Here is a 41,558-nt window from a genome sequence, read left to right as displayed (position 1 = left end):
GGCCTCGCCGCTGCCCGTGCTGCTCGACCGCGCCGGGGCCGTGCTGCGCGAGGCGCAGGTCTCCGCGACCGACCGCGCCCTGCGCCTGCAGGCGGTGCGGGACATCGGCGCGGCGCTGGACGAGGCCGGCCAGGAGGCGGCCGCCCGTGGCCACCGCCTGGAGGCCTGGCGGTCGGAATGGCGCGCCGTGCTGGCGGCGCTGCACCGCCCGCAGGAGGAAGGGCCGCCGGAAACCGCCGCCGCGCTGGATCTGCTGGGCCAGCTCGCGCCGCTGGTGCGGCAGGCCGGGACGCTGGCGGCGCGCCAGGAGGCGCTGCGGGCGGAGCTTGCGGCCTTCACCGCCGATGTCCGCGCCCTGTGCGCGGAGCTGGGCGAGGCCGAGCCGGCCGATGCCGTGGCGGCGGCCCGGCACCTCGCCGCCCGGCTGGAGGAGGAGCAGGCCCGGCTCTCCCGCCAGGAGGCGCTGCGCCAGCACGCGGAGCTGGCCGCCCGCGCCGCCGCCGCGCTGGCGCGGGAGGCGGCGGCGCGCCGGGAGGAGCTGCACGCCGCCCTGGCCGAGGCCGGTGCCACGGATCTCGAGACCGCCTTGCAGCGGCTGGAGGCCTCGGCCGAGCGGGCGCGCCAGCAGGCGGCGCGGGAGGCGGCGCGGGTGGAGGCGATGGCCGGCCATGATGGGCTGGACCTGGCGGCCCTGCAGGCGGAACAGGCCGCCCACCCGCCCGAGATGCTGGAGGCCGCCTTGCGGGCGGCCGAGGAGGCCGCCGCCGCCGCCGGCCGCGCCGCCGAGGAGGCCGCGGAGGCGCGCGCCCATGCCGGGGCGGAGCTCGAGCGGCTCGGCGCCGATGGCGCGGCGCGGGAGGCGGCGGCGGACGAGCAGGCGGCGCTGGCCCGGCTCGGCCATGTGCTGGAGGAGGCGGTGCTGCTGCAGGCCGCCCGCTCCCTGCTCGGCGCGGCGATGGAGCGGGTGCAGGAGGCGGGCGACGATGCCCGGCTGCGCCGCATCGGCGATGTCTTCGCCGAACTGACGGAAGGCGCCTATCCGGCCCTGGCCGCGCGGGAGGACGAGAAGGGCATCGCCCACCTGCTGGTGCGCCGCGCCACGCCGGAGGGCGAGGAGACGGGGGTGGAGGCGCTGTCCGAGGGCACGCGGGACCAGCTCTTCCTGGCGCTGCGGCTGGTGGCGATCGAGGACCATGTGGCGGCCGCCACGCCGCTGCCCTTCCTCGGCGACGACATCCTGCAGAGCTTCGACGATGGCCGCGCAGCCGCGGCCTTCCACGCGCTGCGCCGCTTCAGCGGCACCACCCAGGTGATCCTGCTGACCCACCACCGGCATCTCGTCGAGCTGGCCGGGCGCGCCTTGCCGGCGGGCGCGCTCCATGTGCAGGCCCTGCCGGGCTGAAGCCGCCGGCCGCAGCGCCCCGGCTCAGCCGGCGCCGGCGATGCGCTGGAGGTGTGGCATCCCGACCTCGCGGGTCGAGAGGCAGCCCAGCAGCGCCAGGTTGCGGTCCACCTCCTGCGCCAGGATGTCGATGCCGTGCCGCACCCCCGCCTCGCCGCCCACCGCGGCGGCGTAGAGGAAGGGCCGGCCGACGAAGACGAAATCCGCCCCCAGCGCCAGCGCCTTCAGCACGTCCGAGCCACGGCGGATGCCGCCATCCATCATCACCGCCATGCCGCCCGCGGCGGCGCGGATCTCCGGCAGGGCGCGCAGGGCGGAGATGGCGCCGTCGAGCTGCCGCCCGCCATGGTTGGAGACGATGACGCCGTCGATCCCCTCCTCCGCCGCGCGGCGCGCATCCTCGGCGCGCAGGATGCCCTTCACCACCAGCCGGCCCTTCCACTGCCGCCGGATGCCGGCCACATGGGTCCAGTTCAGGTGGTCGCGCGCGCCGAAATCCCGCTCCACATGCCGCGCGATGATGGGGGCGCCGCGCTCGGCGTAGTTGTTCTCGAAATGCGGCATGCCGTGGCGGTGCAGGGTGCGCCACAGCGTGTCCCACAGCCAGAGCGGGCGGGTGGCGCCGTCCCAGGCCAGGCGCAGCGAGGGCTTCAGCGGGGTGGAGAAGCCGGTGCGGATGTTGTTCTCGCGGTTGCCCATGGTGGTGGTGTCCACCGTCAGCACCAGCGTGCCGAAGCCGGCCGCCGCCACGCGCGCGACGAGCCGGGCGATGCGCGCCTCGTCGCCCGGCAGGTAGGCCTGGAACCAGCTGCCCGGCGCCGCGTGCGCCACCTCCTCCATCGGGATGAGGGAGGAGCCGCTCATCACCATCGGGATGCCGGCGGCGGCCGCCGCGCGCGCCAGCACCAGGTCGCCGCGATAGGCCATGATGGCGCTGATCCCCATCGGCGCGATGCCGAAGGGCGCGCTGTATGCCTGGCCGAAGAGCGAGGTGGCGATGCTGCGCCGCGAGACGTCGATCAGGTAGCGCGGGCGGAAGGCCCATTCGGCGAAGGCGTCGCGGTTGTCGCGGTAGGCGGCGTTGGTCTCCGCCGCGCCGGCGATGTAGCCGAAGAGCGGCCGCGGCAGCTTGCGGCGCGCCGCCGGCTCGAAATCGTCCAGCGCCAGGATCGGCCGCAGCCGCCGCGGCGTTGTGCTGCCGACGGCGCGGTACATCGCCTTGGGCGGCGGCGGCACCGCGACGGTGGGCGGGCCGTTGGCGCCCTCGTTCACAGCGCGGGCTCCTTCCCGGGCAGAAAGGAGCGCGGCGGCTGGCCGGGGCGGCGGGCGGGGATGCGCAAAGCCAGGACGTTCCTTGCAGGCCGCCGGCGCTCCGGGGCGCGGCGGGCTTGGTCTCGTTGCCGGCGATCCTGATGAGCTTCGGGAAAGCCTGTCAATATGCCCGGCCGGACACGCGCGCCGGCGCGGCACCCGCGATAACCTGCGGCTATGGCCGGCACCCGAATGGGAAATGGCCGCACCGCCCGATCCGGCGCAGACTCGGCCCGGGATACGCACGGAGGCGGATTTGGCGTGGCGCGTTGGCGTTGATATCGGCGGCACCTTCGCCGACTTCGTGGCCCTGGACACCGGCAGCGGCCGGCTCACCACCCTGAAGGTGCTGACCACGCCGCAGCAGCCCGGGCAGGATGTCGCCGCCGGGCTGCGCCGCCTGGCCGGGGAGGGGCTGGAGCCGGCGGGCGTCGAGCGCTTCGTGCATGGCACCACCGTGGGGGTGAACACCATCATCCAGCGGCGCGGCGCGCGGCTGGCGCTGTTCACCACCGCCGGCTTCACCGACATGCTGGAGCTGGCGCGGCTGCGCATGCCGGACACCTACAGCCTGTTCTGCGAGCGGCCCGAGCCGCTGGTGCCGCGCGAGCATGTCTTCCCCATCGCCGAGCGGATGGATGCCGAGGGCCGCACGGTGACGCCGCCGGACCGGGCCTCGGTGGCCGCGGCGCTGGCCGGCGCGCGGGCGGCGGGCTGCGAGGGCATCGTCGTCTCGCTGCTGCACGCCTGGCGCAACGCCGCGCATGAGGAGGCGGTGGCCGCGATGCTGGCGGAGCTGGCGCCGGAGCTGTTCGTCTTCCGCGGCAGCGAGGTGTGGCCGGCGATCCGCGAATACGAGCGCACCACGACCACGGTGCTGAACGCCTATGTCCACCCCCGCATCGACGCCTATCTGGAGCGGGTGGAGGCGCAGCTCGCCGCCGCCGGCATCGCGGCGCCGCTGCTGCTGACCACCTCCGCCGGCGGCACCATGACCGCCCGGCGCGGGCGGCGGGACTGCGTCGGCATGCTGCTCTCCGGCACGGCGTCCGGCGTGGTCGGCGCGGGGGTCGTGGCGCGGGCGGCGGGGCTGCCGGCGGTGCTGACCCTCGATGTCGGCGGCACCAGCGCCGATGTCGCACTGCTCAGCGACGGCGCGCCGGCCTTCGGCACCGGCCACGCGGTGGGCGAGTTCCCGCTGGCCATCCCCACCGTGGCGGTGGTCTCGAGCGGCCAGGGCGGCGGCTCCATCGCCTGGCTGGACGCGCAGGGCGTGCTCCAGGTGGGGCCCGAGAGTGCCGGCTCCACCCCCGGCCCGGCCTGCTTCGGCCGGGGCGGCGAGCGCTGCACCGTCACCGACGCGGCGCTGCTCTGCGGCATCCTCGGCCAGGGGGCGCTGGGCTTCGGCGCCATCGCGCCCCGGGCGGAGCTGGCGGAGGTGGCCATCGCCCCCATCGCCGCCCGGCTCGGCACCGATGCCGCGACGGCGGCGGGGGGCGTGCTGCAGGTGGCCATCAGCGGCATGCTGGTGGAGATCGACAAGCTGCTGGCGCGCGCCGGCATGCATGCCAGCGAGCTGACGCTGATGCCCTTCGGCGGCGCCGGCCCGATGCTGGGCGCGCTGCTGGCCGAGGCCGCGGGCATCCGCCGCGTGCTGGTGCCGCCGGCGCCGGGCACGCTCTGCGCGCTCGGCGCGCTCGCCGCCGATCTGCGGCGGGACACCATGCGCACCGTGCTGCTGCCGCTGGAGGACGCCACCTGGCCGCGCCTCGGCGCCGTGTTCACCGCCCTGTCGGCCGAGGCCGGCACGGCGCTGGCGGAGATGAGCGGCACGGGGGAGGCGGAGGTGACGCTGGCGGCCGACCTGCGCTACCGCGGCCAGTCCTACGAGCTGACCGTGCCGGTGCCCGTGCGCTTCCGCGATGGCGGCTCGGCCGGCGAGATGGCGGCGCTGTTCCACGCCGCCCATGCCGAGAGCTTCGGCCATGCCGATGCGGCGGCGCCGGTGGAGGTGGTCAGCCTGCGCGCCGCCGCCCGTGCCGCCGCGCCGCCCCTGCCCATGCCGCGCCACCCCGCCCGGCCCCGCGCGGCGGCGCCCGAGGCGCCGATCACGCTGCGCCTCGGCGGGTCCTGGCAGCAGGCCGGGCTGTACCGGCGCGAGGCGCTCTCGCCCGGGGCGCATTTCACCGGGCCGGCCGTCGTCACCCAGGCGGATTGCACCGTGCTGGTGCCCGCCGGCTGGAACGCCGCGACCGACGCGCTCGGCAATTTGGTGATGGAGCAGCCCTGATGCGCACCGACCCCGTGACCCTGCAGGTGCTGCGCAACCACTGCCGCGCCGCCGCCGAGAGCATGGCGACCACCCTCTACCGCACCGCCCATTCCACCTTCGTCAAGGAGACGGAGGACTTCACCATCCAGCTGCTCGACGCGCAGGGCAAGACCTGCGCCGTGCCGCTGGACCTCGGCGCCACCTGGTACCCCGGCGTCGACTACGAGGCGGCGATCGGCCTCGTGCCGGGCGGCTACCAGCCCGGCGACATCGCCATGACCAGCGATCCCTATTCCGGCTTCCTCTCCACCCATTCGCCGGACACCAACATGTGGAAGCCGGTGTTCCACGAGGGCGAGATCATCGCCTTCGCCGGCGGGCACATCCACAATGTCGATGTCGGCGGCGCGGTGCCGGCCAGCCTCTCCCGCACGCTGACGGAGGTGCACCAGGAGGGGCTGCGCGTGCCGCCCAGCAAGCTCTACCGGCAGGGCGTGCTGGACGAGACGCTGCTGCGCACCATGCTGGCCAATGTGCGGGTGCCCGAGCAGAACTGGGGCGACCTGAAGGCGCTGGTGGCGGCGGTGAACACCGGCGAGCGGCGCATCCTCGACCTCGCCCGCCGCTTCGGCGTGGCGCGGCTGCGGGACGGGCTGGCCGACCTGCTGGACTATGGCGAGGCGCAGGCGCGCGCCGTGCTCGCCGGCCTGCCCGACGGCACCTACCACTTCGCCGACTATTGCGACGAGGATGGCGTCGGCGGCGACCCGCTGCGGCTGAAGCTGGCGCTGCGCATCCAGGGCGACAGCGCCGAGCTGGACTTCACCGGCACCGACCCGCAGACCCTCTCCTCGATGAACGTGCCGACGGGCGGCCACCCGCGCCATTCGCTGATCCTGGTCGGCGTCTACTACGTGCTCTCGGCGCTCAGCCCGAAGATTCTGCTAAACTTCGGCGCCACGCGGCCCTTCACCTGCATCCTGCCCGAGGGCAGCGTGGTGAACCCGGCGCACCCGGCGGCGGTCGGCATGCGCAGCCTCACCTGCGCGCGGCTGCGCAGCCTGGTGTTCGGCGCCTTCGCGCAAGCCGCGCCGGAGCGGCTGCCGGCGGCGCCGGCCGGCTCCTCCTCCATCATCAACCTCGCCGCCGAGCATCCGCGCACGGGGCGGCGCGTCATCGCCGCCGTCGCCCCCATCGTCGGCGGCGGCGGCGGCATGCCGCACCGCGACGGCACGGACGGCTCCGGCGCCGATGCCGCCTACCTCAAGAACAGCCCCGTGGAGATCACGGAATCCGAGGCGCCGGTGCGCATCCTGCGCTACGGGCTGATGCCGGACACGGGCGGCGCCGGCGCGCATCGCGGCGGCCTCGCCACGGTGCTGGAATTCACCACCGACGCGCCGGATGCCACCGTCACCGCCCGCAACCGCGACCGCTCGATCTTCCGCCCCTGGGGCATCCTGGGCGGCCGGCCGGGCGCGGCCAGCACCTTCACCCTGAACCCGGGCCGGCCGGAGGAGCAGGACCTGGGCAACACCGACCTGCTGCACCTTTCGCCAGGCGATGTGGTGCGCATCGTCTCGCCCGGCGGCGGCGGGCGGGGCGACCCGGCGCGGCGCGATCCGCTGGCCCTGCTGCGCGACCTGCGCGCCGGCCGCCTGACCCCGGCCGCCGCGGAGCGGGACTACGGCGTCCTCATCCGCGACGGGGCGGTGGACATGACGGCGACGGCGGCGCGGCGTGCCAGGCTGCCGCCGCGCGCGGGCTTCGATGGCGGCGCCGAGCGGGCCGCGCACGAGGCGCGCTGGGACGCCGATGCCTATGCCGCGCTGGGCGAGGCGATGGCGCGGGTGCCGGCCAGCTGGCGCGGCCGCCTCAAGCGGCGCCTCTTCGCCGCGGTGGGCGCCGCGCCGGAGCAGGCGCCGCGCGCCGTCATCGCGGCGGTGCTGCGCGAGGACCGCGCCTTCCGGCGGGCGGCGGCCGGGAGCTGACAGCGCCGCCGATGGGAGAAGCCGGCGGCGGGCGCTATGCTCGCCGCCATGAACGCCCGCGACATCGAGATCTTCCGCGCCGTCATGCAGGGCCGCACGCTGCGCGCGGCGGCGGAGATGCTGCATGTCTCGCAGCCCGCCCTCTCCAAGGCGCTGCGGCATTGCGAGGACCGGCTGGGCTTCCGCCTGTTCCAACGCACCGCCGGCCGGCTGGTGCCCACCGCCGAGGCGCACGCCATGCTGCCGGAGGCCGAGCGGCTGTACCAGGAGCTGCAGGGCTTCAAGGGCTTCGCGCGTGATCTCGGCAGCCACCGGGGCGGCCTGCTGCGGCTGGGCGCCAGCTCATCGCTGGCCGTGTCGCTGGTGCCGGCGGCGATGGCGGCGCTACGGCGGGAGCGCGAGGCGGCGCGGCTGACCCTGAACCTGCTGCCGGTGCGCGAGCTGGCCGAGGCGCTGCTGGCCCGCCGCCTCGATGTCGGGCTGGCGCTCACGCCCATGGCGCTGCCGGGGCTGGAGAGCGAGACGCTGGGCAGCGTGCCCTGCGTGGTGGTGCTGCCGGCGGCGCACCCGCTGGCCGCCGAGCCGGTGCTGCGCCCCTCGCTGCTGGCCGGCGCGCCGGAGGTGGGCTTCGCCGGCTGGCAGGATTTCGGCCAGAGCCTGGATCTCGCCTTCCGGCAGGAGGGGGTGGAGCGCCGCCTCGCGGTCGAGGTCGGCACCACCGTCAGCGCCGTGGCGCTGGTGCGGGAAGGGATGGGCTACGCCATCGTTGATGGCTTCGCCTGCCGCAGCCTGCCGCCGGGCCTCGTCTCGCGGCCCTTCCGCCCCGAGGTGCGGCGCGGGGTGGTGATGGCACGCAGCCCGGCGCTGGGCAGCTCCGCCCTGCTGGACCGGCTGCGGGACATCCTGGCCGAGCTGTGCGCGGCGCCCGCCCTTCAGTCGGCGCGCGCACCGCTCGCCTTCACCAGCGGCACCCAGTAGTCGATCTCCTCCTTCAGGAAGGCGCCGAACTTTTCCGGCGTGTAGCCGCGCATCGGCGGCAGCCCCATCTCCTGGTCCAGCCGCCGCGCCACGGCGGGGTCGGCGAGGGCTGTCTCCATGCCGGCGGCCATGCGGCCAATGATGGGCTTCGGCGTGCCGGCGGGGGCGAAGACGCCGAACCAGGAATAGGCCCTGTAGCCGGGCAGCCCCGCCTCGGCGCTGGTCGGCACCTGCGGCAGCACGGAGGAGCGCTGGTCGGTGGCCATCACCAGCGCCTTCAGCGCGCCGGACTCCACATGCGGCTTCATCAGCCCGGGTACGTCGGCGGTGAAGTCCACCACCCCGGCCAGCAGGTCGTTGAACACCGGGCCGCTGCCGCGATAGGGCACGTGCACCGCCTGGGTGCCGGTCTTCTGCAGGAAGGCGACCACCGAGATGTGGCCCGAGGCGCCGTTGCCCGCGCTGCCGTAGCTGTACTTGCCCGGGTTGGCCTTCAGCAGCGCGATGAATTCCTGCAGCGTCGAGACGCCCAGCTCCCGGCGCACGCAGATGCCGATGGGCGCCAGCACGGAGGGCGCGACCGGCGCCAAATCCTTCACCGGGTCGTAGGGCAGCTTGCCGTAGAGGCCCAGCGCCAGCCCCACGGTTGAGAGCGAGGCCATGATGAAGGTGTAGCCGTCGGGCGCCGACTTGGCGACGTAGTCGGTGCCGGTGGTGCCGCCGGCGCCGGGCCGGTTCTCGATCACCACCGGCTGCCCCAGCACCTCGGAGAGCTTCTGCGTCACCAGCCGGGCGCTGACATCGGTGGCCCCGCCGGCGGCGAAGGGCACCACCATGCGCACGGGCCGGTCCGGCCAGGCCGGGGCCTGCGCCAGCGCGGCAGGCGCCAGGGCGGGCGTCGCCAGCAGAACCGGCATGGCGGCGAGCAGCCGGCGGCGGGGAAGCAGATGGTCGCGGGCCATTCAGGATTCTCCGGGGCGAGGGTTTCGCAGGATGGCGGCAGGCACCGCCAGGCTGGCTTCCACCATGGCGGCCTCCTGCCGCATGCGCGCCAGGAACTGCCGGCGCGCCGCGGCATCCAGCCGGCTGGCGATGAAGTTGGTGGCGATGGCGGCGGTGACGGCACGGCCGGGCGGACGGATGGCGAGGCCGATCACCGCCAGCCCGGCGATCAGCGAATCATCGCTCATCAGGTATCCCTCGGAGCGCACCTGCTCCACGCGGCGGCGCACCTGTTCCGCGCTGCTGCCGAACTGCCGGTAGCGCGCCGCGTTCGCGGCCAGCACGGCCTCGATCTCCGCCGGCGTCTGGCTGGCGAGGATGGTGGCGCTGCCGGCGCCGATGCCGAGGGGCATCAGCCCGCCCACGCCCTGCGTCAGGCTCTCGATGACATAGGCGCCGTCCTGCCGGTCGGTGACCACGGCGTTCAGCCCGCTGCGGACGATCAGGAAGGTGGTCTCGCCGCTCTCGCCGGAAAGCCGCGCCAGGGCGGGGCGGCAGAGGCGGCGCAGCCCGGTGCCGTCGGCCGCCTGCCCGGCCAGCGCCACCAGCGCGGCGCCCAGCCGGTGACGCCTGCCGCCCTCCACCCGCTCCACCCAGCCATGGTGCTCCAGCGCCGCCAGCAGGCGGTGCGCGGTGGAGACGCTGAGGCCCAGCGCGGCGGCCAGGCGGGAGAGCTGCTGGCCACCCGCACCCGCCTCGCCGAGCAGCCCGAGCAGGCTCACCATTCGGTCGAGGACCTGGATGCCGGAAGTCCCGTCCAGAGGGTCGGGCACGGGTGCGTCGGGCGGGGAAGGCGCCATGGCGGCAGCATAGACAGCGTCCCGCGAGAGCAACAATTCCATAAGGCGGGAAATTCCGGAAAAACTTCCTGCATTCTGGAAATGCACGTCGCGGCGACCGACTTTTGGGGCTTGCCATGTTATGTTATTTCATTGCATCAGGCTGGCATGCCATCCGCACCGCTCTCCCGCCGGCCGCTTCTCCTGGCCGCCGCCGGCCTGCCCTTCCTGCCGCGGCCCGCCGCCGCGCAGCCCGCCGCGGACCTGTTCCGCGTCGTCACCTCGCAGGAGATCAACGGGCTCGACCCCGCCCGCTCCGGCTATGTGTTCACCCGCATGCAGGTGCTGGAGACGCTGGTGGGCGCCGACGATGGTGGCCTGCCGGTGCCGCAGCTCGCCCGCGCCTGGACGCTGTCGGAGGACCGCCTGACCTGGCGCTTCGCGCTGCGCGAGGGCGCCCGCTTCCACGACGGCACGCCGGTCATGGCCGTGGCCGTGGCCGCCGCCCTGGAGCGCGCGCGCGGCCAGTCCGGGCTGCTCGGCACCCTGCCGGTCGAGCGCATCGCGGCCGATGACGGCGTGGTGCTGGTCCGCACCAGCCGCCCCTTCGCGCCGCTGCTGGCCTTCCTGGCGCATTACAGCGCCGGCATCCTGGCGCCCGCGGCCTTCGAGGGCCAGGCGGTGCGGGAGATGATCGGCAGCGGCCCCTACAAGGTCAGCCGCCTGCTGCCGCCGCAGCGCCTGGAGGCGGCGCGGTGGGAGCGGTGGGACGGGCCGGCCCCCGCCATCGGCCGCGTCTCCTACCTGGCCGCCGGGCGTGGCGAGACCCGCGCCGCCATGGCCGAGGGCGGGCAGGCCGAGCTGGTCGCGCAGCTGGCGCCCGAGACGGTGGAGCGGCTGCGCCGCAACCCGCGCGTGGCGGTCGATGTGCGGGCCATCCCGCGCACGCGGCTGATCAAGCTGAACTGCGCCTCGCCGCTGTTCCGCGACGTGCGGGCGCGCCACGCGCTCAGCCTGGCGCTGGACCGGCAGGGCATGGCGGCGGCGCTGCTGCGCTCGCCCGCCTCGACGGCCACGCAGCTCTTCCCGCCCGCCATGGCGGAATGGCACGTGCCGGCGCTGCCGCCGCTGCGGCGGGACCTGCCGGAGGCCCGGCGCCTGCTGGCCGAACTGGGCTGGCAGCCGGGGCCGGAGGGCATCCTGCACCGGGAGGGCCGGCCCTTCGCCTTCACCCTGCGCACCTTCTCCGACCGGCCGGAACTGCCCGGCCTGGCCACCGCCATGCAGGCGCAGCTGCGCGAGGTGGGCATCGACATGGCGGTGGCCGTCGTCAACAGCGGCGAGATCCCGGCCGGGCACCGCGACGGCACGCTGGAAGCCGCGCTGATGGCGCGCAACTTCTCCCTGGTGCCGGACCCGCTGGGCACCATGCTGCAGGATTACGGGCCGGAGGGTGGCGACTGGGGCGCCATGGGCTGGTCCAGCCCCGCCCTGAACGGCGTGCTGGAGCGGCTCGGCGCGGTGGCCGACCCGGCGGAGCGCGCGGCGCTGCGCGGGCGCGCCTCGGCCATCCTGCACGAGGAGCTGCCGGTCATTCCCGTCAGCTGGTTCGACCTGGCCACGGCGGTGTCGCGCCGCGTCGCCGGCCTCGCGGTGGACCCGCTGGAACTCTCCTTCCGCATCGCGGGTGCCCGATGGGCGGGCTGATCCGGGTGCTGGGCGGCCGCGCCGTCCAGGCGGTGCTGGTGGCGCTCCTGGTCGGCACCGCCTGCTTCCTGATGGTGCGTCTGCTGCCCGGCGACATGGCCTACCGCATCGCCGCCAGCCGCTACGGCTACGACCTGGTGGACGGCGCCGCCGCCGAGGCCGTGCGGCAGGAGCTGGGCCTGGACCGGCCCTGGCCCGTGCAGCTCGGCGCCTGGTTCGGCGGCCTGCTGCGGCTCGATCTCGGCGTCTCCCTCGCCTCGGGCGAGGAGGTGGCGGAGGCGCTCGGCATCCAGCTCGGCCACACGCTGCTGCTCTCGGCCACGGCGCTGCTGTTCTCCCTGCTCATCGGGCCGCCGCTCGGCGCGCTGGCCGGGCTGCGCAGCGGCGGCTGGTGGGATGGCGCGCTGCTGGTGCTCTCCGCCGCGCTGCGCGCCCTGCCGGCCTTCCTGGTGGGCATCGGCCTGATGCTGTGGCTGGCGGTGGAGTGGGAATGGCTGCCCGTCGCCGGCGTCGGCGGCTGGCGGGAGGTGATCCTGCCGGCGCTGACGCTGGCGCTGGGCCTCGCCGCCGCCTCCTCCCGCGTGGCGCGGGACGCGGTGGCCGGGGTGGTCGCCGCCCCCTTCTTCGGCTTCGCGCGGATGAAGGGGCTGGACGATGCCACGGCCTTCCGGCGCCACGGGGTGCGCAACGCCGCCATCCCGGTGGTCGCCTATCTCGGCCTGCAGCTCGTCATCCTGATCGAGGGCGTGGTGGTGGTGGAATCCCTCTTCGCCTGGCCGGGCATCGGGCATGCGCTGGTGCACGCCGTGCTGGGCCGCGACATCCCGATGGTGCAGGGCACGGCGCTGTTGATGGGGCTGCTCTTCGTCGCCCTCAACGCCCTGACCGACCTCGCCTGCTGGCTTCTGGATCCGAGGCGCCGCGCCGCATGACCCTCTCCTCCAGGCGCCTGCTGGGCGGCGCCATGCTGGCGGCCGTGGCCGGCTTCGCCCTGCTCGGGCCGCTGCACGGGGCCGACCCGCTGCGCCAGAACCTCTCCGCCACGCTGCTCCCCCCGGGCGCTGGCCATCCGCTCGGCACCGACCATCTGGGGCGCGACATGCTGGCGCGGCTGGCCGCCGGGGCGCGGCTGTCCTTCGGCTACGCGCTGCTGGCGGCGCTGGCCGCCGCCGTGCCGGGCACGCTGCTCGGCCTGCTGGCGGCGCTGCGCGGCGGCTGGCCGGAGCGCCTGCTGCTCGGCCTGGCCGATGCGGTGCAGGCGCTGCCGGCGCTGCTGCTCGTCGTGCTGGTCACCGCCTTCGCGCCGGGCGAGTTCCTGCCGCTCTACATCGGCGTCGCCCTGGCGCTTTGGGTGGAGTTCTTCCGCATCAGCCGCAACACCGCCGCGGGCGTGCTGGCGCGGCCGCAGGTGGAGGCGGCGCGGCTGCTCGGCCTCGGCGCCGGCCATATCCTGCGCCGCCATCTCTGGCCCGAGGTGGCGCCGCTGATCGCCACGCTGTTCGCCTTCGCCGCCGGCACGGCCGTCACCACCGTGGCGGCGCTGGCCTTCGTGGGCGTGGGCGCCCGCCCGCCGGTGCCCGAATGGGGCAGCATGATGACCGAGCTGCTGCCCTACCACGCCGAGGCGCCGCTGGCCCTGCTGCTGCCGGCCCTGCTGATCTTCCTCACCGTGCTCGGCCTGCACCTGCTGGCGGGGCGGGAGCGCGCATGAGCCTCATCGTCGAGAAGCTCCGTATCCTCGGGCCGGAGGGCGTGCTGGTGCAGGGCGCCAGCTTCGCCCTGGCCCCGGGCGAGCCGCTGGTGCTGCTGGGCGAGACCGGCTCCGGCAAGTCGCTGCTGGCGCAGGCGGTGATGGGCACCCTGCCGCCGGGCCTGCGCGCGGAAGGCCGCATCCTGCTGGATGGCCGGGACCTGCTGCCGCTGCCGCCGCGCGAGCGCCGCGCCCTGTGGGGAAGGCGCATCGCCATGCTGCCGCAGGAACCCTGGGCGGCGCTGGACCCGACCATGCGCGCCGAGGCGCAGGTGGCGGAGGTGGACCGGCTGGTGCACCGCCATGGCGCGGCCGAGGCGCGCCGGCGCGCGGCGGCGCGGCTGGCGCATCTCGGCCTGCAGGGCGCCGGGCGGCGCTATCCCTTCCAGCTCTCCGGCGGCATGAACCAGCGCGTGGCCCTCGCGGCCGCCGAGGCCGCGGGCGCCGCGCTGCTGATCGCCGACGAGCCGACCAAGGGGCTGGACGCGGCACTGCGCGACACCGCCGGCGCGCTGCTGCGCGCCGAGGCGGAGGCGGGGCGCATGCTGCTGGTCATCACCCACGACGTGGCCCTGGCGCGCCTGCTGGGCGGCCAGGCCATGGTGATGCTGTCGGGCGCCGTGGTCGAGGCCGGCGCCCTGCCGGGGCTGCTGGAGGCGCCCCAACACGACTACACGCGCCGGCTGGTCGGCGCCGAGCCCTCCCGCTGGCAGGACTGGCCGCGCCGGCCCCCCGGCCGCGCGATCGTGGAAGGGAACGGCCTGCACAAGCGGCTGGGCGGGCGCGAATTGTTCGGCGGCCTCGACATGGGTATCGGCGAGGGGGAGGTGGTGGCCGTCGCCGGGCCCAGCGGCTGCGGCAAGACCACGCTGGGCAACCTGCTGCTCGGCCTCGCCCGGCCTGACAGCGGTCAGGTGCGGCGCGGCGCCTGGGTGGCGCCGCTCGGTTTGCAGAAGCTCTACCAGGACCCGGTCGCGGCCTTCACGCCGCACCAGACGCTCGGCCAGGGCATCGCCGAGCTGCGGCGCCGGCACGGGCTGGCGGAGGACCGCGCCGCCGGGCTGCTGCCGCGCCTGCGGTTGCAGCCGGCGCTGCTCGGCCGCAGGCCGTCGGAGGTCTCGGGCGGCGAGCTGCAACGCTTCGGCCTGCTCCGGGCGCTGCTGCTGGACCCGGCCCTGCTGTTCGCGGACGAGGCGACCTCCCGCCTCGACCCGCTGACCCAGCAGGAGGTCATGGCCCTGCTGCGGGAATGCGTGGAGGAGCGCGGCACGGCGCTGCTCCTCGTCACGCATGAGACGGCGCTGGCGGAGAAGGCGGCCGGCCGCGTGCTCCGGCTGGGCACGTGATCCGGCTGGGCGCCGCCGCCTGAACGGGGCAGCGCTCCCGATCCGGTGGATGGGCCGCTTCAGCCGGGGAGGTGCCGGGCGGAAAGGTGCCGGGCCAGGAAGTCGATGAAGGCACGGATGCGCGCCGCCAGATGGGCGTGGCCGAGATGGAGGGCGTTGATCTCCTCCGTCTCCCCGGCATTGAAGGCTTCCAGCACCGGCACCAGCCGCCCCTGCGCGATGTCCTTCGCCACATGGAAGGCACCGAGCCGCGCCAGCCCGAGCCCCGCCCGGCAGAGTTGCAGATGGGTGGCGCCGTTGTTCGCCTGCACATTGCCGGGCACGGCCAGGGTGTAGGCTTCCGTGCCGCCGGGGTCGCGGAAGGGCCAGCCCTCCAGGCTGCGGCGGAAGTTGAAGCCGAGGCAGTTGTGCCGCATCAGGTCCTGCGGCCGCTCCGGCACGCCGTGCCGCGCCAGATAGGCGGGCGCGGCCACGATCACCCGCCGGCTGCGCATCAGCAGCCGCGCCTTCAGCGCCGAATCCCGCAGCGGGCCGGAGCGGATGGCGATGTCGGTGCGGTCCTCCACCAGGTCCACCAGCCCGTCGCTCAGCGAGAGGTCGAGCTGCACGGCGGGGTGCAGCGCCAGGAAGGCCGGCACCAGCGGCACCACGCAGCTCACGCCGAACCCGACCGAGGCGCTGACCCGCAGCTTGCCGCGCGGCACCGCCCCGGCGCCGCTGGCCACCGCGCGCTCCGCCGTGTCGATCTCGGCCAGGATGTGCTGCGCCCGCGCCAGATAGGCCTCGCCTTCCGGTGTCAGCCGCAGCGCCCGGGTGGAGCGCAGCAGCAGGCGGGCGCCCAGCCGGTCCTCCACCCGCGCCACCAGCTTGCTGACGGCGGAGGGCGAGAGCCCCAGCCGCCGCCCGGCGGCGGAGAAGCTGCCCAGCTCCGCGGCCAGGGCGAAGGCCTCCATCTCGCCGGCCCGGTTGTTCATGCTGGCTCCTATTCGTGAATCTATTTCACAGGTGTCGTGCCAAATGCCTCGATTATCAGAAGGCTCGCCAGGGCGCATCTGGGGCGCAACCCGATCCTTCCCCCATTCGCCCGGCCGCTGCGGCGGGCGAGGAGCCTTTCCATGCCTCTTGCCCTCTTCGCCCTGACCATCGCGGCCTACGCGATCGGCACCACGGAATTCGTCATCGTCGGCCTGCTGCCCACCGTGGCGCAGGATCTCGGCATCTCCCTGCCCCTGGCCGGGCTGATCGTCAGCGTCTATGCGCTGGGCGTCACCTTCGGCGCGCCGGTGCTGACGGCGCTGACCGGCCGGGCCGGGCGCAAGGCGCTGCTGCTCGGGCTGATGGCGCTGTTCGTCGCCGGCAACCTGGCCGCGGCGCTGGCGCCGGGCTACGGCACGCTGCTGGCGGCGCGCGTGCTCTCGGCCTTCGCGCATGGCGTGTTCTTCTCGGTGGGCGCCACCATCGCCGCCGGGCTGGTGGCGCCGGACCGGCGCGCCTCGGCCATCGCCATGATGTTCATGGGCCTCACCGTCGCCATCGTCACCGGCGTGCCGCTCGGCACCTGGATCGGCCAGGGCTTCGGCTGGCGGGCCACCTTCCTGGCCGTGGCCGGGCTCGGCGTGGTGGCCTTCATCGCCATCGCCGCGCTGCTGCCCGCCGGCCTGCCCAAGGCGCCGCCGACGCGCCTGCTGGAGCAGGCCCGCGTGCTGGGCAGCGGCCGCCTGCTGCTGGTCTTCGCCATGACGGCGCTGGGCTATGGCGGCACCTTCGTCACCTTCACCTATCTCGCGCCGGTGCTGCAGCAGGTGGGCGGCTTCTCGGAGGGCAGCGTCAGCCTGATCCTGGTGCTCTACGGGCTGGCCATCGCCGCCGGCAACCTGGTGGGCGGCCGCGTCGCGGACCGCGACCCGGTGCGGGCGCTGACCGTGCTCTTCGCGCTCCAGGCGCTGGTGCTGGCGCTGTTCAGCCTGACCGCGCCGCTGCCCTGGCTGGCCCTGCCGACGCTGGCGGCGCTCGGCTTCCTCTCCTTCGCCAACGTGCCGGGGCTGCAGCTCTATGTGGTGCAGCTCGCCCGGCTGCACCGGCCGGAGGCGGTGGATGTCGCCTCCGCGCTGAACATCGCCGCCTTCAATCTCGGCATCGCCGCCGGCGCCTGGGTGGGGGGCGTGGTGGTGGAATCGCCGCTCGGCCTCGGCGCCACACCCTGGGTGGGCGCGCTGCTGGTGGCCGCTGCCCTCGGCCTCACCCTGTGGAGCGGTGCGCTGGACCGGCGCGCCCGCGGCGCCGCCCCGCAGCCGGCCTGACCGGCCCCCGCCCGCGGCGCGGCACTCTCCGCAGGGCGGCTCTGTTCCTGAGATTTAACAAGCGCCTAGGCTCTTGCCGAAGCGGCCCCGCCCCGGCAGAATGGGAACACATGTTCCCGTTCGCCGGGGCTGCTCAAAAGGAGGACAGAGGCATGGCCGACCAGGACAGTTCCGCGTCCCCGCCGGCCGTGCCGCAGGAGGTGCTGCAGCTCGCCGCCGGCACCCTCTCGCCCGAGGCGCTGGCGCTGCTGTCCGGGCCGGTGGGGCAGGCGGTGGCCAAGGCCGCCAACTACGCCGGCCGCGCCTTGTCCGACAACACCCGCCGCGCCTACGCCTCCGACTGGAAGGCCTTCTCCACCTGGTGCCGGGCGGGCGGCGTCTCCGCCCTGCCGGCGGCGCCGGTGGTCATCGCCGGGCACCTGGCCAGCGTCGCGCAGACGCTGGGCCGCAACAGCCTCAAGCGCCGCCTCGCCGCCATCGCCCACATGCACCGGCAGTCCGGCCATCCCTGGCAACCGGGGGACCCAGCCATCCGCGCCACGCTGCGCGGCATCTTCGCCACCCACTCCAAGCCTGTGCGGCCGGCGGCGGCGCTGACCTCGGTGGAGGTGAAGCAGCTTCTCAACGTCTGCGGCACCGATCTCGCCGGGCTGCGGGACCGCGCCATCTTCCTGCTCGGCTTCGCCGGTGCCCTGCGCCGCTCCGAGCTGGTGGCGATCGACCGCGAGCATCTGCGCTTCACCACCGATGGCATGACGCTGCGCATCCCCCGTTCCAAGCGCGACCAGGAAGGGGAGGGGGCGGATCTCGGCATCCCGCGCGGCCTGAACCCGCTCTCCTGCCCGGTGCGCGCCATGGAGCAGTGGCTGGGCCGCAGCCGGATCGAGTACGGCGCGGTGTTCCGCCGCGTCACCGCCGCCGGCACCATGGAGGACCGGCTCAGCCCGCAGGGGGTGTGGCGCATCCTGCGCCGCCGCGCCGAGCGGGCCGGGCTGACGGTGGACGAGCGGGAGCGCCTCTCGCCGCACGGGCTGCGTGCCGGCTTCATCACCGAGGCCTATCTGAACGGGGCGCGGGACGAGCAGGTGATGCACCACGCCCGGCAATCGGATTTCGCGACCACCCAATCCTACCGCCGCCGCGCCAAGATCACCCAGGACAGCCCGGCGCGCCTGCTGGACCTCTGATACCGGATTCCGCGGCGAGGCGCCTGCGCCCGGATGGGCGCAGCGCCCCATGGCGCATCGCCGGGCGGAGCGCCGGCGCCTGAAGGCGGATCGGGACCGATCCGCAAGACTTCTTGGCCCCCGCTACCCTTTTCCTGCCTGCCCCTTCCCTTCCTGCCTCCGCACCTGGGTCAGGCCCGCCATTCCGGATGGCGGGCCGCGGCGCATTCGCGCCCGCCCGGGCGATGTTTCAAACGACAGGCAACTTGCTTATTCCGCTAGGCAAGACGAACGTACCAACATACAGTTTGGGAAACGCCGAGCAGCGGGAGGAAGCCATGCAGAAGAACCGGCCGGGTGCGCCGTGCCGTCACGCGGGCCAGGGCTGAGGCCGGCGCCATGGACACCCAGGCCCCGCATCCCGCCGCGCCCGCCCGCACCGTCCTCGGCGCCGAGCACGAGCTGTTCCGCGACCAGGTGCGCCGCTTCTTCGACCGCCACATCGTACCCTTCCATCGCCAATGGGAGCGCGACCAGCTGGTGCCGCGCGAGGTCTGGCGACTGGCCGGCGCGCAGGGGCTGCTCTGCCCGACCATGCCGGAGGAGTATGGCGGCGCCGGCGCGGATTTCGGCTATTCCGCCGTGCTGATCGAGGAGATCGCCCGCACCAATGCCAGCGGCGTCGGCTTCCCGCTGCATTCGGACATCGTGGCGCCCTACATCCTGGCCTATGCCACCGAGGCACGGAAGCGCGACTGGCTGCCGCGCATGGCGCGGGGCGAGCTGATCGGCGCCATCGCCATGACCGAGCCGGGCATGGGCAGCGACCTCAAGGCGGTGCGCACCACGGCGCGGCGCGAAGGCGAGCACTACGTGCTGAACGGCTCCAAGACCTTCATCACCAACGGGCAGAATTCCGGCCTCGTCATCGTCGTCGCCAAGACCGACCCGGCGGCGGGGCGCAAGGGCATCAGCCTGATCTGCGTCGAGGAGGGCACGCCCGGCTTCAGCAAGGGCCGCAACCTCGAGAAGATCGGCCTGCACGCGCAGGACACCTCCGAGCTCTTCTTCGACGAGGTGCGCGTGCCGGTGGAGAACCGCCTCGGCGAGGAGGGGCAGGGCTTCCGCTACCTGATCCACAACCTGCCGCAGGAGCGGCTGATCATCGCCATCCGCGCCGCCGCCTCGATCGAGGCGATGCTGGCGGAGACGGTGTCCTATGCGCGCCAGCGGGAGGCCTTCGGCGGCACGGTGTTCGACTTCCAGAACACCCGCTTCCGCCTGGCCGACGCCAAGGCGCAGGCCACCATGCTGCGCGTCTTCGTCGATCACTGCCTGGAGCTGCACCTGCGCGGCGCGCTTTCGGTGGAGATGGGCGCGAATGCCAAGCTCGTCGCCTCCGAGATGCAGAACAAGCTGCTGGACGAGTTCCTGCAGGTGCATGGCGGCTACGGCTTCATGAGCGAGTACGCCATCGGCCGTGCCTGGGCGGATGCGCGCGTCGCCCGGATCTATGGCGGCAGCTCGGAGATCATGAAGGAGATTATCGCCCGCACGCTGTAGCGCCGCGGGCGCCGCAGGCCGACCCCGGGCACACGGGGCAGCGCCAGGGAGGAGAAAGAGAGATGCAACGCAGGACCCTGCTGGGGGTCGCGGCGGCGGCCGCCTGCGCGCTGCCCGGCCTGGCCCATGCCGCGGCCGGTGCGGCACGGGCCGCCTATCCGGACAAGCCCATCCGCGTGGTGGTGCCCTTCCCGCCGGGCGGGGCCACCGACACCTGGTGCCGCCTCGTCACCGCGCCGATGGCCGAGGCGCTGGGCCAGCCTTTCGTGGTGGATTGCCGCTCCGGCGCCGCCTCGATGATCGGCAGCGAGGCGGTGGCCCGCGCGGCGCCGGATGGCCACACGCTGCTCTTCACCATCAGCAGCCTGGTGCAGAGCCCGGTGGTGTTCCGCCGCGCGCCCTACGACGCCGAGAAGGATTTCGCCCCCATCGGCCAGCTCGGCACCACCTCGCTGGTGCTGGCCTGCAACAAGGATGTGCCGGGGCGGACGCTCGCGGAATTCGTCGCCGCGGCGAAGGGGCGGAACTACAGCTTCGGCTCATACTCCCCCGCCTCGACCGGGCATGTCTTCGGCCAGCTCTTCTCCGACGTGGCGGGGCTCGGCATGACGCATGTCGGCTATCGCGGCGAGGCGCCGGAGCTGCTCGACCTGATCGGCGGCAGGCTGCACTGCGCGCTGGTCAGCATGACCTCGGCCAAGGGCTATCTGCTGGACGGCACGCTGCGCCCGCTCGCCTGCCTCGGCCGCCAGCGCCTGCCGAGCCTGCCCGGCGTGCCCACCTTCGTCGAGCTCGGCTACCCGGAGGATTTCGCCTGGAGCGGCTTCGTCGGCATGCTGGCGCCGGCGGGGACGCCCGCCGCCATCGTCGAGACCCTGGCCGGCAGCTTCCGCGCCGCCACGGAGCGGGCCGAGGTGCGGCGCACCCTCGCGGAACAGGATTTCATCCTGCAGTGGCTTGGCCCGTCCGACATGGTGCGGGAGGTGCGGCGCGCCCGGCAGAGCTGGGCGGAACTGGTGGAGCGCACCGGCATCTCGGCCGAGTGACGCCCCGCGCGACAACGAAACCCACAGGGAACATGGAAACGATGACGGCTGCGACAGGCAAGCTGGCTGGCAAGGTGGCGCTGGTGACGGGCTCGGGGCGGGGCATCGGGCGCGAGATCGCGCTCAAGCTGGCCTCGGAGGGGGCAAGGCTGGTCATCAACGACCTCGATGCCGGGCCGGCGGAGGAGGCTCTGGCCGCCATCCGCGCCGCGGGCGGCGAGGCCGTGGCCTGCAACGGCAGCGTCACGGAGGCGGATTTCGGCGAGCGCATCGTCAAGGCCGCGCTGGATGCCTTCGGCGGCATCGACATCATCGTCAACAATGCCGGCTACACCTGGGACAACGTCATCCAGAAGATGACGGACGAGCAGTGGTACGCCATCATCGACGTGCACATGACGGCGCCCTTCCGCATCCTGCGCGCCGCCGCCCCCTTCATCCGGGAGGCCGCCAAGCGCGAGGCGGAGGCGGGGCAGGAGAGGTTCCGCAAGGTGGTGAACATCTCCTCCACCTCCGGCGTCTACGGCAATGCGGGCCAGGCCAACTACTCCGCCGCCAAGGCGGGTGTCGCCGGCATGACGCGGGCGCTGGCCAAGGAGTGGGGGCGCTACAAGGTCAACGTCAACGCCGTGGCCTTCGGGCTGATCATGACGCGGCTGACCGAGGCGGCGGCGGGCGAAGGCGCCTCCATCGACATCGAGGGCCGCGCGATCAAGGTGGGCGTCAACCCGCAGGTGCTGAAGAACGCCGAGGCGCTGATCCCGCTCGGGCGCGGCGGCACGCCGGCCGAGGCGGCGGGGGCGGTCTACCTGCTCTGCATCCCCGAATCCAACTATGTCAGCGGGCAGACGCTGGTGGTGGGGGGCGGGCGGCCATGAGCGCACCGCTTGGCCGGCGCGCGGCGCTGGCCCTGGCGGGGGGTGCCGCCCTGGCGCTGCCGGAGGCGCTGCGCGCCGCGCTGCCCGAGCGGCCCATCCGCCTGGTGGTGCCCTGGCTGCCCGGCGGCACGGCGGACAGCCATTTCCGCCTGCTGGCCGAGCTCGCCTCGCAGCGCCTCGGCCGCACCGTGCTGGTGGAGAACAAGCCCGGCGCCAGCGGCACGCTGGGCGGCCAGATGATGGCCAACGAGGCGCAGGGCGACGGCACGCTGATCGGCCAGATCCCGGTCACCCTGTTCCGCTACCCCGCCATGACGAAGCGCCCGACCTTCGACCCGTTGAAGGATTTCACCTACATCATCCATCTCACCGGCTACCTGTTCGGCGTGGTGTCGAGGCCGGACGCGCCGTGGCGGGACTGGGCCGGGCTGATCGACCACGCGAGGCGCAACCCGGGCCGCGTCACCTATGGCACGCCCGGCGTCGGCAGCTCGCTGCACATCACCATGGAGCGGATCGGCGAGCTGGCGGGGGTGCAGTGGGTGCATGTGCCCTTCCGCGGCGGGCCGGACAACATCCAGGCCGCGCTCTCCGGCCAGACGCATCTGGCGGCCGATTCCAGCAGCTGGGCGCCGCTGGTGCTGGAGGGGCGGATGCGGCTGCTCTGCACCTGGGGCGCGGAGCGGGCGAAGCGCTTCCCCGAGACGCCGACGCTGCGCGACCTCGGCCTCGACATCGTCTCGGACTCGCCCTACGGCATCGGCGGACCGCGCGGCATCCCGGCCGCGACGGTGCGCGTGCTGCACGACGCCTTCAAGGACGCCCTGCACGACCCGCGCTCCGTCACCGCGCTGGAGCGCTTCGACATGGCGCTGCGCTACATGGACAGCGAGACCTACGCCGCCTTCGCCCGCCGCCTCTATGCGGAGGAGAGCGCGACGGTGAGGCGGCTCGGCCTGCAGATCGACTGAGCGCAGGAGGAGGAGGGCGCGCCTCAGTGCACCTGGCGCGTCCCCTCCTGCCAGAAGCCCGCGCGCAGCGCCTTCTTGTCGATCTTGCCGATCGGCGTGGTGGGCAGAGCGTCCACCAGCACCACCGTCTTCGGCGCCTGCACGGCGCCCTTCAGCGCCCGCACATGCGCGGCCAGCGCCGCTTCCTCCGGCCGCCGCCCCTGGCGCGGCACGACGAAGGCCTGCACCCGCTCCCCCCAGCGCGCATCCGGCACGCCGATCACCGCCGCCGCCGCCACATCCGGGTGGGTGGCCAGCGCATCCTCCACCTCGCGCGGATAGACGTTGAAGCCGCCGGAGATGATCATGTCCTTCCGCCGGTCGACGATGTGCAGGTAGCCCTCCTCGTCCTCGCGGGCGATGTCGCCGGTGTGCAGCCAGCCATGGCGCAGCGCCTCCGCCGTCTCCTCGGGGCGCTTCCAGTAGCCGCGCATCACCAGCCGGCCGCGCACGCAGATCTCGCCCGGCGTGCCGCGCTCCACCGGCGTGCCGTCCTCGGCCAGCAGCTTCACCGCCACCCCCGCCATGGGCTGGCCGCAGGCGGAGAGCCGCTCCGGCCGCGCCGGGTCGTGCTCCGCGCGGCGCAGCAGGCAGACGGTGTTGGGCGCCTCCGTCTGGCCGTAGAGCTGCATGAAGACGGGGCCGATGCGCTCCATCGCCTCCAGCAGCGTGGCGGGGGCGATGGGGGCGGCGCCGTAGATGAAGGTCTCGAGCATCCGTGTGCGGGCGCGGGAGAGGCGCGGCTCGGCCAGCAGGGCGCGGATCATGGTCGGCACGCCGAAGGCGCAGTTGATGCCCTCCGCCTCGATGCAGCGCAGATAGGCCTCTGGCTCGAAGCCGCCCAGAACATGCACGGTACCGCCGCGCAGCAGGGCGGGCACCACCAGCGAGCCGGCGGCGTGGCTCAGCGGCGTCGCCAGCAGCATGCGCGGCACGGCGGGCCAGTCATACTCGGCCAGCATCATCGTGGCGCATTGCACCAGGGCGCGGTGCGGCAGCATCACCCCCTTGGGCTGGCCCGTGGTGCCGCCGGTGTAGCTGATCTGGCCAAGACCCTCCTCATCGCCGATCGGGTCGAAGGGCGCGTCGGACTCCGCCCCGGCGGCGGCGAGCAGATCCCGGGCGCCGCCGCCGCCCAGCGAGAGCACCAGGCCGCAGCCGGACGCTTCCGCCGCCGCATGGGCGCGCCCCGCCTCGGCAGGGTCGTGCACCAGCAGGCGGATCTCGGCGTCGCGCAGGATGTGGGCGAGGTCGGCGGGGCCGGACAGCCGGTTCAGCGCCGTGTAGCGGCAGCCGATGAGCTGCGCCGCGGTGCGCAGCATGAACACCTCCGGCCGGTTGGCCATCAGCGCCGAGACGCCCTCGCCCGGGCGCAGGCCGAAGCCCTGCAGCGCCCGAGCCAGGGCATGGATGCCCGCCGCCACATGCCGGCGGGACCAGACCTGCCCCTCCTGCACGAAGGCCGGCCGCTCCGGGTTGCGCCGCAGCCCGAGCAGCGCGAGATGGCCCATGGTGATGCCGGCCTGTGCCGTGCCCTGTGCCGTACCTTGGGCCGTGGGGCCGCTCATTCGGGCTGGATCCCGGCGGCCTGGATGAGGCGCCGGTTCAGCGCGGCCTCGCGGGTCAGCCGGTCCATCAGCGCCTCGGGGCCCGGGGTGGCGGGCACCAGGCCGAGCCGGTCCAGGCGCGCGCGGGCCTCGGGCGCGGCGAAGGCCTCCGTCGCCGCGCGCTCCAGCTTCGCCAGGATGGCGGGCGGCGTGCCGGCCGGCGCCGAGAGGGTGAACCAGCCGCTGCTGACGAAATCCTTCTGGCCCAGCTCCGCCAGCGTCGGCACCGCCGGCAGGGCGGGGCTGCGCGCGGTGGAGGGGATGGCCAGCGCCCGCAGCCGCCCGCTTTCCACATGCGGCCGCGCCGGCGCGAAGGTGGAGAACATCAGGTCCGTGCGGCCGGCGATGGTGTCGGTCAGCGCGGGGGGCGAGCCGTTGTAGGGCACGTGCAGCAGCTCGGTGCCGGTGCGCGCCATCAGGTCCACCATCATCAGGTGGGCGGTGGTGCCGACGCCCCAGGTGGCGAAGGAGAGCTGCCCCGGCCGCTGCCGCGCCGCCGCCAGCAGCGCCTCCAGGCTCTCCCAGCGCGGGTTCGCCACGAGCAGGAACTGCGTGTCCGAGATCATGGTGATGTGCGCGAAATCCTTCACCGCGTCATAGCCCGGGTCGCGCAGCGCGTAGGGGGCGGTGGTGAAGGTGACCACGGTGCCCATCAGCAACGTGTTGCCGTCCGGCTTCGCCCGCGCCACGTGCCGCGCGGCCAGCGTGGTGGAGGCGCCGGGCTTGTGCTCCATGACGAAGGTGCCGCCGAGCCGCGCGGAGAGCCCCTGCGTCAGCACCTGGGCCAGCACGTCCGGCGCGCCGCCGGGGGCGTAGGGCAGGGCGATGCTGACCGGCTGGCTGCCCGGATAGGGCGTGTCCGCCGCCGCGCCGCGCGGCAGGGCTGGCGCCGCCAGCACGCCCCCGAGCCCGGCCAGGGCCGCCCGCCTGGACAAAGCGTGATGCCGCATCCGTCTTCCTCCCATGCTCCGGTTCGTGCCGGGCTTGTCGGCGCCCAGCCTGCGGCAGGGATCGGATGCGAGTCAATTCCGCTGTGCGAGCCGGAAAAACCATGGAGCGGGACATTGACGCATTGCAGCGGAATGCCGCAGGCTCCCCCGCGACCGGCGACGCAGAGCGCCGGCATGAGGAGAAGGGTCCGAGCCATGGCGCATCTGGCACGCTGGGCGCAGCTTCAGCCCGACAAGGTGGCGGCGCATTTCCCCGATGACGGGACGGCGCTGACCTTCGCGGCGCTGGATGCGCGGGCCAACCGCCTGGCGCAGTGGCTGATCGGCCTCGGGCTGCGGCCGGGGGACGGCATCTCGCTGCTGCTGGAGAACGGCCCGGCGCTGCTGGAGCTGGCCCATGCCGCGCGCCGTGCCGGGCTCTACTACACGCCGCTGAGCACGCATCTGCGCGTGCCCGAGATCGCCTACATGCTGGCCGACAGCGATGCGCGGCTGCTGATCGTCAGCCCCGCCCTGGCCGGGCTGGCGGCGGAGGTGGCGGAGGATGCGGCGCTCGCCGCGCTGCCGCGCTGCGCCACGGGGGAGGGGCTGCCCGGCTACCGCTCGGTGGAGGCGGAGCTGGCTTCCTACCCCATGCCCGCGCCGCTGCCGGAACGCCCGGTGGGGCGGGATTTCCTTTATTCGTCCGGCACCACGGGGCTGCCCAAGGGCATCCGGCGCGACCTGCTGCCGCCCGAAAAGCGCGGCGCGCCGGACTGGTCGCCCGGCTGGGTGGCGACCTACGGCATCGGCCAGGACAGCGTCTATCTCTCGCCCGCGCCGCTCTACCACGCCGCGCCGCACCGCTACGTGATGCGCACGCTCGACCGCGGCGGCACCGTGGTGGTGATGCGGAAGTTCGACGCCGCCCGCAGCCTGGCGCTGATCGAGCGCCATCGTGTGACGCACAGCCAGTGGGTGCCCACCATGTTCACCCGCCTGCTGGCGCTGCCCGAGGCGGAGCGGAGGGCGCACGACCTGTCCAGCCACCGCGTCGCCATCCATGCCGCCGCGCCCTGCCCGCGCGCGGTGAAGCAGGCGATGATCGACTGGTGGGGGCCGATCCTCGTCGAATACTACGCCGGCTCGGAATCCATCGGCGGCACGGTGATCGACAGCCATGACTGGCTGCGCCGCCCCGGCTCGGTGGGCCGGGCGCTGGAATGCCGGCTGCACATCCTGGGGCCGGAGGGGGAGGAGCTGCCGCCCGGCGAGGTCGGCGGCATCTGGTTCTCGGGAGGGGCCACCTTCCGCTACCACAACGCGCCCGAGAAGACCGCCGCCGCCTTCGACAGCCAGGGCCGCGCCACCTATGGCGATCTCGGCCATGTCGATGAGGAAGGCTTCCTCTATCTCAGCGACCGGCGGGCCGACCTGATCCTGTCGGGCGGCGTGAACGTCTATCCGTGGGAGATCGAGCAGGTTCTGCTGCGCCACCCGGCCGTGGCCGAGGCCGCCGTGATCGGCGTGCCGGACGCGGATTTCGGCGAGGTGGCGCGCGCCGTGGTGCGCGCCGCCGTGCCCGTCACGCCGACGCTGGAGGAGGCGCTGGTGGCGCATTGCCGCGCCCATCTGGCGGGGCCGAAGGTGCCGCGGCGCATCGATTTCGCCGAGGAACTGCCGCGCAGCGAGACCGGCAAGCTGCTGCGCCGCGTGCTGAAGGAGCGCTACCGCGACGGCGCCGCGCTCTCCGTTGCCTGAGAACACCCACAAGGAGACTGGCATGGCCCTGCCCGCCGGGCGACCGCGCCCCGAGCCCACGCCCGAGACGCAACATTTCTGGGATGGCACCAAGGCCGGCGAGCTGCGCCTGCAACGCTGCCAGGCCTGCGAGAAGGCCTACTTTCCGCCGCGCCCCTTCTGCCCCGGCTGCGGCGCGCGGGAAGTCTCGGTCTTCGCCGCCAGCGGACGTGCCACGCTGCACAGCTACGTCATCCATCACCGCAAGGTGCCGGGCTTCGAGCCGCCCTATGCCATCGCCGTGGTGGAGCTGGAGGAGGGGCCGCGCATGATGACCAACATCGTCGATTGCCCGCAGACGCCCGAGGCGCTGCAACTGGACATGAAGCTGGAAGTGGCCTTCACGCCGATGGATGACGAGATCACCCTGCCGCTGTTCCGGCCGGCGCAAGGAACACCGGCGGGAGAGCGGGCATGAGCATCGCTCCTGGTTCGATCGCGATCGTCGGCGCCGCCGAGAGCACGCGCATCGGCAGCGTGCCGGAGATGTCGCAGATCATGCTGCACGCCGACGCGGCGCTGAACGCCCTGGCCGATGCCGGGCTGAAGCCCTCCGACATCGACGGCGTGGCCTGCACCGGCGCGATGATGACGCAGCAGGTGGCGCACTACCTCGGCATCACGCCGAAATGGGTGGACGGCACCAGCGTCGGCGGCTGCTCCTTCATGCTGCATGTGCGCCACGCCGCCGCCGCCATCCATGCCGGCTACTGCAACACCGTGCTGATCACGCATGGGGAGAGCGGCAAGTCCCGCATCAACGCCACGCCCCGCCCGCCGGAGCCGCAGAGCCTGAACGGGCAGTTCGAGGCGCCCTACGGCCCCTTCGGCCCGCCGACGCTCTTCCCCATCCCCGTGCTGCGCTACATGAAGACCTATGGCGTGACGCATGAGCAGCTCGCCATGGTGGCCGTGGTGCAGCGGGAATGGGCGTCGCGCAACCCGCGCGCCGCGCAGCGCGACCCGATCACGGTCGAGGACGTGCTGGGCAGCCGGATGATCGCCTATCCGTTCCGGCTGCTGCAATGCTGCCTGGTGACGGATGGCGGCGGCGCCCTCATCCTCACCCGCGCCGACCGCGCGAAGGACTTCCCGCAGCGGCCCGCCTACATCCTCGGCTCGGGCGAAAGCGTGGAGACCAACATGATCAGCCAGATGGAGGATTTCACCAGCTCGCGCGCCTTCCGCGTTGCCGGCCCCGAGGCGTTCCGCAGCGCGGGCATCACGCATGCGGATGTCGACCACCTGATGATCTACGACGCCTTCGCCCATCTGCCGCTCTACGGGCTGGAGGATCTGGGCTTCGTCGGCCGCGGCGAGGCGGGGGCCTTCATCGAGGCGCGCCACACCGCGCCGGGCGGCAAGCTGCCGATGAACACCAATGGCGGCGGCCTCTCCTACACCCACACCGGCATGTACGGCATGTTCGCGCTGCAGGAGAGCGTGCGCCAGGTGCGCGGTACCGCGCCGGCGCAGGTGGAGGGCGTGAACATCTCGGTCTGCCATGGGGTCGGCGGCATGTTCTCGGCCAGCGGCACCATCGTGCTGGGGCGGGAGCGGCCATGACGCCCGCGGAGGCGCTGGCCTCCCGCCGCAGCGTGCGGGGCTTCCTGCCCCGCCCGGTGCCGCGCGAGACGGTAGAGCGCATCCTGACGCTTGCCGCGCGCGCGCCGAGCGGCAGCAACATCCAGCCCTGGAAGCTGCATGTGCTGGCGGGCGCCACCCTCGCCCGCGTCACCGCCGCGCTGCGCGCCGCGCACGAGGCGGAGGAGCCGAGCCGGCGGGACTATGAATACTACCCGACGAAGTGGCGCTCCCCCTATGTGGAGCGCCGCCGTCAGCTCGGCTGGCAGCTCTACGGCCTGACCGGCGTGCAGAAAGGCGACCGCGCCGCCGGCAAGCGGCAGGAGGGGCGCAACTACGACTTCTTCGGCGCGCCGGTGGGCCTCGTCTTCACCATCGACGACGATCTGGAGAAGGGGAGCTGGCTGGATTACGGCATGTTCCTGCAATCCATCATGGTGGCGGCGCGGGGGGAGGGGCTGGACACCTGCCCGCAGGCCGCCATCGCCAACTACCCCGACATCCTGCGGCGCGAGCTGGGCATCCCGGCGAGCGAGGTTGTGCTCTGCGGCATGGCGCTGGGCTGGGCGGACCCGGAGGAGCCGGCCAACCGCCTCGCCTCGGAGCGCGAGAAGCTGGCCGCCTTCACCACCTTCCACGACCCCGGCTGAGGCTTCAGCCGGTGGCCCGCGCCAGGCGCCCGCCCGTGGCGTTGTGGCGCGTGGCCAGCCACAGCAGCCAGCCGATGACGGTGATGTTCAGCAGGTTCCAGGCCAGCCCGTGCACGAAGGCGGCGTGGTAACCGCCGCTCCAGTCGAAGATGCGGCCCGCCAGCCAGCCGCCCAGCGCCATGCCGAGCAGCGTCGCCATCAGCGTCTTGCCGACGCGCTCGCCCGCCTCGGCGGCGGGGAAGTGCTCGCGCACCACGATGGCGTAGCTCGGCACCAGCCCGCCCTGGAACAGGCCGAACAGCGCCGAGATGACGTAGAGCGAGAGCAGCCCGTCGAACAGCGCGTAGAGCACCAGCGCCACCCCCTGCAGCACCGAGCCCAGCAGCAGCGTGCGCAGGCCGCCGATGCGGTCCGCCACCCAGCCGGAGACGACCCTGCTGACGATGCCGCAGGCCAGCATCAGCGCCAGCATCTGCGTGCCCCGCGCCACGCCGTAGCCGAGGTCGCCGCAATAGGCGACGATATGCACCTGCGGCGTGGCCATGGCGACGCAGCAGGCGATGCCCGCCACCCAAAGCGACAGCTGCAACGCCGCCGGCGAGAGCGGCAGCGTGCCGCCGGTGGGCCGGGCCACCGGCATGGCCGCGGGCGGGGGCGCCGTGCCGGCAGCGGGGCGCACCGCCGGCCGCCGCAGCGTCCAGGCCAGCGGCACCAGCACCACGATGCAGGTGAGGCCGATGGCCAGATGCGCCGCGCGCCAGCCCTGCGCCGCCATCATCTGCTGCATCACCGGCGGCCAGAAGGCGCCGGCCAGGTAGTTGCCGGCGGCGCAGACGGCGATGGCGGTGGCCCGGTGCCGCCGGAACCAGTGCGAGACCTCCGCCATCAGCGGCCCGAAGCCGATCGAGCTGGCGGCGCCGATCAGCAGCCCCTGCGCGAGTGCGAACTGCCAGAGGTTCTGCGCCGCCGCCGCGCCGGCATAGCCCAGCCCGAGCGCGATTCCGGCCACCGCCAGCGGCCGCGCCAGGCCGAACCGGTCCACGGCGCGGCCGAAGGCCACGCCGCCAAGCGCGAAGCCCACCATGGTGAGAGTGTAGGGAAGAGAGGCGGCGGCGCGGGAGATGCCGAATTCGGCCTCCACCGCCGGCAGCGCCACCACCACCGACCACATACCGACGCCGCCCACCGTGGCCGCCAGCGTGGCCAGCGCCAGCCGCAGCCAGGAGAGGCGGGAATCCGCCGTGATGTGAACCATTCGCTTCTCGCCCCGCATTGCCCCCGCAGCCTCGGGGCGGGGCGGGCCAGCGTCAATCCCGGCTTGCCTTCCCCGGCAGCATGCCGGCCAGGCTGGAGGCGGCGCCATCCCCTTCCTCCCCGGGCGGGCGGCTGCCCAGCACGCTCAGCGTGCCATCGGTCTCCAGCACCACGGCCAGGGCCTGCTCCGGGCCCGGCACGCCCGCGGCGCGCAGGGCGGAGAGCACCTCGTCGCGCGTCACGCGCTGGGCGCGCAGGGCGGCATCGAGGAAGCGGCCCTTGTGCAGCAGGAGGCTCGGCTCGGATTTCACCAGCGCATCGAAGCGGGTGGAGCGCACCGAGAGCCAGGCCACGGCATATTGCAGCCCGGCCAGCAATGCGAAGGCGAGCACCCCCTCGGCCAGGGCCACTGAGTTGTTGAGCAGCACGGTGGCCAGGGTGGAGCCGAGCGCCACGGTGACGATCAGGTCGAAGGCGTTGAGCTTGGCCAGGGTCCGCTTGCCGGAGAGGCGCAGCAGGAACACCAGCGCGGCATAGGCCAGGGTGCCCACCACCAGCACCCGCAGCAGCCCGAACCAGGACTCGAAGAACATGCACGGCCTTTCATGAGGAAGGGCGGAGGGATGGCACCCTCCGCCCCGGCATTAACTTTCGGCTCGCGGCGGGCTCAGCCGCCCCGGCTCTGCTGCCAGAACCTGTCGATCTCCTGGCGCCGCTGCTGGCCCGCCCCGCCATCGGCGAAGCTGTCCGGATCGACGGACGGCGCCTTCTCCAGCTGCGCCTCGCTCATCGGCAGCACGAAGGAATCCATCTGCGGCGTGGCGCGCAGCCGTGCCCAGGGCACCGCCACATAGTCCTCCCCAAGGCCGAGGAAGCCACCGCGCGAGAGGATCACATAGCCGATCTCGCCCGTGCCGGGGTTGAGGACGACATCCTCGACGCTGCCCAGGCTCTCGTCCTGCGGGTTGCGGACATCGGTGCCGGTGATGGTATCGGCGCGGAAGTTCCGCCGCATCTCCGTCACGGGCTGGGCTGCGGCCAGCTGCTGTTGGCGGTAGGAGACCATCTGCCCAGGCTCGACGCCCGCCTCGCGGAGCTGGCCGGCATATTCGCCGTAGACGCTGCGCACCTGGCCCAGCACGGTCTGGCAGGCCTGCTCCTCGCCACGCTGCGCCAGCACGGCGGCGGCACGGTAGAGCGTGCCCAGCTCCTGCGCCGGCGGGGTGTTCCAGTTGAGGCCGCCCCAGGGGGCGGTGCCGCCGCTGGCCATGGCGGCGCGGTTGGCGCTGCCATCCGCCGCGCCTGCCGTGCCGCGCGCGGCCGGGCTGCCGGTGCCGGGGTTGGCGCCGCCGGCCGCCGGCATGCCGCCCTGGCGGGCCGCCTGCATGTCGGAGGGCGCGCCGCGCGAGCCATCCACCCGCAAGGCAGCCGTGTTGTTCCAGCCATAGCCCTGGCGATAGCCGGTCAGCCAGTAGCCTTCCTTCTCCACCCTGTCGCGGAAGGCGGTAAGGTCCTGCCGGCATTGCTGTGCCATCTGGCGGCCCTGCATCGCCTGGTCCTGGCCTGCCTTGCCCTGGACCGGCTTGCCCTGGACTGGGTTGCCCTGGCTCGTCTTGCCCTGGGCGCTCTGTCCCGACGAAGCCTGGCTCTGGCCGGTCTTCTCGCCAGCGGAGCTGGCGGGCTGGGCGCTGGCCAGCCAGGGGGCCAAGCAGGCCACCGCCAGAACGGAACCGGACAGCAGAGTTTTCGTGGCCATGTGCGTCTCCCTTGTGCGTGTCGCTGCACCCTCGGGTGCGGGGGAGGCGTCCGCGGTCGCGTCCACCTGAGCGGGAGACAACCGGGTGAGGCGTACCGGGTTCGGAAATTGGGGCCAAAAAAAGGCAGAAGCGCCCTATTTTGCCCAAATCAGGCCCAGCCGCTTCTCAGAAGCCCAGCAGCGGCGCCACCATGCGGGAGAGATGCGCGATGCGGGGGCCGAGCTCCTTTTCCAGCCGCGCCTGGTCCAGCATGTAGCCGGGCGCGCCGATGTTCATGGCCATGATGGTGGTGCCGTCCAGCGAGACCAGCGGCGCGCCGGCGGTGCGCACATCCGGCTGCCACTCGCCATCGACGATGCAGAAGCCGCGCGCCTGCACCTGGGCGATGCCGTCCAGCACGCGCGGCTTCAGCTCGGCCCAGGCGGCGCCATAGCGGCGGGCGAGGCGCTCCAGCAGGTAGTCCCGCTCCGTCTCGCCCAGCGCCGCCAGGAAGGCGCGGCCCAGCGCGCTGCGTGCCATCTCCACCCGGCTGCCGATGCCGAGCCGCAGCGTGGCCAGCGCGCTGGAGGCGGTGTTCTCCACATAGATCATCGAGAGCCGGTCGCGGCTGGCGAGGCCGACGGCGGTGCCGGTCTCCTGCGCCAGCTGCCGCATGTGGTCATGCGCCGCCTGCCGCACGCGCAGATTGGCCAGCACCGGATAGCCCAGCGCCAGCAGCGCCGGCGCCGGCTCGTAGCGCCCCTGCTTGTGCAGCACGCGCAGGTAGCCAAGCTCGGCCAGGGTATAGGTGAGGCGTGAGACGGTGGGCTTGGGCAGCCCGGTGAGCGCCGCGATCTCCCCCACGCCCAATGGGCCGCGCCCCGGCTCGAAGGCGCGCAGCACTTCCATGCCGCGCGCCAGCGCCCAGACGAAGCGGCGGTCGCTGGCATAGTCGGCGCTGACATCCTCCTGGTCATAGACCAGCCGCACGGCGGAACGGGAGGCGGCCAGGACGGCCGGCGCCTTGGCAGCGGGCGCCTTGGCAGCGGGCGCCTTGGTGGCGGGTGCCTCGGCAGAGGGCGCCCCGGCCGGGGCGGGGCTCCGCCGGGGGCGGCTGGCGGAAGGCTTGGGCGGCACGCGGGTCACTCCTCGGCTCGGGCGGCCGTTCTTCCATAGCACGGCCCTGCCTCTGCAACATGGCGTCAACGTTTCGCTTGGCAAGACGGATGCGTCGCCCTACGGTCCCCGGCAACGAAAACGCGGCGGCGGCTGGGGATCTGCGCGGTCCCGCCCCCGCCTTGCGGAGGAGACCGATCCATGCCCCTTCCCGCCGCCTTCGAGGGCCGCCTGGCCCTGCCGGCCGTGGCCGCGCCGATGTTCCTGGTCTCCGGCCCGGACATGGTGGTGGAGACCTGCCGCGCCGGCGTCGTCGGCACCTTCCCCTCGCTGAACCAGCGCAGCAACGAGGGATACGCCGCCTGGCTGGAGGAGATCGGGGAGCGGCTGGCGCAGGCGCCGGGTGCTGCGCCTTATGGCGTCAACCTCATCGTCCACCGCAGCAACAAGCGGCTGGAGGCGGATCTCCGGACCACCGTGGCGCACAAGGTGCCGCTGGTCATCACCTCGCTCGGCGCGGTGGCCGAGGTGGTGCGGGCGGTGCACGGCTATGGCGGGCTGGTGTTCCACGACGTCATCAACACCCGCCACGCCGAGAAGGCGATCGAGGCGGGGGTGGACGGGCTGATCGCCGTCTGCAACGGCGCCGGCGGCCATGCCGGCACGCTGAACCCCTTCGCCTTCCTGTCCGAGTTGCGCGGCATGTTCGACGGCACGCTGCTGCTGGGGGGTGCCATCAACACGGGGCGGCAGGTGGCGGCGGCGCGGCTGATGGGGGCGGACCTCGCCTATATCGGCACCCGCTTCGTGGCCACGCAGGAGAGCATGGCGCCGGCCGAGTACCGCCGCATGATCCTCGAGGCGCGGGCGAAGGACATCCTCTACACCGCCGCCATCAGCGGGGTGAAGGCGAACTTCCTGCGCGCCAGCATCGCCGCCGCCGGGCTGGACCCGGATGCGCTGGACGAGGCCACGCCGCTCAACGTCTCCGACCATGAGAGCCGGCCCTGGAAGAACATCTGGTCGGCCGGCCACGGTGTCGGCGGCATCGAGGACGTGCCCGGCGTCGCCGCCCTCTGCCAGCGCCTGGCCGCCGAGTACCGCGCCGTGGCCCCGGCCGGGTTCGCCATGGCCGCCGAGTAAAAGCCCCCGTCCCGGGCCGGACGGGGCCGCGCAAGAGCCCCGCCGCCCCTCCGCCGTTCCAGGGAGGAACATCCATGCCCATCGCTCCGCCCACCCTGCCGCGCCGTGCCCTGCCGGGCCTGGCGGCGGGGCTCGCCCTGCCGCGCCTGGCCCGCGCCGAGGCCGGCTTCCCGAGCCGCGCTGTCAGCATCCTGGTGCCCTTCACCGCCGGCGGCACCACCGATCAGCAGATGCGCGCCCTGGCCGAGGGCGCCGCGCGCCGGCTGGGGCAGCCGGTGATCATCGAGAACCGCCCGGGCGGCGGCGGCACGCTGGGCGTCGCCGCCACGGCCAAGGCACGGCCGGATGGCCATACCCTGGCGCAGATGATCACCCCCGCCATGCGGCTGGCCATGCTGCAGCCCATGTCCTACGACGTGCTGCGGGATTTCTCGCCGGTCATCCACCTCACCGGCTATTTCTTCGGCCTCGCCGTGCGCGCCGACGCGCCCTGGGAGAGCTGGCGGGACTTCGTCCGGGCGGCGCGGTCGAGGCCGGGGCAGCTCAGCGTCGGCAACAGCGGCGCCAATGGCACGCTGCATCTGGGCATGCTGGAGCTGGGGCTGCGCGAGGATGTGCAGTTCAACCACGTGCCTTTCCGCGGCGAGGCGGACACCATCCCGGCGCTGCTCGGCGGGCATGTCGATGCCGTGGCGAACAGCGCCGGCCTCGGCGAGCTGGTGGACAATGGCAAGGCACGCTGGCTGAACGTCTGGACCGCGCAGCGCTCCCGCCGCTGGCCGGATGTGCCGACGCTGGTGGAGCTGGGCTATGACGGCATGGTCATCACCTCGCCCTACGGGCTGGTGGGGCCGGCGGGGATGCAGCCGGCGGTGGTCGGCCGGCTGCACGACGCCTTCCGCGCGGCGATGGACGACCCTGCGCACCGCGCCGTGCTGCAGAAGGCGGACATGGTGGCGGAGTATCTGGGGCCGGACGAGTATGCCGCCGCCCTGCGCGCCCAGGTGGAGCGCGAGCGCGCCCTGCTGCGCCGCCTGAAGCTGCTCGCCGCGTGAGCGGGGCGGGTGAGGGGGGGCCGCTGGCCGGCCTCCGCGTGGTGGAGATGGCGGGCATCGGCCCCGCGCCGCTGGCGGCGATGCTGCTGGCCGGGCTCGGCGCCGAGGTGGTGCGGCTGGACCGCCCCGCCGCCCCCGGCCGCGCCATGCCGATGGCGGCGCGGCACGATGTGGTGGGGCGCGGCCGCCGCGCCGTGGCGCTGGACCTGAAATCCCCGGGCGGGGTGGCGCAGGCGCTGGAGCTCGCCGCCGCGGCCGATGTGCTGATCGAGGGCTTCCGCCCCGGCGTGATGGAGCGTCTGGGGCTGGGGCCGGCGCCCTGCCTCGCCCGCAACCCGCGCCTCGTCTACGGGCGGATGACGGGCTGGGGGCAGGAGGGGCCGCTGGCACAGAGCGCCGGGCACGACATCAACTATCTCGGCCTCACCGGCGTGCTGCACGCCATCGGCCGCGCGGGAGAGCGCCCGGTGCCGCCGCTCAACATGGTGGCGGACTATGGCGGCGGCACGATGATGCTGCTCTTCGGCCTGCTCGCGGCGTTGTGGGAGAGGGAGCGCTCGGGCCGTGGCCAAGTGGTCGATGCCGCGATGACCGACGGCGTGGCGGCGCTCTCCGCCTTCTTCCACGGGCTCCGCGCCGCCGGCCACTGGTCGCTGGAGCGCGGGGCCAACCTGCTCGATGGCGGCGCCCCCTTCTACGACACCTACGAGACGGCGGATGGCCGCTTCCTGGCGGTTGGCTGCCTGGAGCCCGCCTTCTTCGCCGAGATGGCGCGGCGCCTCGGGCTCGATGCGCGCTTCATCGCCGGCCAGCGCGACCGCGCCCTCTGGCCGGAGATGCGCGCCGAGATGGCCCGCCTCTTCCGCACCCGCGGCCGCGACGATTGGGAGGCCGCCTTCGCCGGCAGCGATGCCTGCGTGACGCCGGTGCTGGACTGGGACGAGGCGCCCGCGCACCCGCACAACGCGGCGCGCGGCAGCTTCATCGAGGCGGATGGCGTCGCCGCCCCGGCCCCGGCGCCGCGCTTCTCCCGCACCCCCGGCGCCCCCCCGGCGGAGACGGCGCCCGCCACGGTGGCCGATGTGCTGCGCGGCTGGGGCGCGGGGAGGGGCGGCCTCAGCCGCGGCGCAGCCGGCGCATGAGCTGCTCCGCCTGCCGCTGCGCCACCTCGGAGACCAGGCCAGCGAAGACCTGCGCCGTCTCCGAGCGGGCCTGCCAGGCCGGGTAGAACAGCCCGTAGGGCAGCGGCACGGCCGGCAGGAAGCGCCGCATGACGAGCTGCGGCGCGGCCGCCGAGAGCGCCACGAAGGGGTCGGCCAGCGCCAGGCCGAGGCCCTGCGCCGCCATCTGGCACACCACCACGCCATTGGCGGCCTCGAAGCGGTAGCGCGGCATCAGGCCCGCCTGCCGGCAATGCTGCTCCAGCCGCTGCCGCAGCAGCGAGCGCGCATGGGTGGCGATGAGGTCGTGCTCCACCAGGGCCGGCAACTCCACCTGCCGGCGCGCGGCGAGGGGGTGGTCGCGCCGCATCACCACCACCGCCTCCACCTCGCAGAGCGGCTCCACCCGCAGGCCGGGGTGCTGCAGGGGCGGCACCGTCACGCCCAGGTCGAAATGCTCCTGGCCCACCACCGCCTCGGCATCCAGCCGCACGCGGGTGTCGATGCTGGCGGTGAAGTCCGGCGCGCGGCGGGCCATCTCGGCCAGCGCCTCGCCGAGCAGGGCATTGGCCATCTGCGGCGCGGTGAGGATGCGCAGGTGGCTGTCCCGCTGCCCGCCGCGGATCTGCCCCGCGAGCTGCGCCAGCCCGTCATGCCCGGCCAGCACACGCTCCGCCTGCTGGTAGAAGCGCCGCCCCTCCGGCGTCAGGGAGAGGCGCTGCCGCTCCCGCGTGAACAGGGCGAAGCCGAGGGACTGCTCCAGCCCCGCCAGCAGCCGCCCCACCTGCGGCTGGGTGCGCCCGAGCCGCGCCGCCGCCTGGCTGACCGAGCCGCATTCGACGAAGGCCCGCAGCGCCTCCAGCGCGCTGATCTTGAGCATGCGGCCTCCTCGACCTGTGCGGAAAGCGCATGATCTGCACCGGATAATGCATTTGACGCAAGGACGGCCCTGGCCGAACCCTGACGGAATGATGACAGATGCCGCCCCCCGTACCGGCCGCCCAGGAGGCCCGAAGCGCCATGTCTGACCGCGACGAGAGCGGCACCGCCTGGCGCCTCGCCCCCGCGGACTACGCCGCCCGCCGCGAGGCGCCCTTCGCCCTGCCGGCGGCGCCCGCCTCCCGCTACCTGGCCATGCGCGACGGCTGCCGCATCGCCATCGATGTCTGGCGGCCGGAGGGGGCAGAGGGCCCCGTGCCCGCCATCCTGATCCTGACGCCCTATTACCGCCGCTTCCGGCTGCGCGAGGGCGGCAGCGGCGACGCCATCCCCAATGCCGGCAAGTTCGTCCGCCACTTGGTGCCGCGCGGCTACGCGGTGGTGGTGGTGGATGTGCGCGGCACCGGCGCCAGCTTCGGCACGCGCGACAGCTTCCGCTCCCCGCGCGAGCGCGAGGACAGCCGCGAGATCGCCGATTGGATCGTGGCGCAGCCCTGGTCTGACGGGCAGATCGGCGCCACGGGCATCTCCTACCCCGGCGCGGCCTCGGACTTCCTGGCCAGCACGGGGCACCCGGCGGTCAAGGCCATCGCGCCGCTCTTCGCCGTGTGGGACACCTACGCGGATAACTACTACCCCGGCGGCATCCTGCTGAAGCAGCTCGCCAAGAGCTATGACGACCTGATGGTCGCCATGGACCACGACCGGCGCGACCTGCTGCGCAACTACGTCTACTACGCCAACCCCGACCTCGCCGGCCCGCACCCGGTGGACGAGGACGCCGACGGCACGCTGCTGGCCGAGGCGTTGCGCGAGCATCTCGGCAATTTCCGCCAGCCGGACTTCATGGGCGAGTTCCGCTTCCGCGAGGAGCCGCTGCCCTACGACGCCTCCTTCAGCTCCGCCTCCTTCAGCCCCTATTCGGTGCGCGGCGGCATCCGGCCGGATGTGGCGGTGCTGGCCGTCTCCGGCTGGATGGATGGCGCGGGCTACGCCAACGGCGCCATCTCCCGCTACCTGACGCTGCGCGACAACCCGGTGCACCTTATCGTCGGCCCCTGGGACCATGGCGCGCGCTGCCATGTCTCGCCCTGGCGCCGGGCGCAGACGCCGGATTTCGACCTGCTCGGCGCCCTGCTGCGATTCTTTGACCACTACCTGCTGCGCCGGCCCACGGGGCTGGAGCAGGAGGCGCCCATCCACTACTTCGCGATTCATGCCGAGGCCTGGCGCAGCGCCGAGGCCTGGCCGCCCGTGCCGGAGACGCGGCGCCTCCATCTCGCGGAGGGGAACGCCCTGTCCGAGTCCACCGGCGCGGCGGGGGCCGACACCACCATGGCGGATTTCGCCTGGGGCAGCGGGCCGGGCACGCGCTACGAGCGCATCGCCGGCATCAACAGCACCACCTACCACGCCGACTGGCCGGAGCGGGAAGCCGCGCTGCCGGGCTGGACCTCGGCGCCGCTGCCGCAGGCGATGGAACTGGCCGGGCACGGCCTGGCCGATCTCTGGCTGGAGAGCAGCGAGCCGGATGCCGCGCTCTTCGTCTATCTCTCCGAGGTGGAGGCGGACGGCACGGTGCGCTACGTCACCGAGGGGCTGCTGCGCGCCCTGCACCGCAAGGAGAGCCCGGCGCCGGAGAACTACCGCACCACCTGGCCCTTCCGCAGCTTCCGGCGGGAGGATGCGGCGCCGCTGGTGCCGGGGCGGGCGGAGCGCATCCGCATTCCGCTGCTGCCCGTGGCCTGGGTGTTCCGGGCCGGCAGCCGCCTCCGCCTCTCCCTCTCCGGCGCCGATGCCGACCACGCGGTGCAGGTGCCGCATGGCCGCCCGCCGCGCCTGACCCTGCTGCGCGGCGGCGACCGCGCCTCCACCCTGGAGCTGCCGCTCCGCCCCTACACCGCTGCCCTGGAGTTGCCCCATGCGACGTCGTGACCTTATTGCCGCCGCAGGTGCCCTTGGCGGCGCCCTCGCCACCACCGGCTGGGGCGCGCTGGCGCCCCGCCCCGCGCACGCCCAGGGTCCCGCCCAGGGCACCGCCCTGCGCATCGGCCTCGGCGGCGCCTTCACCACCATCGATCCGCATTTCTACCACGCCGTGCCGAACCACACGGTCGCGATGCACATGTTCGAGCGGCTGATCAACCGCGCGCCGGATGGCCGGCTGATCCCCGGCCTCGCCACCGAATGGAAGCCGCTCTCGGACACGCTGTGGGAATTCAGGCTGCGCCCCGGCGTGAAGTTCCACGATGGCGGCGACTTCACGGCGGACGACGTGGTCTTCACCTTCGAGCGCGCCCGGGACGTGCCGAACAGCCCGGGCGGCTTCGGCGGCTTCCTGCGCGCGGTGGAGCGGGTGGAGGTGATCGACCCGCTGACCATCCGCCTGCACACCCCCGTGCCGGCGCCCGACCTCGGGCCGAACCTCACCTATGTCGGCATCGTCTCGCGCCGGGTGGGGGAGGGGGCCAGCACGGCCGACTACAATTCCGGCAAGGCGGCCATCGGCACCGGCCCCTACCGCTTCGCCGGCTACACGCCGGGCAACCGGGTGGAGCTGGCGCGCCATGATGCCTGGTGGGGCGGCCGCCCGGCCTGGGAGAGCGTCTCGCTGCGGCTGCTGAGCAACCCGGCCGGCCGCACCGCCGCGCTGCTCTCGGGCGATGTGGACCTGGTCGACACCCCCTCGGTCAGCGACCTGCCGCGGCTGCGCGAGGATGAACGCGTCTCGGTCAAGGCCATCCCCGGCATCCGGCTGATCTACCTGGTGCCGGACCTCTCGCGCGAGGGGGAGAGCCCCTTCGTCACCGACGCCCAGGGCACGCCCCTGCCGCGCAACCCCTTCCGCGACCGGCGGGTGCGCGAGGCGCTCTCCCTCGCCCTGCACCGCGAGGCGCTGGGCGACCGGGTGATGCTCGGCACCGGCACGCCCACCAACCAGTGGATGCCGCCCGGCGGCTATTCCTACGCCCCGAAGGTGGTGCCGCCGCAGCCCGACCCGGCCCGCGCCCGCCGCCTGCTGGCCGAGGCCGGCCTGCCGGAAGGATTCCGCCTGACCCTGCACACGCCGAACGACCGCTACCCCAACGATGCCCGCCTGGCCCAGGCCGTGGCGCAGATGTGGACGCGCATCGGCGTGCAGACCACGGTGGAGGCGATGCCCTGGAGCACCTATGCCGCGCGCGGCGGCCGGCAGGAATTCTCCATGGGGCTGTGGGGCTGGGGCAGCGCCACCTTCGAGGGCGGCTACATGCTGAGCCAGTGCTTCGCCACCAACAGCAAGGAGCGCAGCCTCGGCCTCTACAATTACGGCCGCTACAGCGACCCGGCGCTGGATGCCGCCATCGCCCGCGCCGTCTCCACCGTGGACGAGGCAGAGCGCGAGCGGCTGCTGGTCGCGGCCACGGAGCAGGCCATGGCCGAGACGCCCATCATCCCGCTGCTGATGCTGCAGAACCTCTGGGCGGTACGGCAGGGCATCGCCTTCCAGCCGCGCTCGGACGAGCGGACCCTGGCCATGGACGCCACCCCCGCATGACCGCCGCGCGCCCCGATCCCTGGCCCGCCCTGGCGCGCCTCGCCCTGGCCCAGGCCGAGCCGGGACAGCCCGCCGCCCTGTTCCAGGCGCTGGAGCAGGCGCTGGCCGAGGCGGTGGGCCACCGCCTCTGCACCATCCAGATCCACTATCCGGATGGCGAGGCGGAGCGCGTCTGGTCCAACCACCCGGAGCACTACCCGGTGGGCGGGCGCAAGCGCGCCTCCCAGGCGCCGCGGATGCGGGAGCTGATGGAGCATGGCCGCCCCATCCTGATCCGCGCGGCGGAGGAGCTGCGCCGCTCCTACCCCGACCATGCCGGCGCCTCGGCGCTGGGCTGCGGCAGCGCCATGAACACGCCGGTGCGCTGGCAGGGCCGCACCCTGGGGCAGGTGAACCTGATGCACGCCGAGGGCTGGTACACCGAGGCCGACCTGCCGCTGGTGCGCGCCTTCGCGCAGTTCGCCGTGCCTGCCTTCCTGCTTCTCGCCGCCGCCGGGGGAACCGCCGCATGACCACCCTGCCCACCCGCCGCGCCCTGCTCGGCGC

35 protein-coding genes are annotated in these 41,558 nt (G+C 73.8%); 24 read left to right on the top strand and 11 right to left on the bottom strand.

Annotated features, from left to right (window positions below; translation table 11 throughout):
• A partial coding sequence (locus ACFOY6_RS15865; protein WP_379651644.1) for an ATP-binding protein occupies nt 1-1,402 on the top strand: 1,402 nt, incomplete at its 5' end.
• A gap of 24 nt (nt 1,403-1,426) precedes the next feature.
• On the opposite strand, the gene ACFOY6_RS15860 is transcribed toward ACFOY6_RS15865, so the two are convergent.
• Nucleotides 1,427-2,674: an alpha-hydroxy acid oxidase gene (locus ACFOY6_RS15860; RefSeq protein WP_379651643.1), complete on the bottom strand. Its 1,248-nt coding sequence runs from the start codon at nt 2,672-2,674 to the stop codon at nt 1,427-1,429.
• A 295-nt stretch (nt 2,675-2,969) separates the two neighbouring features.
• On the opposite strand from ACFOY6_RS15860, the gene ACFOY6_RS15855 reads away from it, so the two are divergent.
• From ACFOY6_RS15855 to ACFOY6_RS15845, 3 genes are read left to right on the top strand one after another with little or no spacing between them, the layout of a single operon-like run.
• Nucleotides 2,970-5,003 (top strand): hydantoinase/oxoprolinase family protein, encoded by a 2,034-nt coding sequence (locus ACFOY6_RS15855; RefSeq protein ID WP_379651642.1) that lies wholly within the window; start codon nt 2,970-2,972, stop codon nt 5,001-5,003.
• Nucleotides 5,003-6,976 (top strand): hydantoinase B/oxoprolinase family protein, encoded by a 1,974-nt coding sequence (locus tag ACFOY6_RS15850; protein ID WP_379651641.1) that lies wholly within the window; start codon nt 5,003-5,005, stop codon nt 6,974-6,976. Before ACFOY6_RS15855 ends, ACFOY6_RS15850 begins: the two co-directional genes overlap by 1 nt.
• Nucleotides 6,977-7,024: 48 nt before the next feature.
• Nucleotides 7,025-7,954 carry a LysR family transcriptional regulator gene (locus tag ACFOY6_RS15845; RefSeq protein WP_379651640.1) on the top strand — a complete coding sequence of 310 codons (930 nt, stop codon included), beginning with the start codon at nt 7,025-7,027 and terminating at the stop codon, nt 7,952-7,954.
• Here the strand turns inward: ACFOY6_RS15845 and ACFOY6_RS15840 are convergent.
• Nucleotides 7,909-8,916 carry a Bug family tripartite tricarboxylate transporter substrate binding protein gene (locus ACFOY6_RS15840; RefSeq protein WP_109517029.1) on the bottom strand — a complete coding sequence of 336 codons (1,008 nt, stop codon included), beginning with the start codon at nt 8,914-8,916 and terminating at the stop codon, nt 7,909-7,911. The two genes, ACFOY6_RS15845 and ACFOY6_RS15840, sit on opposite strands and share 46 nt — an antisense overlap.
• Complete coding sequence (locus tag ACFOY6_RS15835) at nt 8,917-9,756, bottom strand: IclR family transcriptional regulator (RefSeq protein WP_379651639.1); 840 nt, start codon at nt 9,754-9,756, stop codon at nt 8,917-8,919. It lies immediately after the preceding gene.
• Between the two features lie 147 nt (nt 9,757-9,903).
• On the opposite strand from ACFOY6_RS15835, the gene ACFOY6_RS15830 reads away from it, so the two are divergent.
• The 4 genes from ACFOY6_RS15830 to ACFOY6_RS15815 are packed head-to-tail and all read left to right on the top strand — an operon-like array spanning nt 9,904 to nt 14,538.
• Nucleotides 9,904-11,442 carry an ABC transporter substrate-binding protein gene (locus tag ACFOY6_RS15830; protein ID WP_379651638.1) on the top strand — a complete coding sequence of 513 codons (1,539 nt, stop codon included), beginning with the start codon at nt 9,904-9,906 and terminating at the stop codon, nt 11,440-11,442.
• Nucleotides 11,430-12,374, top strand: coding sequence for an ABC transporter permease (locus tag ACFOY6_RS15825; protein WP_379637245.1), 945 nt, complete (start codon nt 11,430-11,432; stop codon nt 12,372-12,374). Before ACFOY6_RS15830 ends, ACFOY6_RS15825 begins: the two co-directional genes overlap by 13 nt.
• Complete coding sequence (locus ACFOY6_RS15820) at nt 12,371-13,153, top strand: ABC transporter permease (RefSeq protein WP_379651637.1); 783 nt, start codon at nt 12,371-12,373, stop codon at nt 13,151-13,153. Before ACFOY6_RS15825 ends, ACFOY6_RS15820 begins: the two co-directional genes overlap by 4 nt.
• A complete protein-coding gene (locus ACFOY6_RS15815; protein WP_379651636.1) occupies nt 13,150-14,538 on the top strand; it encodes an ABC transporter ATP-binding protein in 1,389 nt (462 codons plus the stop codon). Before ACFOY6_RS15820 ends, ACFOY6_RS15815 begins: the two co-directional genes overlap by 4 nt.
• Before the next feature lie 59 nt (nt 14,539-14,597).
• Here the strand turns inward: ACFOY6_RS15815 and ACFOY6_RS15810 are convergent, their stop codons facing one another.
• Entirely contained in the window at nt 14,598-15,512 is a 915-nt protein-coding gene (locus tag ACFOY6_RS15810) for a LysR family transcriptional regulator (RefSeq protein WP_379637241.1), read from the bottom strand.
• A gap of 141 nt (nt 15,513-15,653) precedes the next feature.
• Between ACFOY6_RS15810 and ACFOY6_RS15805 the strand changes: the two genes are divergently transcribed.
• The 6 genes from ACFOY6_RS15805 (at nt 15,654) to ACFOY6_RS15780 (ending at nt 22,462) form a co-directional block, all read left to right on the top strand.
• Nucleotides 15,654-16,838: an MFS transporter gene (locus ACFOY6_RS15805; RefSeq protein WP_379651635.1), complete on the top strand. Its 1,185-nt coding sequence runs from the start codon at nt 15,654-15,656 to the stop codon at nt 16,836-16,838.
• A 152-nt stretch (nt 16,839-16,990) separates the two neighbouring features.
• A complete protein-coding gene (locus tag ACFOY6_RS15800) occupies nt 16,991-18,025 on the top strand; it encodes a site-specific integrase (RefSeq protein ID WP_181378104.1) in 1,035 nt (344 codons plus the stop codon).
• A 378-nt stretch (nt 18,026-18,403) separates the two neighbouring features.
• Nucleotides 18,404-19,567: an acyl-CoA dehydrogenase family protein gene (locus ACFOY6_RS15795; protein WP_109517038.1), complete on the top strand. Its 1,164-nt coding sequence runs from the start codon at nt 18,404-18,406 to the stop codon at nt 19,565-19,567.
• A gap of 62 nt (nt 19,568-19,629) precedes the next feature.
• Nucleotides 19,630-20,613 (top strand): Bug family tripartite tricarboxylate transporter substrate binding protein, encoded by a 984-nt coding sequence (locus tag ACFOY6_RS15790; RefSeq protein WP_379651634.1) that lies wholly within the window; start codon nt 19,630-19,632, stop codon nt 20,611-20,613.
• Between the two features lie 41 nt (nt 20,614-20,654).
• The gene (locus tag ACFOY6_RS15785) at nt 20,655-21,491 is read left to right on the top strand and encodes an SDR family NAD(P)-dependent oxidoreductase (protein ID WP_109517040.1); all 837 of its coding nucleotides are present in this window, start codon (nt 20,655-20,657) and stop codon (nt 21,489-21,491) included.
• Entirely contained in the window at nt 21,488-22,462 is a 975-nt protein-coding gene (locus ACFOY6_RS15780) for a tripartite tricarboxylate transporter substrate binding protein (protein WP_379651633.1), read from the top strand. The genes ACFOY6_RS15785 and ACFOY6_RS15780 overlap by 4 nt, the downstream gene beginning before the upstream one ends.
• A gap of 23 nt (nt 22,463-22,485) precedes the next feature.
• Here ACFOY6_RS15780 and ACFOY6_RS15775 read toward each other — a convergent pair whose 3' ends face one another.
• Both ACFOY6_RS15775 and ACFOY6_RS15770 read right to left on the bottom strand, forming a co-directional pair.
• Nucleotides 22,486-24,069 (bottom strand): AMP-binding protein, encoded by a 1,584-nt coding sequence (locus ACFOY6_RS15775; RefSeq protein ID WP_379651632.1) that lies wholly within the window; start codon nt 24,067-24,069, stop codon nt 22,486-22,488.
• The gene (locus ACFOY6_RS15770) at nt 24,066-25,058 is read right to left on the bottom strand and encodes a Bug family tripartite tricarboxylate transporter substrate binding protein (protein ID WP_379651631.1); all 993 of its coding nucleotides are present in this window, start codon (nt 25,056-25,058) and stop codon (nt 24,066-24,068) included. Before ACFOY6_RS15770 ends, ACFOY6_RS15775 begins: the two co-directional genes overlap by 4 nt.
• A 195-nt stretch (nt 25,059-25,253) precedes the next feature.
• On the opposite strand from ACFOY6_RS15770, the gene ACFOY6_RS15765 reads away from it, so the two are divergent.
• The 4 genes from ACFOY6_RS15765 to ACFOY6_RS15750 are packed head-to-tail and all read left to right on the top strand — an operon-like array spanning nt 25,254 to nt 29,071.
• A complete protein-coding gene (locus tag ACFOY6_RS15765; RefSeq protein WP_379651630.1) occupies nt 25,254-26,798 on the top strand; it encodes an AMP-binding protein in 1,545 nt (514 codons plus the stop codon).
• A 22-nt stretch (nt 26,799-26,820) separates the two neighbouring features.
• Nucleotides 26,821-27,255: a Zn-ribbon domain-containing OB-fold protein gene (locus ACFOY6_RS15760; RefSeq protein ID WP_109517045.1), complete on the top strand. Its 435-nt coding sequence runs from the start codon at nt 26,821-26,823 to the stop codon at nt 27,253-27,255.
• Complete coding sequence (locus ACFOY6_RS15755) at nt 27,252-28,403, top strand: acetyl-CoA acetyltransferase (protein ID WP_379651629.1); 1,152 nt, start codon at nt 27,252-27,254, stop codon at nt 28,401-28,403. The genes ACFOY6_RS15760 and ACFOY6_RS15755 overlap by 4 nt, the downstream gene beginning before the upstream one ends.
• Nucleotides 28,400-29,071, top strand: a complete 672-nt coding sequence (locus ACFOY6_RS15750) for a nitroreductase (protein WP_379651628.1) — start codon at nt 28,400-28,402, stop codon at nt 29,069-29,071. Before ACFOY6_RS15755 ends, ACFOY6_RS15750 begins: the two co-directional genes overlap by 4 nt.
• A 4-nt stretch (nt 29,072-29,075) precedes the next feature.
• Here the strand turns inward: ACFOY6_RS15750 and ACFOY6_RS15745 are convergent, their stop codons facing one another.
• From ACFOY6_RS15745 to ACFOY6_RS15730, 4 genes are all read right to left on the bottom strand, one after another.
• Entirely contained in the window at nt 29,076-30,326 is a 1,251-nt protein-coding gene (locus ACFOY6_RS15745; RefSeq protein WP_379651627.1) for an MFS transporter, read from the bottom strand.
• Nucleotides 30,327-30,378: 52 nt separating this feature from the next.
• Nucleotides 30,379-30,918, bottom strand: coding sequence for a DUF421 domain-containing protein (locus ACFOY6_RS15740; RefSeq protein WP_109517049.1), 540 nt, complete (start codon nt 30,916-30,918; stop codon nt 30,379-30,381).
• A 74-nt stretch (nt 30,919-30,992) separates the two neighbouring features.
• A complete protein-coding gene (locus ACFOY6_RS15735; protein WP_379651626.1) occupies nt 30,993-32,081 on the bottom strand; it encodes a PRC-barrel domain-containing protein in 1,089 nt (362 codons plus the stop codon).
• Nucleotides 32,082-32,247: 166 nt separating this feature from the next.
• Nucleotides 32,248-33,198 (bottom strand): IclR family transcriptional regulator, encoded by a 951-nt coding sequence (locus ACFOY6_RS15730; protein ID WP_379637223.1) that lies wholly within the window; start codon nt 33,196-33,198, stop codon nt 32,248-32,250.
• Between the two features lie 180 nt (nt 33,199-33,378).
• Here ACFOY6_RS15730 and ACFOY6_RS15725 point away from each other — a divergent pair, with 180 nt between their 5' ends.
• The 3 genes from ACFOY6_RS15725 (at nt 33,379) to ACFOY6_RS15715 (ending at nt 36,517) form a co-directional block, all read left to right on the top strand.
• Nucleotides 33,379-34,320, top strand: a complete 942-nt coding sequence (locus tag ACFOY6_RS15725; protein WP_109517052.1) for an NAD(P)H-dependent flavin oxidoreductase — start codon at nt 33,379-33,381, stop codon at nt 34,318-34,320.
• A gap of 74 nt (nt 34,321-34,394) precedes the next feature.
• Complete coding sequence (locus ACFOY6_RS15720; protein ID WP_379651625.1) at nt 34,395-35,375, top strand: tripartite tricarboxylate transporter substrate binding protein; 981 nt, start codon at nt 34,395-34,397, stop codon at nt 35,373-35,375.
• Nucleotides 35,372-36,517, top strand: a complete 1,146-nt coding sequence (locus tag ACFOY6_RS15715; protein WP_379651624.1) for a CaiB/BaiF CoA transferase family protein — start codon at nt 35,372-35,374, stop codon at nt 36,515-36,517. Before ACFOY6_RS15720 ends, ACFOY6_RS15715 begins: the two co-directional genes overlap by 4 nt.
• Here ACFOY6_RS15715 and ACFOY6_RS15710 read toward each other — a convergent pair.
• Complete coding sequence (locus ACFOY6_RS15710; protein ID WP_379651623.1) at nt 36,492-37,415, bottom strand: LysR family transcriptional regulator; 924 nt, start codon at nt 37,413-37,415, stop codon at nt 36,492-36,494. The genes ACFOY6_RS15715 and ACFOY6_RS15710 overlap by 26 nt on opposite strands.
• A 140-nt stretch (nt 37,416-37,555) precedes the next feature.
• On the opposite strand from ACFOY6_RS15710, the gene ACFOY6_RS15705 reads away from it, so the two are divergent.
• Genes ACFOY6_RS15705 through ACFOY6_RS15695 form a run of 3 tightly spaced genes read left to right on the top strand, consistent with a single transcriptional unit; the run spans nt 37,556 to nt 41,524 of the window.
• The gene (locus tag ACFOY6_RS15705; protein ID WP_379637213.1) at nt 37,556-39,409 is read left to right on the top strand and encodes a CocE/NonD family hydrolase; all 1,854 of its coding nucleotides are present in this window, start codon (nt 37,556-37,558) and stop codon (nt 39,407-39,409) included.
• Entirely contained in the window at nt 39,396-41,012 is a 1,617-nt protein-coding gene (locus ACFOY6_RS15700) for an ABC transporter substrate-binding protein (RefSeq protein ID WP_379651622.1), read from the top strand. The genes ACFOY6_RS15705 and ACFOY6_RS15700 overlap by 14 nt, the downstream gene beginning before the upstream one ends.
• Nucleotides 41,009-41,524 (top strand): GAF domain-containing protein, encoded by a 516-nt coding sequence (locus ACFOY6_RS15695; protein ID WP_379651621.1) that lies wholly within the window; start codon nt 41,009-41,011, stop codon nt 41,522-41,524. The genes ACFOY6_RS15700 and ACFOY6_RS15695 overlap by 4 nt, the downstream gene beginning before the upstream one ends.
• Nucleotides 41,525-41,558 lie beyond the last annotated feature (34 nt).

It is taken from the genome of Teichococcus aestuarii (genome assembly GCF_042651065.1).
GTDB classification, from domain to species: domain Bacteria; phylum Pseudomonadota; class Alphaproteobacteria; order Acetobacterales; family Acetobacteraceae; genus Pseudoroseomonas; species Pseudoroseomonas aestuarii.
This window is presented reverse-complemented; position numbering and strand designations above follow the sequence as displayed.

What these genes read in the sequence shown, in the direction of transcription:
- ACFOY6_RS15775 (WP_379651632.1), bottom strand. Translation starts at nt 24,069, where the DNA reads ATGAGCGGCCCCACGGCCCAAGGTACGGCACAGGGCACGGCACAGGCC.
- ACFOY6_RS15795 (WP_109517038.1), top strand. Translation starts at nt 18,404, where the DNA reads ATGGACACCCAGGCCCCGCATCCCGCCGCGCCCGCCCGCACCGTCCTC.
- ACFOY6_RS15820 (WP_379651637.1), top strand. Translation starts at nt 12,371, where the DNA reads ATGACCCTCTCCTCCAGGCGCCTGCTGGGCGGCGCCATGCTGGCGGCC.
- ACFOY6_RS15735 (WP_379651626.1), bottom strand. Translation starts at nt 32,081, where the DNA reads ATGGCCACGAAAACTCTGCTGTCCGGTTCCGTTCTGGCGGTGGCCTGC.
- ACFOY6_RS15725 (WP_109517052.1), top strand. Translation starts at nt 33,379, where the DNA reads ATGCCCCTTCCCGCCGCCTTCGAGGGCCGCCTGGCCCTGCCGGCCGTG.
- ACFOY6_RS15750 (WP_379651628.1), top strand. Translation starts at nt 28,400, where the DNA reads ATGACGCCCGCGGAGGCGCTGGCCTCCCGCCGCAGCGTGCGGGGCTTC.
- ACFOY6_RS15745 (WP_379651627.1), bottom strand. Translation starts at nt 30,326, where the DNA reads ATGGTTCACATCACGGCGGATTCCCGCCTCTCCTGGCTGCGGCTGGCG.
- ACFOY6_RS15760 (WP_109517045.1), top strand. Translation starts at nt 26,821, where the DNA reads ATGGCCCTGCCCGCCGGGCGACCGCGCCCCGAGCCCACGCCCGAGACG.
- ACFOY6_RS15785 (WP_109517040.1), top strand. Translation starts at nt 20,655, where the DNA reads ATGACGGCTGCGACAGGCAAGCTGGCTGGCAAGGTGGCGCTGGTGACG.
- ACFOY6_RS15850 (WP_379651641.1), top strand. Translation starts at nt 5,003, where the DNA reads ATGCGCACCGACCCCGTGACCCTGCAGGTGCTGCGCAACCACTGCCGC.
- ACFOY6_RS15780 (WP_379651633.1), top strand. Translation starts at nt 21,488, where the DNA reads ATGAGCGCACCGCTTGGCCGGCGCGCGGCGCTGGCCCTGGCGGGGGGT.
- ACFOY6_RS15810 (WP_379637241.1), bottom strand. Translation starts at nt 15,512, where the DNA reads ATGAACAACCGGGCCGGCGAGATGGAGGCCTTCGCCCTGGCCGCGGAG.
- ACFOY6_RS15695 (WP_379651621.1), top strand. Translation starts at nt 41,009, where the DNA reads ATGACCGCCGCGCGCCCCGATCCCTGGCCCGCCCTGGCGCGCCTCGCC.
- ACFOY6_RS15835 (WP_379651639.1), bottom strand. Translation starts at nt 9,756, where the DNA reads ATGGCGCCTTCCCCGCCCGACGCACCCGTGCCCGACCCTCTGGACGGG.
- ACFOY6_RS15705 (WP_379637213.1), top strand. Translation starts at nt 37,556, where the DNA reads ATGTCTGACCGCGACGAGAGCGGCACCGCCTGGCGCCTCGCCCCCGCG.
- ACFOY6_RS15840 (WP_109517029.1), bottom strand. Translation starts at nt 8,916, where the DNA reads ATGGCCCGCGACCATCTGCTTCCCCGCCGCCGGCTGCTCGCCGCCATG.
- ACFOY6_RS15755 (WP_379651629.1), top strand. Translation starts at nt 27,252, where the DNA reads ATGAGCATCGCTCCTGGTTCGATCGCGATCGTCGGCGCCGCCGAGAGC.
- ACFOY6_RS15825 (WP_379637245.1), top strand. Translation starts at nt 11,430, where the DNA reads ATGGGCGGGCTGATCCGGGTGCTGGGCGGCCGCGCCGTCCAGGCGGTG.
- ACFOY6_RS15805 (WP_379651635.1), top strand. Translation starts at nt 15,654, where the DNA reads ATGCCTCTTGCCCTCTTCGCCCTGACCATCGCGGCCTACGCGATCGGC.
- ACFOY6_RS15740 (WP_109517049.1), bottom strand. Translation starts at nt 30,918, where the DNA reads ATGTTCTTCGAGTCCTGGTTCGGGCTGCTGCGGGTGCTGGTGGTGGGC.
- ACFOY6_RS15770 (WP_379651631.1), bottom strand. Translation starts at nt 25,058, where the DNA reads ATGCGGCATCACGCTTTGTCCAGGCGGGCGGCCCTGGCCGGGCTCGGG.
- ACFOY6_RS15710 (WP_379651623.1), bottom strand. Translation starts at nt 37,415, where the DNA reads ATGCTCAAGATCAGCGCGCTGGAGGCGCTGCGGGCCTTCGTCGAATGC.
- ACFOY6_RS15790 (WP_379651634.1), top strand. Translation starts at nt 19,630, where the DNA reads ATGCAACGCAGGACCCTGCTGGGGGTCGCGGCGGCGGCCGCCTGCGCG.
- ACFOY6_RS15815 (WP_379651636.1), top strand. Translation starts at nt 13,150, where the DNA reads ATGAGCCTCATCGTCGAGAAGCTCCGTATCCTCGGGCCGGAGGGCGTG.
- ACFOY6_RS15845 (WP_379651640.1), top strand. Translation starts at nt 7,025, where the DNA reads ATGAACGCCCGCGACATCGAGATCTTCCGCGCCGTCATGCAGGGCCGC.
- ACFOY6_RS15700 (WP_379651622.1), top strand. Translation starts at nt 39,396, where the DNA reads ATGCGACGTCGTGACCTTATTGCCGCCGCAGGTGCCCTTGGCGGCGCC.
- ACFOY6_RS15765 (WP_379651630.1), top strand. Translation starts at nt 25,254, where the DNA reads ATGGCGCATCTGGCACGCTGGGCGCAGCTTCAGCCCGACAAGGTGGCG.
- ACFOY6_RS15720 (WP_379651625.1), top strand. Translation starts at nt 34,395, where the DNA reads ATGCCCATCGCTCCGCCCACCCTGCCGCGCCGTGCCCTGCCGGGCCTG.
- ACFOY6_RS15830 (WP_379651638.1), top strand. Translation starts at nt 9,904, where the DNA reads ATGCCATCCGCACCGCTCTCCCGCCGGCCGCTTCTCCTGGCCGCCGCC.
- ACFOY6_RS15800 (WP_181378104.1), top strand. Translation starts at nt 16,991, where the DNA reads ATGGCCGACCAGGACAGTTCCGCGTCCCCGCCGGCCGTGCCGCAGGAG.